Genomic DNA, 57,671 nt, shown 5'->3' with positions numbered 1-57,671 from the left:
ATTCGGCCGACACCATTTTCCAAATACATTAGCTAAGCGGTAAATCTTAACAGCGACATCATTCTCTTCACCGTACGAAACCACAGCATCTTCCGCTAAACGCTTACTGGTACCGTAAGGGTTGTCTCTTTCCGCCTGGATAGATGAGCTGTAAATGACGGGTATCTTTCTATCTTGCTGAGATAAAACACTCAACAAAGATTTGGTAAAGTCAGAGTTACCTTTCGCAAACTCATCATTAGATTCCGGACGATTAACACCGGCAAGATGAACAACGCAGTCAACGCCTGCCAAAAGAGAAGGGAGCTCATCAAGAGAATTAGACCGCGTGTATTTTATGACTTCAACACCATTGATCTCATTTAGATGGGTAGTAAGGTTTTGACCGACAAAACCATTTGCGCCTGTAATTAACACTCTCATATACAACCTACTCGCTTAGCCAACCGGATTAACGTATTCACCTTTTTCAAAGGCTCGCATAAACTCGAGTTTCAACAACAATTTTTTCATTCCCTCGACATCCAGCCGATCAGTATTGTGCGAATTATAATCCTCGACCTTTTCAATACGAGAGTCACCTTGCTCTACATATTTCGAATAATTTAGATCGCGTAAATCAGGAGGCACGCGGTAATATTCGCCCATATCTTCAGCACAAACCATTTCCTCGCGAGATAGAAGCGCCTCATACAGTTTTTCTCCGTGACGAGTACCCAAAACTTGCAATGGATGGTCGTCCATTTTACCTAACGATAGTACCGCTTTTGCAAGCGTTTCAATCGTTGCTGCCGGAGCCTTCTGCACGAAAATGTCGCCGTTTGTTCCATGTTCGAATGCATACAGAACCAAATCGACAGCATCGTCTAGCGTCATCATGAAGCGAGTCATATTCGGATCGGTAATAGTGATTGGTTTTCCTGCCCGTATTTGGTCAACAAATAATGGAATTACAGATCCACGGGATGCCATCACATTGCCATAGCGAGTCCCGCAAATTACTGTTTGATTCTCGTCAACATTGCGTGACTTAGCAACCATGACCTTTTCCATCATCGCCTTGGATATCCCCATGGCATTAATCGGATATACAGCCTTGTCAGTGCTGAGACATACAACCCGCTTTACGTTATTCTGAATTGCCGCCTCAAGAACATTTTCAGTACCGAGAACATTAGTTTTAACTGCTTCCATGGGGTGAAATTCGCACGACGGAACCTGCTTTAAAGCAGCCGCATGATAAACGTAGTCGACACCTCGCATCGCGTTCAATACACTTTGGTAATCTCTTACATCGCCAATATAAAATTTTAGTTTAGGATTATTATATGCCTTACGCATATCATCCTGTTTCTTCTCATCACGACTAAAAATACGAATTTCGGAAATATCTGTATCTAAGAAACGGCGTAAGACTGCATTACCAAATGAACCGGTTCCACCAGTTATTAAAATTTTCGAACCATCAAAAGCCATCTAAGATTCTCCATTATCAACTATTTCTTTGAACATATTGATGTTATTTCTAACAACTTCGCCATCTGAAAAACGCGCCTTTGCCCAAGCTAGAACGTCTCTACGCATTTGCATTAGTTCTTCATTTGTCAGCGACGACATTTCTTTAATCACAGATGCAAATAAACCGGGCTGTTCGAGAGGCAAGTCCCAGCCAACCCCCATTTCACGTAACCCTCTCCAAGGAGTTCTATCGCTAATGAGTACAGGAACACCCGCGCAAAACGCTTCAGTAATAACATGACCATAATTTTCTCCAAGAGTAGGAAGAAAAAACAAATCACTTTGCGAAAGTGTGTCTAAAACATTCACGGGATCCACAGTGCCTTTGTATTTGACCGATATATTTGCGGGGAGGCTATTGACCTTTTCTCTACAAGCTTTCCAATAATCTAAATCTTCAATAGGTCCGTAAATCAAAAATTCAACTTGAGCGTCAACCATCGAAAGAACCTCAAGTGCAAACGTAAGGTTCTTCATCCGGGATACACGAGATAAAAACACCAACCTTAGCTTGTTGCTTAAATTCGGCATCAACTCTCTATCATTAGAAAAGGAGGTTATATTTGGTGCAATTATTGTTGAGCAATTAGTACCAAAAACACTCTCTATATCGCTTTTTTCGTAACGGGAAGATGCCTGAAAAAAAACTTTTCCATGATGATAAAAAGTCTTGAAAAACAAAATGTAAATTTTTTTCTTTAGAGATTTAATAGTTAAAGCGGAAGGAGCCAACTCACCTCTCGGCGCTATAAGCTTATTGAGCCTTACCGGAAAAGACAAGGTAAAAGGAACAATAGTAAAAAAAAATGAAAAAAAGCTATTAAAATAAACAATATCAAATTTTTTTGACCAAATTAATTCAGCCATTTTCATAATACCTTTAAAGTCCTTTCGGAGATATAAAACTTTATCCCCACTTACATCATTCCACACTCCCAGCTTAATATTTGAGTACTGTTCCTTATCACCTAAGTCTCTATCACCACAAACTATAAAATAGTTTATATCTTTACTTCGCGTAGCCTCAGTGAGATTCTTTATCGTTTTTATTGGACCACCACCCTTGAAACCAGGCAAGTAAAGATCAGTAAACAACAAAATATTCATTAAACACCTAAATACAAGATTAATTTCGTCTTAAAAAAATCGATTTACTATACACTGAAAAGGTAACCATCATTAGAAAAAAGGGAAAAAATGGACTTCCAAATCCAGTAACATAGTCTTCCGCAAAAAATGCCATAGGTACACCAATAAAATATAGTTTTGTAAATTTATCTCCGCGACCTGTTAACACTTTATAAATAAAGCTGAAATAAAAAGTAAAAAACACCAACCCTAGAGGGACACCTAACATCACAAATGTTCTCAAATAAGCATTATGGACATTACCAACACCGACGCAGGTTATAGCGCCATTCATACCATAACCAGTGAAAGGAGATATCGCTATACAATCTATAGCTTTTCTCCAGTACACAATACGACCACTGTCGGAAACAGCGCTACCGACATCCAACCCCCGTAAATTCACCTCAGTTTCACTTATCGCCAAGTACAATAACGCCAAACCCATCGCAATCAGAATAACCGTAAGGTAACGTCTATTTAGAAGAAACGGAAGCAACAATACAATAAATACTACAGTCGCCAACCGAGAGCCAGTCATCAAAACATTAATACCCGCAAAAGCAATACAAAAAGATACTACGTTTTTTGACAGCAACCGTTCACACATGAGCACCATAGCTAAAAACGAAACAACCCACATACCCATCAAGTTAGGGTTGCTATGAAAGCCTGAAATTCTCGTATGCGTAGGAAAATTAAGTATTGAAAATACGGAGGAAACTAATAAACAAAAAAGAAAACTAGAAACGATAATACGAGTTAGATAAAATTGCGATATATGAGTCAAAAAAACTTTAAATCCGAATGGAAAAAAAACGACTGAAAAAAACAACAAACCATATCTCACAACCTCTGAACTTGTAACTACGGCCCAAATGAAAAACACTGAAAAAGCTAAGCTTAAAAAAAGATGACTTTTAGCTATGTTATTGTTACCATTTATAAAATCAATAAAGCCAACTAATGAAACAAACATTAAGAGACATGAATACAAAAAAAACGCCAACTCTGAAACAAAACCAGGAATAAAGAAGTTCTTTAGAAGCCCGGATGCTAAGTTAGGTGAATAGCCACCCAAAAAGCTTGACGAAATTAAAAACACAAAAACCAGAAAGGAATAAAACATTTTATTAAAAGTCATTTACTTACCTAGTCATCCAACAATACTTTTACAATACATATAACGGTATTTTTCAAGCGAGTTGTCCAAAACCCTGTTTTAGGCAACTGCAATATTAGGCTTTCTGAATTCAGATAATAACGGCAACACTCATGTAATGGGATAGGTCGGAAGAAGGTCAACTACCCACATGTGGTAGTCTTACTTTTCGACCAAAAAAGTGAGCTCTAACATGAGTTATCGGCAACTGACCGAGGGACGACGATACCAGATTTCTGCGCTACTCTCAGCTGCGATGCAGGCTGAGCTTGAAGAGCATCTCACTGATAAAGAGCCATCTAACCGCAAGAACGGCTCGACATCAAAAACAGTTAAAAGTCCTGCCGGCAGCTTTGAACTCGATACGCCCCGCGACAGAGCCGGCTCATTTGAGCCGCAGATGGTTAAAAAACATCAGACGCATTTAACTGATGAGCTGGAACGTAAAGTTATTGCACTGTTTTCGCTTGGAACCAGCTATCAAGACATTCGTATGCACATTGAAGACCTGTATGGCATTCATGTCTCAAACGGCACCATTAATGCCGTCACGGATAAACTCTTATCGGAGCTTCAGGCATGGCGTGAACGACCGTTAGAAGTGATTTATCCCATTGTCTGGCTCGATGCCATTCACTATAAAATCAAAGAGAATGGCCGTTTTATCAGCAAAGCGGTTTACACCATCCTTGGCCTCAATATTGACGGTAAAAAAGAGCTTCTGGGGCTCTATTTATGCGAATCAGAAGGCGCTCATCACTGGCTAAGTGTGTTGACCGAACTCCATAATCGAGGTGTTCAGAATATTCTGATTTCCTGCGTAGACGGCTTAAAAGGTTTCCTAGAAGCCATTGAAAGAATCTATCCGAAAACCGAGATACAACACTGCATTTTTCATCAAATTCGCAACTCGATGAAGTACCTGGTCAGCAAAAATCAGAAAGCCTTCATGGCCGATTTAAAATGCGTGTATAGAGCCGCGACACTGTCCGCTGCCGAAAGCGCGCTGGATGACTTAGAAGCCAAATGGGGCGATAAATATCCCATCGTTATTCAATCCTGGCGCAATAAGCGGGCGACTCTCTCAGCGTATTTTAAATATCCGGATTATGTTACAACCGTTGTTGAGGCCGTACACCGCCAGTTCCGAAAACTAACCAAAACCAAAGGCGGTTTTAGCAACGAGAGTAGCTTGCTTAAGCTGCTGTACGCGGGTATGTTAAAAGCAACTGAGCGCTGGTCGCACCCGGTGCAGAATTGGAATCTGATAATGTCTCAGCTAACCATCCACTTTGAAGGTCGGCTGGATGGCCACGTAGATTTATGAAAACTTGGCTGACACAGAATATTGAACACTCTCAACTACTTAGCCTGTTTCCAACCGCTCAGCATTCACTGCTTAAATTTAACAGCAACTTCTAAAACTTTGATACGGTTATTTGCTACACTTAGTAATCATGCCAAATCTTACACATATAAGGCAACATTTAGGCTTTAACTATTTTATCGCTTTTAATTCTGTATCGACCGCGTGTGTCAACAATTAGTTGACTAGATGAAAGAACCATATCGTAGTCAAAAGAATCGTGATCAGTTGCGATTACAACAGCATCGTAACCTGACAACATTTTTTCATCAATCTCCTGAGACTTTAGAAAGTAATCGTAACTCTGCGTGGGCCCAAATTGGTTTACATACGGATCCGAGTACTCTACTTTAGCACCTTTTCTCTTAATTAGATCCATCAATTCCACTGATGGCGACTCTCGCATATCATCAACATTTTTCTTATATGCAATTCCTAAAACAAGTACACGACAGCGACTTAGCGCCTTACCTCTTGAGTTTAACTCGTCCATAAGCTTACCAATTACAAACTCGGGCATAGAACGGTTTATCTCTCCTGAAAGTTCTATAAAACGAGTCGTTAAACCATATTCGCGAGCTTTCCATGTTAGGTAATAGGGATCAATCGGGATACAATGCCCGCCTAAACCAGGTCCCGGATAGTAAGCAGTAAAACCAAATGGCTTAGTCGCAGCAGCATCTATAACTTCAAATATGTCAATGCCCATTCTATCTGCAACAACTTTCATTTCATTAACTAAACCGATATTTACCGCTCGATGAATGTTTTCTAAAAGTTTTGTTAGTTCCGCCGCTTTAGTCGAGCTAACTGGCACCAACTGGTCTATCGCTGATTCGTATAGAGCTAACCCTACCTTTTTACAATTATCAGTATAACCGCCCACTACCTTTGGTATGGTTCGCGTTTCAAAGTTCGGATTACCAGGGTCCTCTCGCTCTGGCGAATACACTAAAAAGACTGATTCACCTACTAAAAAACCTCGCTCTTCGATTACTGGTTTAAGTACTTCTTCAGTTGTTCCAGGGTATGTGGTGCTCTCTAGCGATATTACCTGCCCAGAGCGAATAAATGGACTCATCATGTCCATCGTTTTGACTACATAGCTGATATCAGGTTCACGAAACTTATTTAACGGAGTGGGAACACATATAATTAATGCGTCACATTCTTTGACACGGGCGAAGTCGGTAGTCGCCTCGAAACCAGCGATAAGTGCCGCAGAAATTAGCGCGTCATCAATATGACTAATCCTAGTTGAGCCACTATTTAATTCGTCTACAGTTGTAGCATTTACATCAAAACCTAAAACTTTATAATTAAGTGAGCTATAGCGAAGTAGTAAAGGTTGCCCGACATAACCCAACCCCAAAATACCGATTTTCGCCGATTTATTTTGCAATTTTTCAACTAGTTGCGATGCCGCATCCAACATATTAGTATTCCCATCTTATCAATTTTTAACTAAAAACTTTACTGTTTATACCCATGCTACATTGCCAAATACCGATAACTGGTTAAGGCACATAGTTAACTTACTTATTCAAATTTTCTTACTATAATGAAACTTAACTAAAATCATAGTCTTAATTTAATCGTTAAACATTCGCTTCCTAACAAGGTAAAGCGCTACTGCCATTAGTGCGATATGATTTACTGACATAATAACAGAAAACCAAGTTATGAAGTCTAAAAATGGGAAATCAGAAGCTCCTATATACAGCGTTACTCCTACACCTAGTAGTAAAACACTAAACTGCACTTTGAAAAATACTCTCTGAAAACCATAAAAGTGGTTCAACGTCGAATAAATAGGAGAAAAAATAAATGCAGCCGAAATAGGAAAGAAGCAAATAAACGCATAGGAGCCAGCCGTCTCCCATGTAGCCCCAAAAACAATATTAAACAGCTCTTCGCCGTAGAGCCCTAAGATACAGAAGCCCATTAAACTTATAGAAAATGCAACAATTACACTTATTCCGTAAACTCTGAAGAAATTTATTTTATCCCTAGCTCTTGCAAGCTCTCCAAAACACATACTCTGTAAAGCATTTATGAAAGGGTAGATGGGCGTATTAACAACCATAAAGGCCAACCCGAGGTATCCAGCATACTCAGGCCCATAAAGTACACCAGTAATAAGAATTGGGTACCAATTCATTAATATAGTAATAACTGAACTAAAAGAAATATAAGTTGGGTAATCTCGCAACTTATATAGCTCTCTTAACATCACTTTCCGATTAAATTTAAAAAACTTTCCAAAGTAAATTGAGAAACTTTGTCGCGATAAACTATAGACTTGAATTATTTCTGTCAAAACTATAGCCCAAATTAAACTCAAACCTGATTTTGAAAGGCCGCTAAAAGTTATTTTTAAAAAGTTTGATAAAAGCGATTTAGATGCAGTATATAAAGAAATCTTATTATAATTTCTTAAATTAACAGAATAAGCCAGAAGCAATTGAAAAATAGACGAGAAAAAGCAAAATACTATAACTAAAGGAACAAAACCTATAAACCATGATAACGAAGTATCTTTAATTGAAAAGATAATAACAGGGGCTGTTAAAAATAGTATAAGAGTGGCGACAATTATATAGAAAATACCCACTCTCATATTTTTTTTAGCTCTCAGCATAGTTGAAGAGCTTTTTACCGCAAATGGAAGTGAGCCGCTTACTATCGGAACTAAAACTAAGCAGACCGTAGTGAAGAACTGATAAAATCCTAAACTTTCCGGGCTGTAAATCCTAGTAATTAATGGCATTGAAACAAAAGATATAACTTGCGCTAGGAGGCTGCCACTTACAAGCTTTGATAACGAACTAAGCAATTGCTTTCTCTACTCAGATGAAAGCGCTAAAACAGGCTACGTGACTTATAAACACTACGTACCCACCTTAAAAAACGGTAACCAAATGGTATATAACGGTATATGAAATAAAATAACCAATTCACCATATATAATTTAAAACGTATTGGGTTGCTCGCTTTCTGAACAGGTATAAACTTAATATCTTCTGGCTCAGTGATTTTTATTTTTTTATTGCTAGGTTCCATCCGCTGAAGATTTTCATCTACTCCCGACCGTAGACCACTGCCATCCAGACCGCGATTTGCAGTTAATGACTCTGGCGAACACAAGATCTTCAGCTTTTCTACTTCCATCATTAAACCGATTTCAATATCACTCGCAGAATACAGACCTTCAGCAAGAAACGGGTAAGACTTTCCGTTTGCAGAATAGCGCACTATACCTCTGAATAACTTAAAATCTTGAAGAACAATTGAGGCATAATTGTGCGAATCACAAAGGTTGCATACCCTCTCCCACTTTTTATACCAAGAGGCATATCCGTAAGCACACATTCTATTTGAAAGAAAAGTTTGTTGCCTGTACTTTTCCTCCGAAGGATCACGATACGCTCTGACGGCTACTACATCTGTCTCGTCTTTATAAATATTTAACGCGTCCTCCATGAACTCTAAGAAATATCTACCGACTACAACATCATCTTCCATATGAATAAAAGTTTTGAATCCAGATTTTTTCGCTTCGTTGTGAAGAGTCTTTAAGTTTTCCGACTCTCCAACATTATCTTTATGGTCAATCACAGTAAAGTTGTTAAAGCGATGATTAGATAACTTCTTCTCTAAATAAGATCTGACTTCGTTAATACTCTGTTGATGACCAAGGCAAGAAGCGTTATCAGATCCAATTATTATATCGAAACATTCTACACCATCAGCATTTTCAATACTTTCAATACACTGCTTTATGTGATTATATCGATCATAAACTGTAATTAGTATAACTGGCCTAAGGCTTTCTCTGTTAGACAAAATAACGTCTCCGTGAAATTAGTATGCTAAACTCTATTTAAAAACTCTTTCTCTAGAGTCAAGAAACCTTGAGCTCGCTCTTTTAAAAATTTTGCTGGAATCCCCGAATATAGACCAAACTTTTTACACGATTTATTGACTAAACTTAACGCCCCGATCGCACAGCCATCCTCGATTACAATGCCTGGAAGGATAACACTGCCGGAACCAATAATTACATGTCGACCTATTCTAACACTTTCTGAATGGACGTTTTTAAATTCGTCGGGTATAGTCGGATTAGTCATCGAAGCTCCGGAATAGTCGTCACTACTGCTATAAATAGCAACTCTAGAAGAAATATTAGAAAAATCTCCTAATGTTATTTTTTCTGCACCTATTAAACTAGAGAATACAGCGACATGAACATTTCTACCTATCTTAATGCCTTCGTTACCCGCTGAGAGCACACAAAAATCGTCAATTCTAACATTGTCACCTATAGATATTCGCTCAGCATTGTATATCGACGCCTTGGAAGATATAAATACGTTTTGACCTAGTTCTTTGAAGCCAATTTCCTTTAGTTCATTTTTGTTAAGAAATCCCATTATAGATCCCTTTTTAAACTAATTTTTATTTTATCTTGACCTATATTCGTAGTCATATCCGTATCCATAATATTGACTTGCTTTACGTTCGACCTTATTCAGCACCGTTCCCTTTATTAGTACGCCATTTTGACCGAATCGACTAATGGTCGCCTCCACCTCTTTAACTGGGTTTTGCGCAAAGCCGGTTACTAACAGGTTTGTACCCGTGTAACGACCAACAATGGCGGCATCGGTGACTGCCAGTATGGGTGGCGTATCACAGAGTACATAGTCATACTGGGCATTCAGTTCATCCAACAAGTTTTTAAACCGCTCATGCATAAGTAACTCAGAAGGGTTCGGGGGCGCTGTACCACGGTTTATGGCATCCAGTCCCTCTACCTCAGTTCCTTTAATAAGCTGTTCGGTAGTGATTTCACCGGCTAAATAGTCAGAAAGCCCGTTTTCATTATCTGCGTGTAATAGCGCATGGAGATACCCGCGACGTAAGTCAACATCGAGCACCACCACTTTTTTACCGGACTGTGCCAATACCACGGCAAGGTTCGCGGTAATAAACGATTTACCTACCCCAGGGCTCGGACCCGAGATCATTAAAATGTTGTTCTTCGCCTCGAGCATGGCAAAGTGCAAGCTGGTACGTAAGCCACGTAAAGCTTCAACCGCCAAATCCGTCGGCTCGGCGATTGCCAGCAATGGCACATAACTGGGTACCGATTTGCTACTGCGGCCTTTGCGTTGTTTAGCAATTTGTTCCTCGAGTTTTAGTTGCACATCCGATTTAGGTACGCTGGCATACACATTAATACCGACTTCTTCGAGCTGCTCGGCATTTTCTACGCCTCGGTTAAACAACGCTTGAACAAACACAAAGCCAACCGACAACATTCCGCCTAATAAAGTCGCAATGACCACAATAATAGACTTTTTCGGAGCAATAGGTTCAGGCTGCACGACCGCCTCATCCAGTATCCGCACATTGCCCACCGTGCCCGCTTTCATGACATTCAGTTCTTGCATGCGGTTCAGCAGTTGCAGGTAAATTTGTTGGTTCACCTCTACATCGCGGGTTAGGCGCAATACCTCTTGTTGCGTTTCGGGTAGCTCGTTAATTTGTTCGGTGAGTGCCTTCTTCTCGTTTTGTAGGCGCTCTTTTTGTTCTAACAGCGCTTGGTACTGCGGGTGTTGCTCGGTGTATAAGCGGGCGAGCTCTGCCTCTTTAAAGCTGAGCTCATTAAGGCGCTTCTCATATTCAATCACCTGCTTAAGCATGCCCTCGGTTTCTAGGCTTAAATCGACCGACTCGTTACTTAAGCGATATTGGTTGAGCTTTTCTTCCGCCGCAGTCAATTCTGCTTTAAGCTCTGGCAGTTGCTCTTGCACAAAATCCAAGCTTTTTTGTGCCTCGGCGGCGTTACGGCGAATATTTTGCAACATATACTCGTTGGTAATCGCATCTAACACCTGCGTCGCTTGCTCGCCATCATGGTAGGTGATGCTTGCCGTTAAAATCCCCGTCTGTTTACCTTTCTCCCCCACGGCTAAACGCGCTTTCCAGTTGTTTATGGCTTGCAAACGGCTGAGCTTGGTTAAGTTAAAGGTTTGCGTATTATTCGCTTGCGCGCGCGCAACCTCAAGTTGCCAGTCGCCTTGCTCGGCGAGTTCGCCTATTTTACCTTTTAGGACCACCTCATCCTCAAAGGTAAGCTCATAGCGGTTGGCATCGAGTAATGTCAGCTGCGTGCCCTTACCTACCGCATATTGTGGCACCTTAAAGGTATTGATGGTGAGCTCATCGTTACCCTCACTACGGCGGGCTAAAAACTCACCCACAATCGGCATATAGTCCGGTTGGCTGACGGTGGTTAAGTCGAGTTGGTCCACCACGGCGCCAATCACCATCCGCGAGGTCATAATTTGTATCTCGGTATCCGCCTCACTTTCTTGCGAGAACATGTCGGCCATATTCTCTGACAATGCCGGCATGCCCGAGGACTTTTTCTCCACCTGCAGCAGTGCATCGGCTTTATATATTGGGGTCGCTAGCAAGGCATACGCTACGCCGCCCAACATAAATATAAAAGTAATACCAATGATTAACCATTTGGCATCTAACAGCACACCGACTAGTCGGCGTAGATCAATCTCATCTTCGTTGTTGTTATGTGATGTATTAGAAGGTGGATTACGCTCACTCATTCAACTGTCCTACCGCGGGTTAATTTAATTTTTGAGTCCAGCTTGCGCTGGCTTGCTTGAGTTCATTAAATACTTGCTGATGGCTTTCTAAGCTCTTTTTATAGGGGTCGGCAATATCTTTACCGGTGCCGCCCTCTGGGCGTGCTAACCATTCGCCATAACGCATGAGTTTGCCCCGTGCTTGTGGGTAGCGCTCACTAATGATCTCTTTATGTCGCTGTTCCATCACCAGAATCAAGTCGTGGTTATTGACCAACTCGCTGGTGAGTTGTTGCGCTTGGTGGGGCACTAGGCTCATGCCACTGTCACGTGCCACCTGCGCCGCATCGTTATCAATGTCGTGGCCAGTTAAGCCCGAACGTTCCGTCGCTACCCCGGCACTGGCAATGTGTTTGTGCGGCAGCGCTTGCTGTAGCAATTGTTCGCCAATGGGGCTGCGACAAATATTGCCGGTACATACCACTAAAATTCGATCAAACATAGTCGTCTCGTCGGGCTCGTATTATTCTTGTAAGTCACTGCGCGCGCGCGTAATGCTGTAAATTCCCGTCAATGACGGCAAGATCTGTCCAATCACACGGTTCCAACGCGTGACTGGCGCGGCGGTCACAAACACGATATCCCGAGGCTGCATCTCAAACTGCTCCGCCATCACCAATGCGGTGGCGTTGCTAGCATCGAGTTGGAACACCTGTGCCAATTTATTGCTATCCGGCTCAGGTTGGCGGATTACAAAAATGCCTGAGGCATCGGCGGTGGTATTGTATAGACCCCCGGCATCGCTCAGCGCCTCGGCAAGGCTCATACCGTAGCGTCCCATCGGGTAGCTTTGGGGTTTACCCACCTCACCCAAGACAAACACTTTACGAAAGTCGTTGCGGGCAATGTTAACGATATCGCCCGCCTGCAGGATTACGTTCTCCTGGGTGTTGCCCTGTTGATAGAGTTCGCGCAGTGAGTACTGCATCTCATCATCGCCGCGTTTAAGGGTAACATCGGTCCAATCCGCCATTTCGGTCAGACCACCACTTTGCGAGACTGCTTCAATCAGCGTGAGAGGTACATTGCTAATCGGTAAGGTGCCCGGCTTTTTCACTTCACCGGTCACATAAACCCGCTGGCTGCGGAATGCGGCTACGGTGACATCCACTTGTGGCTTTTCAATGTAGGTTGAGAGGCGTTCGGTGATCATATCGCGAATTTGTGTTACGCGTTTACCGGCAACTTGCAGCTTACCGACGTAAGGATAAAAAATGGTGCCGTCGTTATGTACCCAGTTGCCCGCCTCAGCCGGACCGCGCATGGAGCCTGCCGGAATAGTGAGCTCGGGATGATCCCATACGGTAATGTTTAAAATATCGCCGCGGCCCACGACGTAATCGTAATCTTGTCGTTGTTCCTCAAGCTGCGGGTTGGGGAGTAATTCGGTGCGAGGTTGTTGCTGTTGGAGTCGGCTTAGCAATTGCGGGGTGATGGGGTAAATATCCACGCGCTGGTTCAGCTCCTCTTGCGAGAGCGGTTGGCCGCTGGCGTAGTCTTCATCACTGTCTAGGTGCGCGCCTGGCGCCCATGCACAACTCGATACCAATAAGGTGGTTGCAAAAATGGCTAGTAAACGTCTCATTTAGATTCCAACAGGTTATTTTGTTGTGATTTTAATCGCTCAGTGGCGCAAAGTTTATCACAGACTGACACAATATTAAGCACTGGTTTAGATGGTCCGACGATTGGACACGCTACCGCCCATGAGTTGCGGTCCCCAATCACCGGTGCAGTTATGTGTTCAGCTACGAATTTTAACACGCCGTGAAAAGGACATGCGTCGACACGACTTTACGTCGCGACAGTACAGTATAGTTAGGTTATGTCCTACAAGGAAGAGCGGTATTAGACCAAACGCCGAATCTTTACGCAACAACAAATTTGTTACATTTACACTGTTTGAATATAAAATAACCGCTCTGCAAATATGAAGATAGTCATACGGTACGTTTTACGCATTTTTTACAAGAATAGGCTATTCCGTGTGCGCCAACCCTTCTTTGTATGTCGGGTACATTAACGTGTAGCCGGTGCTGCGTAATAACCGGTTACTGCAACGTTTTGACCCACGCGGTCCTGGTCCTGGCTGCACCGGTTCGCTCAGTGTGATACCGGCTTGTTCAGCCAGGTATTGGTAGACTTGATACTGCTTTGAGGGCTGATCGTCCGACACGAGAAACAGGCGATGCCGATGCTGCGGAAAGCGCACCAAGTGATAAATAAAGCTCGCCACGTCATCCTGATGAATGCGGTTGGTCCAGCTGTCACGCAAGGTGGCTTTGCCCGCTTGCAGCTGTTTGCGCATAAAGTCACGTCCTTCGCCGTAAATACCACTACACCGCAATATCGTCGAGGGTACGGGTAAGTCACGAATTAAGTACTCGGCTTGCAACAGCATTTTACCGGAGTCGGAGTCGGGGGCGGTGGGTGAGGATTCATCTACCCATTCACCTTCGTGCTGGCCGTACACGCCGGTACTGGACACATAAATCACGTAGGGTGAGTAATCGAGTTCACTGATGATCTGTTGTAAGTGTCGACACGGCACGACATAGCCTTGACGATACCCTTCTTTGGAGTATTCGCTGGGTGTTAATGTCACGACAACGAGATCGATTTTACCGTGTGTATTAAACAAACCGCGAAGATCTTGCTCGTTGCTGGCATCGGCGCTGACGGTCTCAACACCGGGGATCAGTGGTTTGTCGTCGGGATGTCGGCACGCGCCAATCACATGGTGCTGTTCGGCGACCATGAGACGGGCACTGCGTTGGGCGATATCGCCATAACCTAATAAGAGTATATTCATGGGGTTCATCTTAAAGATTATCTGCGGTGCTGTCCAAATAATCGAGAATACCTTCTGCCGCGGTACGGCCCTCGGCTATCGCTGTGACCACCAGGTCCGCACCGCGTACCATATCCCCCCCGGAAAAAATCTTGGGATTACTGGTTTGCATGGCAAAACGGCCCATGGCATCGGGCGTTGCGGTGGCAAGCACGGTACCCCACTCGCTCAACTCGACCTGGTGTGCGTCGAGCCACGCCGGTGGATTCGGTTGATAGCCAAAGGCAATCAGCACAGCGGTTGCAGGCATGACAAATTCTGAATCGGGTACGGGTTGCGGACGCCGACGCCCTTGCTCATCGGGCTGACCCAGTTCAGTTTTGACCATTTTTACACCCGCGACGTGCCCCGCATCGTCCGCGACAATCGCTAACGGCTGTAAATTAAATTCAAATTGTACGCCTTCCTCACGTGCATTTTGCACTTCGCGGCGCGAGCCGGGCATGTTGTGTTCATCGCGCCGATAGGCACAAACCACCGACGCGGCGCCCTGTCGAATGGAGGTACGCACGCAGTCCATTGCGGTATCGCCGCCGCCTAACACCACCACCTGCTCATCTTTGACGTCAATGAACGGGTAATTGGGCATGGAGGTGTCGAGGAGCCGTTGGGTATTGCCAATCAAAAACGGTAATGCCGGATAAACACCGGGGGTGTCCAAACCTTCAAGTCGCCCATCAAGGGCTTTATAGGTGCCTAAGCCTAAAAACACGGCGTCATTTTGTGTCATGATGTCGTCAAAGTTGACGTCCTTTCCAACATCAACACCGAGTTTAAAGTCGATACCCATGTCACTGAAGATCTCGCGCCGTAGTTTCAGTACGTTTTTATCGAGCTTAAACGGCGGAATGCCATAAGTGAGTAGGCCACCGATTTCGGGATAACGGTCATACACCACGGGTTTGATGCCGTTACGCACCAGCACATCGGCGCACGCAAGCCCGGCTGGACCGGCACCAATAATGGCGACTTTTTCCGGCCGTGCTTCCACTGCACTTAAATTGGGGCGCCAACCTTGGGCAAAGGCTTGGTCGACCATTTGCTTCTCGATACTGCCGATGGTGACCGCGCCGAAGTCATCGTTGAGTGTACAAGCGCCCTCACACAGCCTATCTTGCGGACACACGCGTCCGCAGACCTCGGGTAAGCTATTGGTTTTGTGCATCAGCTCGGCGGCCTCAAATACACGCCCCTCGTTCGCCAACTGCAACCACTGCGGAATGTAATTATGCACTGGACACTTCCATTCACAATAGGGGTTGCCACAATCCAGACAACGGTCGGCCTGACCTTGCAGTTGCACATCGGTCATGGGTTCATAGATTTCTTTAAATTCGATACGGCGCGACGCCACCGGTTGCTTGGGTGGGTCGATGCGCTGTACGTCTAAAAATTGATATACGTTTTTATTCATTACATCACCTGCACACGTAATTCGGCGGTCGAGCGGGCGCGATGCCCTAAGATCGACGCCATATCGGCGGACTTGGGTTTTACGATAACGAACTCGTTGACCCGAGTATCGAACTCGGTCAACAGCATACGTGAGTACTCACTCTGCGTTGCTTCGTGATGTTCGTTGATGAGTCCGCGCAGATGTTCTTTAATGATAGGTTTATCCACGGCAACGGCTTCGACCAGCTCGGTGTTTAGACGGCGATGCAGATCGCCGTGTTTGTCACGCAAATATGCAAAGCCGCCGGTCATGCCCGCACCAAAGTTAATCCCGCATTCACTTAGCACAACCACGATACCGCCGGTCATGTATTCGCAACCATGATCACCAATACCCTCAACCACGGCTGTCGCGCCTGAGTTACGTACCGCAAAACGTTCACCGGCACAGCCCGCCGCATAGAGTTGTCCGCCAGTCGCACCGTATAGGCAGGTGTTACCCATAATGGTGGCGTCGTGACTGGCAAACGTGACACCGGGGCGCGGTCGAATGACAATGCGTCCACCCGCCATGCCTTTACCAACATAGTCGTTGGCATCGCCGGTGAGCTTGAGCTTAAGGCCGCCGGCGTTAAAGGCGCCAAAGCTTTGTCCCGCGGTCCCTAAAAAGTCGAGTTGGATAGGATGGCTTGCCATACCTTGGTTGCCGTAGCGCTTGGCGATATAGCCGCTCAGAGTAGCGCCGACGGAGCGATCGTCGTTACGGATCGGCATAGACCAGTTGCCGCCCTGCCGCTCATCGATCGCGTTTTGGGTGAGTGCCATCAAACGTTGGTTGAGTTCGCCTTTATCATAGGGTGGATTGTTCTCAACACAGTATTTGGGGTGCTCCGAACGACTTCCTGCGGCTGCGAGCAGCGGTTCGAGGTCAATATGCTGTTGCCGTTGGGTGTCACCGGGCAAGCGCTCGAGTAAATCCACGCGGCCAATCGCATCGGTGATGCGGTTTAGCCCGAGCTCGGCCAACCATTCGCGAACCTCTTCGGCGATAAACTCAAACAACGTGACCACGCGTTCGGGTAAGCCCCGGAAGAATTCTTTACGCAAGGTTTCGTCTTGCGTCGCGACACCGGTGGCGCAGTTATTTAGGTGACAGATACGTAAGTACTTACACCCTAGCGCCACCATCGGGGCGGTCCCAAAACCAAAGCTTTCAGCACCGAGAATCGCGGCTTTAACCACGTCGAGGCCAGTTTTTAAACCGCCATCGACTTGCAGACGAATTTTATGCCGTAGGTTATTTTCTACCAGCGCTTGATGCACTTCAGCTAGCCCCAGCTCCCACGGTGAACCGGCGTATTTGACCGAGGTGAGTGGGCTCGCGCCGGTGCCACCGTCATAACCCGATACGGTAATGAGGTCGGCGTAGGCTTTGGCAACGCCGGTGGCGATGGTGCCAATACCCGGCGTGGACACGAGTTTAACCGACACCAAAGCGTTTGGATTGACTTGCTTAAGATCGAAGATCAGCTGTGCCAGATCTTCAATGGAATAGATATCGTGGTGCGGTGGCGGTGAAATCAGTGTGGTGCCGGGCACTGCAAAGCGTAGTTGAGCAATTTCGGCGGTCACTTTTTCGCCCGGCAACTGCCCGCCCTCACCGGGCTTGGCACCTTGCGCGACTTTTATTTGGATAACGTCGGCGTTGACCAGATAGTGCGGTGTCACGCCAAATCGGCCCGATGCCACTTGTTTGATGCGTGAATTTTTGGGGCTGTTGAAGCGTTTCGGATCTTCACCACCTTCGCCCGAGTTGGAGTGTCCGCCAATTTGGTTCATCGCTTCGGCAAGTGCCTCATGCGCTTCGGCACTGAGTGCGCCGATTGACATCGCTGCGGTATCAAATCGTGGGAACAACGCTTCTTTAGGCTCAACCTGCTCGAGCGCAATGGGTTTTGCGGCGTTCGGGTTAAGCTTTAGTAGGTCACGAATATGCGCGACCGGACGTTCATTAACGTAGCGTTGATAGACCGCGTAGTCTTCGCGCTTGCCGCTTTTAACCGCCGCTTGCAGGGATGTCACCACATCCGGGTTGTAGGCGTGATACTCACCGCCATGCACGTATTTCAGTAGACCGCCATGCGACAGTGGTTTGCGATGTAACCACGCATGTTGGGCGGTGCGTTGCAAATCGGTTTGAATGTCTTCAAAGCCGCTGCCATTGATACGCGCGGGAGCATTGGCGAAGCATGCATCAAGCACGTCTTGGTTAAGACCGACCGCTTCGAATAATGATGAGCCGCGGTAACCCGCTATGCTGGCGATGCCCATTTTTGAAAGAATTTTTAACAGGCCTTTGTTAAGACCTTGGCGGTAGTTCATCACTGCTTGCTTCACATCCATGCTGAGCTTGCCTTGCTGCACCAGTTGCTCAACGCTCTCATAGGCAAGGAACGGGTAGACCGCGGTTGCCCCCAACCCCAGTAGCACCGCCATGTGGTGTGGGTCACGGGCAGAGCCTGTCTCGACAATAATATTGGAGTCACAACGTAACTGGGCTTTTACCAGGGCTTGTTGCACTGCCCCTACCGCCATCGGCGCGGGGATCACTAACTGGTCCTTGGTGAACTCCCGATCGCTGAGTATCACCATCACGCGCTGTTGGTTTTTCACCCCATCAATGGCTGCTTCGACCAGCTTGTGTAATGCGGTTTGCAAACTGGTTTCAGTGGGTTTAAATGCCAAACTTAAGGTGGCATGACCGTAGTGCTTATCATCTAACTCGCGCAATTGTTTTAAATCGGTGTACATTAAAATCGGTGATTCAAAGACCACACGGTCGGCATCGCCCGAGGCTTCACTAAATACGTTGTGCTCGCGCCCAATGATGGTCTCTAGCGACATGACATGGCGCTCTCGGATAGGGTCGATAGCGGGATTCGTCACCTGTGCAAATTGCTGACGAAAATAGTCGTACAACAAACGCGGCTGTTGCGATAATACCGCGGTTGGGGTGTCGTCGCCCATAGAGCCAACGGCTTCTTGTCCGTCTTTAGCCAGCACCGCCACGACTTGCTGAAGCTCCTCTCGGGTGTATAAAAAGGTTTTGTGGAACACTTGCATGGTGCGGTCATCGTACAGCCGCTGACCAATTTTATCGGCACTGCATCGGTCAAAGGGTACCAAGCGACGTCGGTGCTCAGTCAGCCATTGACGATACGGCTGGCGGCTCTTTAAATCATCTTCGATTTCGCCGTTATGCCAAATACGGCCGGTGTAGGTATCTACCGCCATCATTTGGCCGGGACCGAGGCGCCCTTTTTCTTGTACGTCCTGTTCGTCGTAATCCCAAATCCCGACTTCTGAGGCGATAGTGAGAATCCCGTGCTTCGTCAGTACGTATCGCGCGGGGCGCAAACCGTTACGATCGAGGCTACAGGCAACGTGACGTCCGTTACTCATGACCACACCTGCCGGACCATCCCACGGCTCCATGTGCAACGCATTAAATTCATAAAAGGCGCGCATATCGTCACTCATGGTGCTATCGCCCTGCCATGCCGGTGGGATCAGCAGCCGCATGGCGCGAAATAGATCCATGCCGCCAGCAAGCAACAGCTCTAGCATGTTATCGAGGGATGCGCTGTCGGAGCCACTTTGACCCACCAAGGGTGCCGCTTGCTGTAGGTCGGGCAGTAACGGGCTGTGAAATTTGTATAGGCGCGCTTGTGCCCACTGGCGATTGCCGCGAATGGTATTAATCTCGCCGTTATGGGCAAGAAAACGAAACGGTTGTGCTAAACGCCAACGCGGTTGCGTATTGGTGGAGAAGCGTTGATGGAATACGCAAATAGCGGTTTTTAATGCGGGGTTGGCGAGATCGGGATAATAGCGCGGTAAATCACCCGCCATCATCAAACCTTTGTAGACCAATAACAGACTCGACATTGAGCAGATATAGAGTTCATCGGCGCTGAATACGCCTTGCTCTACTTTTTGCTCGACCCGTCGACGTGCCATGTAGAGGCGTCGTTCAATGTCTTTTTTCCGCCAACCGGTCGGCGCGCTGATGAGCACTTGTTCGATTTTGGGTTCGGCGGCTTTGGCAGCGTCACCCAATACGCTGTCATCTATTGGGACTTTACGCCAACCGACGATACTTAACGTCTCTTTTTGTAGTTCTTGCTCTATTAAATGACGGGCGGCTTCGCGTTTGTCCGAGTTGCGTGAGAAAAATACCATGCCCACAGCGAACTTTTTGCCAAGATTCCACCCTTGTTGTTCGGCGTACTCACGAAAGAACTGTTCTGGGATTTGTAGCAGCAAGCCACAGCCGTCTCCGGTCTTGCCGTCGGCACCGATACCGCCGCGGTGCTGCATTCGGTCAAGCCCTTGTACAGCGGTGCTGATGAGATCATGGCGAGCATCACCTTCGATGCTCGCGATTAGGCCGAATCCGCAATTATCACGGACGTCATCGGCGTGATACAGACGCATGACATCTCCACGAATAGTTATTCAGTGGAACTACATTATCATGCAGATTTTAACTTGTATATTCGCTTTTTATGCTACTTCTTGAATGCGAGCATTCTATCAAGCGGGATCATCGCCTCTTTCGCGAGCTGCGGATCGACATGAATTTCATGCTGTTCGCCGCCGTGTTCAAGGGCTTCGGCAATTGCGACTAAGCCGTTCATTGCCATCCACGGACAGTGGGCACAACTACGACAAGTCGCACCGTTACCCGCGGTAGGTGCTTCTAAAAATGTCTTGTTTGGTTGCAACTGCTGCATTTTGTAGAAGATGCCGCGGTCGGTTGCCACGATAAAGGTCTCGTTTGGCAAGGTTTGGCTGGCTTTAATCAACTGTGAGGTTGAGCCAACGGCGTCCGCCATCTCAACAATGTTCTGCGGTGATTCGGGGTGAACCAAGATCGCAGCTTCTGGATGAAGCTTTTTCATGTCGCGCAGTGCTTTGGCTTTAAATTCGTCATGCACTACACAGGCGCCCTGCCACATCACCATATCGGCACCGGTTTGCTTTTGGATATAGCTACCAAGGTGGCGGTCCGGTCCCCACAGGATTTTCTCGCCTTGGCTATCGAGGTGCTCGACTAACTCAAGTGCCATACTTGAGGTGACGACCCAATCGGCGCGTGCTTTAACCGCCGCAGACGTGTTGGCGTACACCACTACGGTGCGGTCTGGGTGCTGGTCACAGAACTCGGCGAATTTATCCGGCGGACAGCCTAAGTCAAGTGAACACTCGGCTTTGAGTGTGGGCATTAGGACGGTTTTGTGGGGTGTGAGAATTTTTGCTGTTTCACCCATGAAACGTACACCGGCAACAATCAAGGTGTCGGCATCGTGGTCACGACCAAAGCGCGCCATTTCTAAAGAATCCGCGACACACCCGCCCGTCTCCTCGGCAAGCGCCTGGATTTCGGGATCGGTGTAATAATGCGCGACGAGTACTGCGTTGTTGTCTTGCAGTAATTGTTTTATGCGCGCTTTGTATTCCGCCTTTTGCTCATCCGTTAAGGGTTTGGGCTTAGGTGGAAATGCGTAATCTAAGTTATCGACGGTTTGAATAGCTGACATGATGTTACTTCGTTTGGATGTTCGTTTTATATACGTATGTGTGATTATATCGGATTTCAAGGGTGGCGGCTAATATGTTGGGTGTTCTGGGGTATCGGGGATGATCTTTTCTTGCGCAGGATGCGCAAGTTACGTCGGTGTGGCGAAAGCGCAAGGTGCGCCGGTGCGGCGAAAGCGCAAGGTGCGTCGGTGCGGCGAAAGCGCATGGTGCGTCGGTGTGGCGAAAGCGCATGGTGCGTCGGTGCGGCGAAAGCGCATGGTGCGTACGACCCGTCATGTGCTTGCGCAGGATGCGCAAGGTACGTCGGCGCCGAGGGCGCGAGGCAAAAGAGGTGGTGGGTTGTGCAGGATTCGAACCTGCGACCAATTGATTAAAAGTCAACTGCTCTACCAACTGAGCTAACAACCCATTTCTTTCTTGCGCAGAATGCGCAAGTTACAACAGAATGCGCAAGGTACATCAGAATGCGCAAGGTACGTCGGTGCACCAAAAGCGCAAGGTACGTCGGTGCGAAAAAAGCGCCGAAGGCGCGAGGCAGAAGAAGTGGTGGGTTGTGCAGGATTCGAACCTGCGACCAATTGATTAAAAGTCAACTGCTCTACCAACTGAGCTAACAACCCACTTTCTGGTACTGCCTTCCGCTGCCATTTGTCCTTGGCAACGGCGGCATAGTTTACTTAAATAACGCTGTGATGCAACTGATAATTTCAGTTTTTTGTCTGACTGCTTACAATTCGATCAGTTGTTGGACCGATGTTACAGGTTAGACAGGCGTTGCTTCGCCAAATTCGCTTCGGTACTGTCCGAGTATTCGGTCAATACTTGTTGGTAGAACGTCTTGGCATCGGCGGTTTTGCCTTGCTCTGCTGCGATAACACCAAGCTTTAACAAGCAGTCTGCGCGCTTGTTGCTGTCGGGGTAGTTATCCACCACTTGTTTAAAGTGGTCGTGCGCTTTTTGGTATTCTTGCTGCGCGTACAGTAGCTGACCTAACCAATAGTGTGCGTTGGGCACGTATGTTGAATTAGGAAAGTTTTGCAAGAACGACTCGAATGCGGGTATAGCGGCATCGTAGCGTTTATCCTCAAGCACGAGTGCGATGGCTTTATCATACGCATCATTTTCGCTCATATTGGCGCTGTAGCCGTTATTTCCGCTACTTGATGCGTTACTTGCACCTTCGTTAGAGGTCGGCACGGTTTGCATATCATTCATGCTGTACGATGCTCCGCCCCCTTGTTGCTTAAACTGACTAAAGCGACGGTCGATCTCTTGATAGATTTCCCGCTGACGCTCAAGTAGTTGCTCGAGGCGATACTCATGCTCTTCGGTAATCCCCCGTAGCTCTGCAACGTCTTGTTGCAAAGATGAAAGGGTGTTGAGCATTTCGAGCTGGGCGCCTTGACGTGCATCAAGCATGCGCTCGATGGTGGCTAGACGTTGCTCAAGTGAACTGGCTGATTGATTTAGGCTGGACACTGGTGCCTGCGCCATAGCGGCGGCAGGCATCAGTAGACAGATAGCCAACAATGATTTTTTCATGAACTATCCGTTATTTAGTTAAACGTCGAGTGGCGATTAGTAAACCAATACTGCGCGACGGTTTTTAGCGTACGCACGTTCGTTCGAAGCGTTAACTAACGGCTTCTCTTCGCCATAAGAAACAGTTGAGATTTGTGAATCTTGAACACCTAAGTTCACAAGGTAGTCTTCAACCGCTTTAGCACGACGCTCGCCCAAAGCGATGTTGTACTCTGGCGTACCGCGCTCGTCGGCGTGACCTTCGATAACGATAGTAACGTTCGGATTCTTGACTAAGTAGTCAGCATGAGCGGCTAGCAACTCTGCGTACTCAGACTGAACGCTTGAACGGTCAAATGCAAAGTAGATAATGTGCTCTTTGCGCAGCGCTTCCATTTGCTCTTCACGCACTTCTTCAGGAGTTTTAGCACGGTCAGCAGCACCGACTTGAACGCCTGATTGAGAACCTGATTCAGTGGTTTGGCCGGTTTCTTGGCCTGAACCCATGCCTGAGTCAGTTGTTGATGTAGAGCTACATGCGGCTAAAGTTGCCATTGGAACGGCAATCGCCAGAGCTTTTAATAATTTATTGAGCTGCATCCTAATGATCCTTATCGTTATCCAGTTGATCAAACCGTTCGGTTTACTAAACTTTTTGGTTAAAACGTTTTTGATTAATACGTTGTCTTATTGAAAATTGCACAATTTTGCGCACCTTTTCATAACTTATATAGCACTTTTACAAGCACTTACATAAATGGCGACCACGATGGCGACTTCACTTCGCCGCTACTTGCCGGTAAACGCGCTTTAAAACGCCCGTCTGTCGACACTAACGCTAACACTTGTTTGTTATTGTGGGTAGTGCTGTAAATCACCATACTGCCATTTGGCGCCACGCTAGGCGACTCATCCAATGCGGTGCGAGTTAACACTTGCATTGTACCCCGCGGAAACTCCTGCCGCGCGATGTGATAGTTACCGTTGGTACGGTTCACTAAAATCATCGAATCACCCGATGGCATGACCGTGCCACCTAGGTTTTGCTCACCCTCAAAGGTTAAGCGGCGCACGTCACCTGACGATAAATTTACGCTATATAACTGCGGTCTTCCACCTCTTTCTGAAGTGAAGACAATAGAGCGACCATCAGGTGTCCAACTTGGCTCAGTGTCAATCGTACGATTACGCGTCAAACGTTGCAAGTTTTTGGTCTTAAGATCCATGACATACAACTCAGGATTGCCATCTTTTGACAACACCATGGCCATTTTGTCGCCTTTTGGAGAAAAAACCGGACTGCCGTTGATACCAGGGAACGAGGTGACTTTCTCGCGCCGCGTGGTGTAGATATCTTGCACAAAGATTTCGGGTCGTTTGTTCTCGAAGCTTACGTACGCCAACTTATTACCGTCCGGTGACCACGAAGGTGACATGAGCGGCTCAGGACTACGCAGTAATACTTTCTCGTTCGCACCATCGTAGTCGGCGACTAACAGTTTGTAGGGATATTGGTCGTCTTGATTCACGGTGACATAGGCAATACGTGTCATGAAGGCGCCTTTCTCACCCGTTAATGCTTCATACACCACATCCGAAATGCGATGCGAGTACTGACGGAATTGATTGCCATCGATCACGGAACTGCGCGCATCGAGGATATGGTCATTGCTTTGCACTAACTGACCATTTTTAAGCATTTGCGCGTTACCGCCGGTGATTTGACCTCGCAGTACGTCAACCAGCTGGAACTTCACCATATAGCGGTCGACCGAATAAGGTTCAACAGTCCCCATCAGCACCGCTTCGACGCCCATTTTCGCCCAAGCTGCGTAATCGAGATCTTCATCACTCGCCGGATACTGCGGCATCGCCGACTGTGGGATCGGGTTAAATTTACCGCTACGGGTTAAATCGGCCGCAATCACTTCGGTAAGGTTGCCGGGCGCTTCGCCTTCGCCCAACCATTTAAAGGGCACAACGCCAATCGGGCGCGCACTGTCGATACCTTCGGTAATGACAATTTCTAACACCCCGGCTCGAGCGGTCGACGTGACTGCCATAACTAAGATACATATATTTAATAACAGCTTTTTCATGGTTCACCTTACGTTTATAACTGCGGTTTAACCGTTAGTTTAATGGTACTCATTTGTTGGTAGACTTCGGGATCCTCTGATACCGGTAACGTGGTCGCTTTTAGTACCGCATTTTCGGCTGAGCGACAAACGGCGGGATCGCCCGCACCGGTGGTGACGGATTTAACAAAGCCACTGGGCGCCAAACTAATGGTCAGCTCGCACGACTTGCCCGACATCGAATCGTCTACGTTCCAATTGCGCTGGATGGTCTGTTGGATCAGCGCTTGGTATTTTTCTAGCTCGCTCAATACTTGGCGGCGACGAGCCGCTGAACGACGTTGACGCTCTTCTTCCATTTCTTTTTGCAACTGAGCTTCACGTTCTGCTGCCAAACGACGCTGACGCTCTTCTTCTTCGCGCCGCTTACGTTCTTCCTCGGCTTTACGCGCCGCCTCTTCTGCTGCCGCCTTTTTGCGTGCGGCTTCTTCTGCCTCACGTTCCGCTTGCGCGCGACGCTCTGCGGCTTGCTTAGCGGCTTGTTCTTCTTTGCGACGTTGCTCCGCCAATTGCTCCGCTTCTTTCTTGGCTTGTTGCGCACGCTTACGCGCCTCAGCCGCTTGTTGCTCTTCTTGCTTTTGCTGTTCAGCAATTTGCTCTAAGCGCTGTTGCTCACGTTCGCGCGCTTTGCGTGCTTCTGCTGCTTTACGCTCCAGTTCTTGGATGCGCTGTTGTTCGGCGCGCTGCTCAGCGGCCTTCTGATCCTTAATCCGCTGCACCTGACGTTCGACCGCTGCCTTATCGACCGAAACGGCATTCACAATTTCCTCGGGCTTGGGGTTCATCTCGCTCTGCTCGAGATTCACTTCCATCGGCGTTGGTGTGGGCGAGGAAAACTCAAAGCTCACCAGCAATACCACCGCTATCGCGACGTGAATGCCTATTGAGTAGATTAACGGTAACTTAAAACTCTCTGCTGATTTTGCCACAACTATTTATCCGCTGAATCTGTCATAAGCCCAACTGAGGGTACGCCGGCACGTTGCAGCAATACCATCAATTGCACAATTTGATTATAAGACACCGCCCCATCGCCGTTCACCATCACCGGTGTTTCGGGCTCGACCTGTAAATGCGCAGCGACCAAGGTGGCGACTTCATCGGCGCTGATCGGCACATCCGGATCGGTGCCTTGATTCAAGTAGTAATTGCCTTCGGCATCGACCGAAGCGACCAACGGTGGGTTGGTATCTTTCGCTAATGGTTCGGCGGTTGCTTTAGGTAATTCAACCTTAACCCCTTGGGTAATCAGTGGTGCCGTCACCATAAAAATGATCAGCAACACCAACATCACGTCGATGTACGGCACCACGTTGATTTCTGCGACCGGCTTGCGGCGCTTACGTGGCATCACCATCATAGTGCGTCACCTTTTACAGTTTTACCGTTAGACAAGCTCTGGCGTTGTAAAATTGCGACAAACTCATCGATAAAGTTCATGTACTGGTTATCGACTTTCTCAACACGATTGGTAAACCGGTTATAAGCAATTACCGCTGGGATGGCGGCAAATAGACCCATTGCTGTTGCGATAAGCGCTTCGGCGATACCCGGCGCAACCATCGCGAGGGTCGCTTGTTTGACGGCACCGAGTGCGATAAACGCGTTCATAATACCCCATACGGTACCGAACAAGCCGATATACGGACTGATAGAACCAATCGTTGCGAGGATACCGAGGTTAGCGTCGAGTTTTTCCAACTCACGGGCGTGGGCAACGCGCATGGCACGGAAAGCGCCTTCGACGCGTGTTTGTGAGTCGGCATTGTCGTGATTACTGAGCCGCGCGAATTCTTTAAAACCGGCATGAAACAGCAGCTCCATGCCACGACTGTTCTTCGCACGAGCAGAAATTTCCTGATACAAGCGAGCGAGGTCGACACCCGACCAAAAGCGATCTTCAAATTTGAGCGCATCGCTGTGTGCTTGCCCGATGACTTTCTTGCGCTGAAAAATCAGTACCCAGCCCCATACGGACATTGCTAACAGCATCAGCATGACCAACTTAACTAATAAACTGGCCTGCAAAAACAAATCAATAAAGGACAATTCTGCTTCCACGCTAACTCACCTCTGCTTTTATCGCTTGTAAGATACTATCGGGTATTGCGACAGCTTTCATCGCGTCTTTGTCGACACATGCGGCTTTCACTCGCGCCTGACAATGTAATGTGCCATCGGCGCCCACTACTTGCTGAGTAAACACCAACGATGCTTTCTTGACCTGTTCGACCACGACCGTGACCGTCAGTTCAGCATTAAAACGCGCTGCTGCTTGCAAGTCGAGATCGACATGCCGCACTACGAAGGCTCTATTGTGATCTAACCAGCTATCCTGTTCAATCCCTAACGACCTTAACCATTCTGTCCTTGCTCGCTCAATAAACTTGAGATAGTTGGCATAATAAACGATACCACCTGCATCGGTATCTTCGTAGTAAACCCGTATAGGCCAACTAAAATAGTTCTTTTGCATAAAAATTCCTTGAGAAATAACCGTTTCGTCCCAATACTCTGTAAAAGTATGAAAAAGTAGCGCTGATTAATTTATCAACAGACTTTTATTTATGACAAATTTGAAACATTAAAAAATCAAACTATTGTTTTGTATACAATTTTTTGTTTTGTTGCTTTTTTGTTGTGCTAATTTCGAACAATCTACAATTCTTTCATATTAGTTTTTCTAATCTGACGTTGTAATTTTTCTAGCTTGATGAGAACGCATTCAAGCGTATAATACCTACTAAATCGAGTTGAAGAGATTGGTTGTCACTTCTTCTTAGATTGTGACTTACTTTTTTTGATTACTTAAAGTAGGTTCCCTGGATTTTTAACTTCCTTCTTGTTGTTCTGTTTGCCCGTTCCGTTTGGTTCGGGCTTTTTTTTACTCAAAATTTACCCTTTACGGCATTATCGTTACGACTCACTGTCAGGCTTAAGCCCAAAATGCTGATAGGCACGCGGTGTTGCAATACGTCCGCGCGGTGTGCGCTGTAAGAATCCCTGCTGAATAAGATAGGGTTCCAGTACATCCTCGATGGTGTCCTTCTCTTCGCCTATCGCTGCTGCGAGGTTATCGAGCCCCACCGGTCCACCTAGAAACTTTTCCATAATCGCCAACAACAGCTTTCTATCCATGTAATCAAAGCCCGCTTGGTCGACATCCACCATGGTCAGTGCGGCACTGGCAACATCTTGGTTGACCTTACCGTCGGCTTTGACTTCGGCGTAGTCGCGTACCCGGCGTAACAAGCGGTTGGCAATACGAGGCGTGCCGCGTGAGCGACGGGCGATTTCTTGTGCGCCGCCGACATCCATATTGACGTTCATATAGTGCGCTGAGCGCTTGATGATTTCGGTGAGCTCTTCAACTTGGTAAAACTCCAAGCGCTGCACGATGCCAAAACGATCGCGTAGCGGCGATGTCAGCGCTCCCGCCCGAGTCGTTGCCCCGATGAGTGTGAACGGCGGCAAATCAAGCTTGATAGAGCGAGCGGCGGGCCCTTCGCCAATCATAATATCGAGCTGATAGTCTTCCATGGCCGGATAAAGGATCTCTTCGACCACCGGACTGAGTCGATGGATCTCATCGATAAACAACACATCATGGGCGTCGAGATTGGTCAGCAACGCGGCGAGATCACCGGCTTTCTCGAGCACCGGTCCCGAGGTGGTTTTGATGTTCACATCCAGCTCGTTCGCGACGATATTTGCCAACGTGGTTTTACCCAAACCTGGAGGGCCAAAAATCAACAAATGGTCCAGCGCCTCTTCGCGCTTGCGCGCCGCCTCGATAAAAATTTCCATTTGTTCGACGACGTGCTTTTGCCCCGTGTAATCGGCAAGCTTTTTCGGCCGAATGGCACGGTCAATCGCTTCATCATCGCCTTGCACATCGGCTTCTATAATGCGGTGACTGGGGATGTGATCTGCTTCAATCATAACCTGTTCCAAAGGGCCTTTGGCCTATTAAGATAACTGTTTCAACGCACTACGAATAAGCGTTTCGCTGCTTTCGCCAGACTGATACACGGCTTTAAGTGCTTTTTCTGCGTGTGCCGGCTTGTAACCGAGCGCCAGCAAAGCACTGAGCGCATCAGCACGAGCATCTGCCGGATGTACAATGGTATCGCCACTGATATTATCGAGCGGTGCGGCATCGGTCGCTGGCGTGCTCGAGCCTTGCCAATCTTTTAAGCGATCACGCATTTCGATGACGAGGCGCTCGGCTGTCTTTTTACCCACGCCGGGCAGTTTGACCAAACGACTGACATCATTCTGATTCACCGCCCAGACAAACTCATCGGCGTTCATACCGGATAATATCGCTAGCGCCAATTTCGGCCCGACGCCCTGAGTCTTTATTAAGAGTCTAAATAAACTCCGTTCGGCAAGCGAATTAAAGCCATACAGCAATTGAGCATCTTCGCGTACTACAAAATGAGTTACCAAAGTGACGGGCTCGCCCGTGGCGGGTAGTTGATAAAAACACGTCATTGGCAATTGGATCTCATAGCCGACCCCTTGCACATCCACTAACACCTCGGGGGGTTGCTTGCTGACTAGTGTGCCACGAATTTGTCCGATCACAGAATGTCCTCTTTATTATTCTACTGTATGCCGGTGTTAACGGCGTAAACGCCCACGCACGATTTTACGTGCTGCACCTGACATTTTTATTAAACTTTGAGCGCTGTGCGCATGGCACAAAGCGACGGCTAAGGCGTCCGCCGCGTCTGCTTGCGGCGATTTGCTCAAGTTCAGTAACGCCATGACCATGTGCTGCACTTGTGTTTTATCAGCACCGCCATTACCCACCACCGCCTGTTTTATCTGTCGAGCGCTGTATTCCGCGACGGGCAAGTCGGCACAGGCAGCGGCTACAATAGCGGCACCGCGCGCTTGCCCTAACTTTAACGCAGAATCTGGGTTACGTGCCATGAATACTTGTTCGATAGCAAATTCATCGGGTTGGTACTGCGTAATCAGCTCGACCACACTGTTGTGGATCCGCTTGAGCTTCTCAGCAAGGCTGAGCGGTTGTGCGGTGGTACCCGTGACGCGAATGCAGCCACTGGCAATATACGATAAGTGTCGACCTTGTTGCTGGATGATGCCGAAGCCCGTTAAGCGTGAGCCTGGATCGATACCGAGGATCACGCTCATCGGAGGTTACTCATCCAAGCTTGCCAACACGTCATCCGAAATATCGGCGTTATGGTAAGCGTTTTGCACATCGTCTAAATCCTCGAGTGCGTCGAGCAATTTGAGGAAAGTGCGCGCGCCATCTTCATCTAAATCCACTTTGGTATCCGGTACCATGGTGACTTCCGCGTTGGTCGACTCAGCGCCAGTCGCATCTAACGCGTCTTTGACCGCACCAAAGACCTCTGGGCTGGTAAACACATCGATATGACCATCACCATGATTCAGTACATCATCGGCACCCGCTTCAATCGCCGGTTCAAGAATGGTTTCTTCGCTGGTTTCGCTACCGTAACTGATGACGCCGCGCTTATTAAATAAGTAAGCGACCGAGCCATCGGTACCTAAATTACCGTTAAATTTATTAAACGCGTGACGCACTTCAGACACCGTGCGATTGCGGTTATCGGTCATGCATTCAAGTAAAATGGCGACGCCACTGGGACCGTAGCCTTCGTAGGTCAACTCCTCGACATTTTCACCTTCGAGCTCACCCGAGCCGCGCTTGACAGCGGTATCGATGGTATCGCGCTTCATATTGTTAGAAAGCGCTTTATCAATCGCCGCGCGTAAGCGCGGGTTCGTCTCGGGATCACCGCCGCCCTGACGTGCAGAGACGGTGATTTCTCGAATAAGTTTGGTAAAAATCTTGCCGCGCTTTGCATCTTGCGCGGCTTTACGATGTTTAATGTTGGCCCATTTGGAATGACCTGCCATGTCTCACTCCATTGTGTTGCTATTCGTCTTTGTCTTCCACCGTACTCTTAACGCCCAATTCTTGCAATGCATCGGGGTTCGCTAGCCCAGGTGCATCGGTCAATACACAGGCTGCGGTGGTGGTTTTCGGGAACGCGATCACATCACGGATTGAGCTTGCGCCCACCATCAGCATCACTAAGCGGTCAAGACCAAAGGCTAAACCGGCGTGTGGTGGCGTACCGTACTTCAACGCTTCGAGTAAGAAACCAAATTTTTCTTTGGCTTCTTCTGCGCCAATGCCGAGTACCTCGAACGCAGCTTGTTGCATGGCGTTATCGTGAATACGAACTGAGCCGCCCCCCACTTCAACGCCGTTTAGTACCATGTCATAGGCATTGGACAGTGCTTGCGCAGGGTCTGCTTTAAGCTCTTCTGGCGTGACGTTAACCGGGGCGGTAAACGGATGGTGCATTGCTGCTAAGCGACCATCGTCGTCTTCTTCGAACATTGGGAAGTCAACCACCCACAGCGGACGCCATTCGTCGCTAACCAATTCAAAGGTTTCACCTAACTTAAGACGTAACGCGCCCATTGCTTCGGCAACCACGTTGGCTTTGTCTGAACCAAAGAACAGAATATCGCCCGTTGCCGCTTCGGTGCGCTCGAGAATGGCGTTAAGTGCTTCATCCGGCAAGAATTTTAAGATGGGCGATTGCAAGCCTTCGCGACCTTGACTGAGGTCGTTGACTTTAATCCACGCCAAGCCTTTAGCGCCGTAAATACCGACAAATTGCGTGTACTCGTCGATCATTTTGCGCGATACGTTGTCTGCCTGACCCGGCAAGCGAATCACGGCGACACGCCCTTTTTCATCGTTTGCAGGACCGGAGAAGACTTTAAACTCAACGTCTTTTAACAGGTCTGCGACATCGACAAGTTCCAAAGGATTACGTAAATCGGGCTTGTCAGAACCAAAACGACGCATGGCTTCGTGCCAAGTCATGGTCGGGAACTTGCCTAAATCGATATCGAGCAACTGTTGGAACAACTGACGCGTCATGGTTTCGGTAACTTCCATCACCTGCTCTGCACTCATGAACGAGGTTTCGATATCAATCTGAGTGAATTCAGGCTGACGGTCGGCACGTAAGTCTTCATCACGGAAGCACTTCACGATTTGATAATAACGATCAAAGCCCGACATCATCAGTAATTGTTTAAATAACTGTGGACTCTGCGGCAATGCAAAGAAGCGCCCTTTATGGGTGCGGCTTGGCACTAAGTAGTCGCGCGCGCCTTCGGGCGTAGCACGGGTCAACATCGGTGTTTCGATGTCCAAAAAGCCATTGTCATCTAAGAAACGACGGACCGCACTTGCCACCTTGGCACGGAACTGCAAGTTCTCATTCATTTGCGGACGGCGCAAATCGAGGTAACGATAACGCAAGCGGGCTTCTTCGCTCACTTGCGAGTTAAAATCGATAGGTAGCGGTTCGGAGCGGCTCAAGATAGTCAGCTCTTTGGCTAAGATCTCAACTTCGCCGGTTTTCATGTTGGCGTTGACTTGACTATCTGGACGACGATTTACTTTACCGCGGATTTGTACGCAGAACTCTTGGCGCAGGCGGTTTGCCTGCTCGAACAACGCGTTTTCGTCGGGGTCAAAGACCACTTGAACCAAGCCTTCGCGGTCACGCAGATCGATAAAGATCAAACCACCTAAATCGCGACGTTTGTTGACCCAACCACATAAAGTGACTTCTTGTTCGGCTAGTTCGGCAGTTACCTGCCCACAGTAATGCGTTCGCATGCGCCCTTCACACCTTTTATTCTGCTGAATGATTTAAAGCGCATATTATAGCGAACTGGGCGCTAATGTCATCCGAGTTAAGGTGCCGCTAAGCGCACATCGTTTTTACCGGCATCTTTCGCCGCATACATGGCTTTATCCGCGGCCCGCAATAAGGCATTTTCATCACTGCCGTGCTGTGGGAATAGACTCACACCGATACTGGTACTGACTTCGAGCATGTGTGTACCAATTTGATAAGGTCGCGCTATGTGTACCACCAATTTACGTGCCACCGCCAGAGCGGCACTGGTGGTCGGTGTGGTGGGTAAGAGTATGACGAATTCGTCACCGCCATAGCGACACACGGTATCCGAACGGCGTAACATACTTTGCATGCGTTGCGACGCGTGAATGAGTAATTCATCGCCGACTTCGTGTCCGTATTTATCGTTGATTTGTTTAAAGCCATCTAAGTCTAAAAACATGATCGCGAAGGCTTTATTTGAACGTTCTGCCTGTAACATCGCTTGTTCGAGACGGTCCGACAGTAGTTTTCGGTTAGGCAAGCCGGTCAACTCATCATGGGTGGCGACATAGCGGATACGTTTCTCGGCATCCTTACGTAATTTGACTTCGCGGCGTAAACGACTGTTTCTGAAGGCGATAAACAAAAAGACTAACACGACACCCGAACCGACCTTCAACGCGACTTGAATCAGTTCTTCATCGCTCCAGCCGGTCTGCAACTCATAACCATACCATTTATTGCGTAACTGGTTTTGCTGACTCTGCGTGATATTATCGATGCCTCGATTAAGCGTTACCACTAACGGTTGCCAATCACTCCGAACACCAAAAAACAGATCTTGGCCTGGCGCATCATCTAACACCTCGAGATTGGCATGAGTGATAGGGTGATTTTGTAGTTCGTACACTAAAATAGGCAGGCTATCGACATAGACATTAATTTGGTTTTCTTTGAGCGCTTTGGTGGCTTGCTCGATATTGTCATACTCAATCACTTCAGTTCCGCGCTGATTACGAAGCAGCGATACAACACTGTAATCTTGGATAATCCCTAAGCGTTGGCCTCGCAAATCACCCACGTTGACACTGCCACGCGCGTTTAAGGTCTCTTTGTTGCGGTACAACACCGCCCACGGCATGGACCAGTAGCGTTGTGTAAAACTGGTGTAGCGCGAGCGGTCTTCGGAGTACGACATACTCGGTAAAATATCGATCTCACGTTGCTCGAGTGCTTTGAGGCAACGACTCCAAGAGCCGCAGTCTTGCCATTTAATGGTGAGCGGTAACTTTTGTGTGATGAGGCGCAACATATCGGCATCAAAACCAATGCCGTCGCCGCTCTCGATGCCTATCAGTGGCATCAGGTTAGTCGGCACCCCCACTCTAACCGTGTTGTGCTGTGCTAACCACTCATCCGTATCCAGTGTCGCCGCATGCACTAGCGATAACCAAAAGCAGGCGATGGTCGACAACCAGAATTTAACGTTTTTCATTGATTTAGATGCTTCCCTGCTCACGAGTTGCTAAAAGGCATTTTTTCTCGCCTATGTTTTGGTTAACCCTATGCGATATGCTTTTATTCGCGTTTAAATCTGTGCCTTACGGCGAATTAACGTTAAACTAGCATCATGTTTTAAACTGCATTGATAGTTATTGATCATGAGTCAACAAGACACCATTTATTCTAAAGCGTTACCGAGCGTTGGCGACTTCCGTTTTGATGAACACGTGGTAGAAGTTTTCCCAGATATGATAAACCGCTCAGTTCCGGGCTACGCTACGATCATACAAACATTACCACAACTAGCCGAACGTTATAGTCAAGATAATACAAATGTGTACGATCTGGGCTGCTCGCTCGGCGCCGCGACACTCGCCTTACGCAAAGGCTGCGAGAAACATCGGGGTAATCACATTATTGCGGTGGATAATTCGCAACCAATGATCGACCGCGCACAGCTTCACCTTAACGGCTTCAAGAGTGACATTGCCGTTGAGTTCAATTGCCAAGACGTGCAACAAACGCCTATCGATAACGCTTCTATTGTTGTACTTAATTTTACACTCCAATTTGTGCCAAAAGAAGACAGAAATGCGCTCATCGATAAAATTTACTCAGGATTAAACCCAGGTGGTGTTTTATTAATCGCCGAGAAGGTGGCGCACCCTGATGCACACATCCACGATACGCTAGTCGATCTGCATCATGATTTTAAACGCGCTAACGGCTACAGTGAACTCGAGATTAGCCAAAAACGTGCCGCTATCGAAAATGTCATGAAAATTGACACCCTCGATACACATTTCGCGCGTTTCAAACAATCTGGCTTCGCTCATGCAGGGGTGTGGCTGCAGTGTTTTAATTTTGCCGCCATGCTCGCGGTAAAAGGAGAATAATGCATGAATATGTTCGCTCAGGATCTCAGTGCGCTTGCGCAAAGCCCCCATCACCCATGGCTTACCACTTTACCCCAGCAACTCAGTGACTTTTTGCAGTCGCCCCATGGCGAGTTTAAAAAGTGGCAACGGGTGCTTAAACAACTGCCTTCGTTGGCGACTGATCATGTTTCGCTGGGTGACACCGTGCAAGTGGGCTTGCCCGAGCAAGCCAGCGACTCCGATAGAGCCCGTATGAACGGTCTACTGAAGCAATTACAGCCTTGGCGTAAGGGACCTTTCGATTTATTTGGATTGTCGATTGACACCGAATGGCGCTCAGATTGGAAGTGGCAGCGCGTACAACCGCATTTAAATAATTTAAAAGGTCATCAGGTTTTAGACGTTGGTTGTGGCAGTGGCTATCACCTATGGCGAATGTTAGAGGCAGGCGCAGCAGAGGTTTGGGGGATTGACCCAGGCGAACTATTTATGACTCAATTTCAAGCCATTAAGCAAATGATGCCGAGCGCTATTGCCGAGCGCGCGCACTTCTTTCCGGTCGGAATCGAGCATATGCCCTCACTTCAAAGTTTTAATACGGTTTTTAGCATGGGAGTATTGTATCATCGCCGTTCACCACTTGAGTTTTTACAACAACTTAAAAACTTATTAAAACCAGGTGGACAGTTGATATTGGAGACAATCGTCGTTGAGGGTGACGAACAGACCGTGATGATGCCCGGTGAACGTTATGCCCAAATGCGCAATGTTTGGTTTTTACCCAGCGCCAAAGCGCTGTGTGTTTGGCTCGAACGATTAGGTTTTAAACAGACTGAAATTGTTGATCATAACCCCACCTCTCTTGACGAACAGCGATCAACTGAATGGATGACCGGTGAATCTTTGAAAGATTTTCTTGATCCAAAAGACCCAGAAAAGACTATTGAGGGGTATAAAGCACCCATCCGTGCGATTGTTAAAGCGACAATTTAATCGTCAGACAAGAGGTTAGACAATTATCCTATGCCACACTACAGAGCTAAGTCCACTTTGGAACAATGGCGCATTTTACAGGCGGTTGTAGACTGTGGTGGTTACGCACATGCAGCAGAGAAACTTAACAAAAGCCAATCTTCATTAAACCATGCGGTTTCTAAGCTTCAGCAGGTGTTAGGCGTCCAGCTTTTAGAAATAAAGGGACGTAAGGCCGAATTAACGCATGTCGGTGAGGTCATGCTGCGACGCTCGCGACAACTGACTCAAACCGTGTATGAGCTGGAGCAGCTCGCTTGCAACATGGAGCAAGGCTGGGAGCCAGAAATCAAACTCGCACTCGAAATGGTATTTGACCGCGATGACCTGATCCCGGCATTAAAAGACTTTCAAGAACATGGCCGGGGTTCGCGTCTCACCATTGAAGATACGGTCCTGACCGGAACGCTCGAGCATATTCGTAATGAATCCGCCGATTTAGTCGTGACGCATCAGCTTCCGAAAGGCTTTTTGGGAGAGCCTATCCACGACTATTATATGGATTTGGTTTGCCATCCTTCACACCCGCTCGCGCAACAAGATTCCCCTATTTCTCAAGATGAACTTGCTCAACATTTGCAAATCGTGATCCGCGATACAGCCACGCAACCTGCCGAAGAAGGCGGATGGTTAAAGGCTGAGCAACGTTGGACGGTCAGTCATTTTGACGAAGCATTGCGCTTAGTGCGCTCAGGCTTAGGCTTTTGCTGGTTGCCGCCCTATATTGCGCAACGCGCTATGCAGAAAGGTTCGTTACGTAAGCTTGAACTAAAAGGCAGTACGTGCCGCAAAGGCTCACTTTACTTAGTGTTACCCAAAGGAGATAAAACAGGGCCTTGCTCGCGTTTACTCGCCGACCTGATCCTGCGACACGCCCCAAAGCGCCAAACGGATGATATGGAAGCCAGCGCTGGCTAGCGCTGGCCTCAAGCTTTACGTTTGCTTAACGAGCTGACTCGTTACGCTTGCAATTGCTTGATGTACTTTTTCATATCATCCGCTAATGCAGGATGACGCATTGCGTGCTCGATGAACGCCTGCGCATAACCCAATTTATTGCCGCAATCGTGGCTTTTACCTTTCATGTAGTAGGCGTTGACTGGGGATTGTTCGAGTAACATCGCCATCGCATCGGTCAGTTGGATTTCGTTGCCTGCGCCAATGGGCGTCTTAGCAAGCAGCGGCCATAAGGTTTCCGGGAACACATAGCGTCCTACCACGGCAAGATCCGAGGGAGCCTTGCTCACTTCGGGTTTTTCTACCAATTGTTTAATAGGCGCTTGCTCGCCCTCGGCGAGATCAACGCCGTTGATATCAGCAATACCATAGCTACTGACTTGCTCATGGGGAACCTTCTCGACCATTACCTGTGTCGCGCCGGTTTCCTTAAAGTTGCGCACCATCTCAGCCATATTATCTTGACGTAAATCGCAGCTCGCCGAATCGACGAGTACATCAGGCAGGACCACTGCAAAGGGCTCATCGCCGACCAACGGACGCGCGCACAGCACCGCATGACCTAGGCCTTTCGCCTCGCCTTGACGCACGTGCATGATGGTGGTGCCTTTAGGACAAATGGCTTGTACTTCTTCAAGCAACTGACGTTTTACCCGGCGCTCTAGCGTGGTTTCGAGCTCGAAACTGGTGTCAAAGTGGTTCTCGATGGAGTTCTTACTGGAATGGGTTACCAAAATTACATCGGTTAAACCCGCTGCGGAGCATTCTTCAACAATGTATTGAATTAATGGACGATCAACCAACGGCAACATCTCTTTTGGGATTGCCTTGGTCGCCGGTAGCATTCGTGTGCCAAGCCCAGCCACTGGGATAACAACTTTTTTTACCCGTTTCGTGCTCATGAATTCTTCCTTTTTTCGAACATTTTTTTATTGGGGCACGTTTATACCTTGCCGAACTGTTATAATGCAAATCCAATTTATTTGCTAACAACGGTCTAGGTAGGGTGCCATGGGATTTTATTTAACCTCACGACAGGTTCCGCAACTCAAATCATATCCGTTTACAGAACGCGCGCTTATTTTAACAATGGCGCAACAAGCGATGCCGGTCCCTCGTCGTATGATATGTAACCTAGCTAAATTAGTACCTATTTGCATTATCTTTTTTGCCATTGTCGATCTGCCGGGCTGGTGGAAAGCGCTTGGTCTACTCGCCGCGGGTATTGGCTATCCTTTATTTACTCAACCTATCACCCTCAATATGTCACTACCTTATATGGATAAGGCAGTGCGTCAGTTTGAAGCGCAACGCGCAGATCATTCAGAGGATGAGGATGAGGATGAGGACGACTGACGCTCAATACTTAAAATCGCCTCGGGCAACTGGCAATGAACGCGTTTGAGCTTGGTTTGAATATAATTGTGGAAACTTGCATGACGCCAAATACCCAACGCTAAATCGGGTTTTGCTTGGGGTTGCATACGCAGCCGATCACCAACTTGGGTCCAACGAAATGCGTGCTGCTCGGTGTCGAGCACAGCAAAAACACCATCAAATGCCGTACGTACGCGTGAATGGCACAACTCAAAGTTAATGTGTTGCACTAAGCTGCGCGGATCCAAAATGGTATCGTCACTGCCCGCTAAGTGTTGACGAATCAAAGGATCAATCAGCGTTTTAAGTACCAGTAACGGGATTAAGTTCTGCTCGGTTTGACTGTGCGCCGTTGCCATGACAATGAGCACGCGCCCCTCTGTTAAGGGTCGATAGTCGATCCAGATATTCGCCTCTGCTCCCGCCGCCACTTGGCTTTCGATGTGATAGTCACCAACGTTTAAGGGTTGTTTGGCAAGCAGATCGTTGGCTAAGCGTGCGACGATATGGTCGTCTTGATAGAGTTGGTTAATGTGGCTATCGAGTTCCCAGATATCGCTCACATAAGTTTCTTCGAGACGATGCCGCTGTAGGCAATGTTCGATCGCCTGCGTAATGGTATCTAGCCTGTCGATAGGCTTGACCAAGTAATCCCACGCACCTAATCGCACCGCTTCACGAATATCACCCATGTCGTCGCTGGCAGAAATAACAATCACCGGCAAATGAGGCGCAAGGCTGAGTAGCCGCTCAATAACCTCTAGGCCGTTAATATCCGGTAACATGAGATCACACAGAACGATATCCGGCGTATTTTGCTGACACCAGGATACGCCTTGCTCACCATATTCTACGCAGTGTACTGCATAATTTTGCTGGATGAGAAACTGCTCAACCACTGATTGAAACACACGATCATCTTCAATCAGTAAGACATGTTTTTGACTCATTCAGGTATACCTATCCTCGGACGATTCATTTAAGCATCGTCCAAGGAAGTACCTGCGTCAATACGAGGTTTTCGATAGATAACGAGAAGCTAGGGTTGCTCAGTGAACTCAGCCTCGTCTGCTTCGACGTCTGGCGGCGGATTACCGTCGTAAACTTCGTAGTTCCAGTTTTGGTAATAGGCTTCTTTTACGAAGGTGTAGGGATCAAGCGAGTTCTCTAACACTTGCTCTTGGTCGCGTAATCGCAAACGTAACGACAAGCCTTTTACTGTATAACGCGGGATATCCCAGTCATCGCTGATCTCGGTATATGGAAAGTAGTTACTATCCACCCAGTCAGTGCCTCGGTCGATGACCACCGTTGGACCTAACACGGGTAGCATTAGGAACGGACCATTGGGCACGCCCCATACAGCAAGGGTTTGACCCAAGCTTTCTTCGCGTTTGGTTAATCCCATTTCGGTAGCGGGATCGAGTAACCCGAGCAGGCCGATCGTGCTGTTAAAGAAGAAGCGCCCTGCCGTGACACCGGCGTCGGTAAACTGGCCTTGCAGCAGATTATTGACGAATGACCAAGGCTCTTGCAGGTTCTCAAGCGCACGATAAAGTGAATTACGCACCGGTTCAGGCACATTTTCATACACTTCTGCGGCCGGCTTGATAACCGCTTTATCTAACTCACGGTTAAAGTCCCACACTGCGCGGTTGGTATCCTCAAACGGGTCACGCGGGTCGGCGTACGGGTCGTCTGGTTGTGAGGAACATGCACCCAAAGCCAATGTACTGGCGGGCAAGGCCCACTTAGGTGCGGTTTTAAGCCAATTAGTCATTCGCTACTTCCGTTACTTTTTGATTAAGAGTCAGCGCTACTTCTACCGAACGCTGTGCATTTATAGTCATTGGCTCGGCAAAGAGATCACCGGCTTCACGGTCAATTTTATCGTCCTGCGATACCATCGCCTTCACTTGCCATTGATCTAACCCGCTCAAGCGATAATCGGGCAACATCGAGTCAGCATCGGTCAAGGTGACCGTCACCGGCCAATCATTAACGGCGAGACGTTTAACCGCCGCAGGCATGGGGGGGCCTTGCGTTGCCGTGACGTAAATAAATAAGGTGCCTTGTTGCGGTAATTGGTCACGCATTTGTTCGCCTAAGGAAACGGTGACCGTGACACTGCGATCGGCGGCTTGCAGTTTTTGCTGCGCGTCGGCGATCGCCTGCTGAACCGCATTGCTACGCTGAGACTCGTTATCGAGCAATGGCATTAGTTGCTGCCATGCCGCAATAGCTTGTTTCCAGTCGCCTCGCTCATAGGCGACAAAACCGGTCAATGACAATGCCTCGATGTGCGTCGGTTGCTGCTGTAATACGCGCGCCAACATACCGGCGGCTTTACGCAGACGTTCTTCGGTCGGCGATGACATTAAAAAGCGCGCGTAGCTAATTAAAGTGCCGGTGCGGTTCGGTGCCAGTGCCAGTGACTTTTCAAACGCCTGTTGGGCTTGGTCAAATTGACGTAAGTCTGACATGATCCCCGCGTATAACCACCATGCCATCGGGTCATCGGGTTTTGCAGCGAGCTTTTGACGCATGCCTAGGGCAAATGTCTGCATGGACTCAACATCGGCCTGTTGTTGCTCCTGCAATAACCGTTGACCCAGCTCAGGCAACTGCGCAAGCGCATCATCCGCTTGTTTTTGCAAAGACCAACTTCCAAACATCGCGTAAAAGCCAACCGCTATCGCTAAAATAATCGCGATAGGAATAAATGGATTGGCGCGTTTCCACGTGACTTCGCCTTCGATATCACGACTGTCACTAATGAAGGTTTTATCGAGCTCCAGCTTCGCTTCTTCGAACGTTTCTTGCGAGATACGTTGCTTGTTTTTATCTTGTTCTAGCTCGGCAAGACGTTGTTCGTACCAATCACGGTTTTCACTCTCGCGGTCAACACTTTGTCGACGCTGTCGAAGCCCCGCTAGTAAAACAATGATAACTGCGATTATTAACAATACCGCCATCGCCAAATACAACTTAATCATGGTCTGGCTTCCTTAACTGTTCGAGTCGCTCTTGCTCTTCGGCCGAGAGCTCAAGCGGCTGCTTGCGTTTGCGAGACATTACCCACGCCACGCCAATGCCTATCGCGATAATCAGCAACGGTCCCCACCAGAGGATACTGGTGTACCAATTAAACGGCGGACGATAATGCACGAAATTGCCGTAACGAGCGACCATGTAGTCAATGATTTCTTCTCGACTCTTACCTTCCATGATCATGGTGTAAGTGCGGTCGCGCATATCAGCTGAAAGCGGCGCGTTTGAATCGGCAATGTTTTGGTTTTGGCACTTAGGGCATCGGAGTTCTTGCGTGAGCGTTTGATACAACTGGCGTTGTGCTTCAGTCTCAAACTCATGCTCACGAATCGATGCTTGCGCGGTGGCATACAGGCTAAATAACATCGCCACTAGTGCTAACGCGCCGATGACGCTGCTGGTTAAGGTTCGCATTACTGTTTCGCCTCCTGCACCATCTGCTGATAAATCGCTTTTAGCTGGTTCTCCCAGTTGCGGGGATTCACATCACCCACATGGCGATAGCGGACACGTCCGTCGGCATCGATAAAATAAGTTTCTGGTGCTCCATAGACGCCGAATTCGAAGGCGACCTTACCTTCTGGATCGTACAGGTTGACGATGTAAGGGTCGCCTAGTGTATTGAGCCAGTCCATTGCCTTCCCGCGTGAGTCGTCTTTGTAGTTTAACCCGACAATAGGTATGCCCTGCGCTGCAAGTTCGTTAAGAAACTCATGCTCAGCGCGACAAGTGGGGCACCAAGTCGCCCAAACGTTAAACAGTAAGGGTCCCTTTTTGAGTACCTGTTCACTGTGTTGCGTCGTGGGATCAAACAAATCCTCTGCACTGAACTCGGGCACCGGTTTATTAATCAACACCGACTCAAGATGCGTGGGATCTTTACCGAGACCCTTGAGCAGAAATACCACCAAAACAATAAACAGAATCAACGGCACAAACAGCACGATCCACTTTTTACTTGCGCTATGCGTCTCTTGTGTATTCATGCCTGAACTCCCTGCTTACGCTTGCGATATCGCTTATCGGCCATCGCGATAAGCCCCCCCGTTGCCATAATTAACGCGCCTAACCAGATCCACCGCACGAAGGGCTTGGTGTAAAAACGCACCGCCCACTTGGTTTGGTTTCCTTGGCCTTGTTCTAACGGCTCGCCCATTGCGACATAGAGATCACGCAGAAGACCCGAATCAAGACCAACTTCGGTCATACTCATGCGTTGCACACGATAAAAGCGTTTTTCACTCACCACCTGGGTGACCCGCTCACCGTCTTCGCTCACGGTAAACACACCGTGATCGGAATCGTAGTTGGGGCCTTCTCTGTGTTTTAAATGCTCAAAGGTCAGGTCATACTCACCGACATTCACGGTTTGTCCTGGCTCAATCGAAATATCACGCTCGGTTTCATAGTGTGATACCAGCGCCACACCCACCAAGGTGACCGCAAAGCCAATATGACCTAGCACCATGCCCCACTGGCTGGCGGGAATCCGGCGCAAGGCACTGACATCGCCACCCCGTTGTTGCACACTTTGCAGTACGTCGGTGACGGTTGCTAAAGCGACCCAAAGCGCGAGGAACAAACCCAGCACCGCCCAAAGATGCATCTGATTTGCCCAAATTTTGGGGAGCACGACGGCTAATAGCGCCGCCAGCGTTAAACACAGCAACAATGGCTTTAATAGCGGCGCTAAGGGTTGTCGACGCCAGCGCATCCAGGGTCCGACGCCAAGCATCAATGCGAAAGGTACAATAAGGTAGCTATACAGTTCGTTAAAGAACGGTTCGCCAATTGAGATTGAGCCTAACCCGAGTTGCTTATAAACAAGCGGCAGCAAGGTACCTAACAGCACCACCACCATAGCCGCCATCAATAAGACATTATTGGCTAATAAGAATACTTCACGCGAGGCGGCTTCATAGCGACTGTAACCTTGCATTTGCGAAGCGCGCCAGCCATAGAGTGCCAATGAGCCACCAATCACGATCGCCAACAACACCAGTATAAATAAGCCGCGCGTTGGATCGGAGGCAAAAGCGTGCACCGACACCAAAACGCCCGATCGTACTAAGAAGGTGCCGAGCAGGCTTAAGCTGAATGCGGCTATCGCCAGTAATACGGTCCAGGATTTAAAGCTGCCGCGTTTTTCGGTTACGGCTAAGGAGTGGATCAGTGCCGTACCTACCAGCCATGGCATAAAGCTCGCGTTTTCAACGGGATCCCAGAACCACCAGCCACCCCAGCCGAGTTCGTAATACGCCCACCAACTACCCACGGCAATTCCCACCGTGAGGAACATCCACGCGGCGAGCGTCCAAGGGCGCGACCAACGCGCCCACGCCGCATCTAATTTGCCGGACATCAATGCCGCGATAGCAAAGGCGAACGCCACTGAGAAACCGACATAGCCCATATACAACAAGGGCGGATGAATAATCATGCCGGGGTCTTGCAACAATGGGTTGAGGTCATTGCCGTCGACCGGAATGATCGGCAAACTGCGGTCGAACGGATTCGACACTGTCAGCATAAACAAATAAAACCCGATGCTGATAAGACCCAAAATACCCAGCACGCGCGCGACCATGGGTAATGGCATTGAACGCGAGAATAAAGCAACCGCTGCAATCCAGCCCGCCTGCATCAGCATCCAGAGGAGGAAAGAGCCTTCATGCGAGCCCCACACTGCGGTGATGCGGTAAAACCATGGGAGTTGGGTATTGGAGTTGGCTGCAACATAGGCAATGCTAAAATCATTTTGTACGAAGGCAGTGACTAACAAGGTGAACGCGATTGCAGTAAATACAAACTGCCCTATCGCCAGCGGTCGTGACAGGCTCATCATGCCGCCGTGACCACGTTGTGCACCTATCAGTGCATAGCCTGCCAACAAGGCGGAAAAAGCTAAAGCGATAGCAATACTTAGATGACCAAGCTCAGCAATCATGGGGTCTCCTTTTGCTCAGCTGGTTGATTCGGATTAACATGCTTAATGCCTTTCATTTTTTCGGCGAGGTCGGGCGGCATGTACTCTTCGTCATGCTTTGCCAGTACTTCACTCGCCTGCAACGTGCGCGGTGCGATAAGCTCGCCCTGAGCAACGATACCTTGTCCCTCGCGGAATAAGTCCGGCAAAATACCTTGGTAAAGAATGGTCACTTCGGGCCCGGTATCGGTGACTTTAAAGCTCACCTCGAGTGTTTCTGGATCACGATTGACCGAGCCTTCTACGACCATACCGCCAATCCGCATACGTTGACCGACTTCGGGCGGTTGCTTGCCCGCCTCGACCTGTTCAAAGTCACTCGGTGTATAGAATAAATTGATACTGTGGCTCATGGCATACAGCATTAAACCTAAGGCTGTGCCAACACCAATAATTAGCACTACTACCCAAGTTAACCGTTTTTTACGACGCGGGTTCATACCTCTACTCCTCAGCACTCGCTTGTAGCGAACGACGCGCAAGACGCTGTTTACGACGTTGAACTTTTAAGCTTTCCTTCTGCAAACGTCGCCGCTGTACACTGGTTTCTAAGGCAACACCTGCAATCACTAAAAAAGTCAGAAAAAAAGACGACCACACATACAGTCCGTAGCCCCCCATGTGTACAAATTCGCTAAAACTAGAAAATGCCATTAGCGTTCCTCCTCGACGACTGCGCTGCTGTCTTGTGCGAGCTCTGCTTGTGCCCACGGACGATTGAGCTCGTGCTTAAGTAACTGATTTTTGTAACGCATCAGCACTAAGGTCGCGGTCAGTAACATAAAACCTAATAAACTAATAAGCAGCGGCCACAACATGCTTGTAGCGATCGACGGACGCTCTAATTTGGTAATCGTGGCACCTTGATGCAAGGTGTTCCACCACTCGACCGAGTAATGGATAATGGGCAGATTGACGACCCCGACAATCGCGAGAATCGAAGCGGCTTTTGCTCCTGTTCTGGCATCATCAAAAGCGGCATACAGCGCCATGACGCCGACATATAAAAACAGCAAAATAAGTTCGGATGTTAGTCGCGCATCCCACACCCACCAAGTGCCCCACATGGGTTTGCCCCATATTGCACCGGTGAACAACGCGATCGCTGTCATCGCCGCGCCGACAGGCGCGATGGCGGGTAACGCCCACTCAGCGGTTTTAATTTGCCATATCAGCGCTATCGCACCACAGATTGCCATACCAAAGTACGCACCCATGGAGAAAATAGCGGCGGGCACGTGGATATAAATAATGCGGTAGCTATCGCCCTGTTGGTAGTCCGACGGTGCAAAGGCAAGCCCCCAGACCATGCCCACGAGTAAACTGACGACCGTCAAACCGGCGAACCATGGGAGTAACTTATCGACTAGACGGTAAGTCGCTTCGGGTTTTGCATAAGGGTGTAACCAACGCCACATATTAATTCACACTCATTCTAACGCCCGCGGCGACAGCCAGCGGTGCTAATGTTACCGTTAATACGGATATGGCTGCCAAAATAGCCAACTGTCCGTGCACAGCCATGCCCATTCCTGCACTTTCGACTGCCGAGGTGGCAAAAATTAGTATGGGAATAAACAATGGCAATAAAATTAAACTGACTAAGGCACTCCCGCGCTGCAACGGCAACGTCAACGAAGCCCCTGTTGCCGCCAAGGCACTAAGTGCTGGCGTACCGAATAACAGCGATAGACTCAGTGCGCCATACGCTGAGCCTGGTAAATTCAACAGTAATGCCAGTAGCGGCGAGAGTATCACTAATGGCAATCCACTCAACAGCCAATGCGAAACCATTTTTGCGCTGACTGTAAAGGCAAGGGGTTGTGGCAACAAACACAGTTGTTCGAGCGAACCGTCGGCATAGTCATCTTTAAAAATGCGATCGACACCCAGCAGTGTGGCGAGTAAAGCCGCCACCCAGATGATCCCCGGTGCAATACGACTGAGTATATCGGGTCCGGGTCCAACCCCCAGCGGGAATAACGTGATCACCATCAACAAGAAAATGAGCGGATTAATCGCATCTGAGCGCCGACGCGCGGCGAGACGTAAATCTTTGCTGAGCACCGAACGCCACAACTGCAATGCGCTCATGACTGTGCTCCCATGGCATTGGCGTAGGTCTCACCCAGGTGCCGTTGCTTAGGATTTAAACTCGCCAGCGATAATGCTTGATGTGAGGTCATTACAATGCTGCCGCCTTGCCCTAAATGGGTCTGAAACCGCTGTTGTAGCATGGCGATCCCCTTTACATCGAGTGCGGTAAAGGGTTCGTCCAGTATCCATAAAGGGGCTTGGCTATGCCATAAGCGGGTGAGCGCAACACGACGCTGTTGCCCCGCAGAAAGCCGACCTGTGACTTCATCCTCGAGCCCCAGAAGGCCAATTGTCTCGAGCAGATCCCAATCACTGGAACTGTCTTGCTGTGCTGTTTTATCGCCACTCAAGCGGCGTTGCCAGTAGACGTTTTCTAAGGCGGTTAGCTCGGCTTTTACTGCGGGCTTATGACCGATAAACAGCAGTTGCTGATGATAGACACTACGGTCATACTGTATGGGTTGGTTGTTAAACTCGATACGACCGCTACTGCTTGGCATCAGTCCAGCCAGCATTCTGAGTAGCGTTGATTTGCCAGCACCGTTGGCGCCCGTGATTTGCCAAAGTTCGCCCGCGTGGACCTCGAAGGAAACGTGTTCAAACAGGGTACGCCCGCCGCGAACTGATGAAAGTTCGTGCGCTCGCAGTCGGGGCAGAGGTTCTGTTGTTTTATGCTTCATCAAGGCTACGATAGTGTCTGCAAATGATGTGAAAATTGGCTCGAGTTTACCACAATATTTGCCGAAAAAGCCACGTAAAACGGTCGCTTTTCATGATCTGGGTAGGGGCAATGCGTCATGCAAATTAAACAGTTATTACAACAAGCGATGCAGTCTTTAACGACGTCATCGGATAAGGCTGCCCAGACGTCAGCTCACACACCGCTAGCCAAAGTTGACCAAGCCCAACAACACGCCCGACAAAGTCTCTTTAATGCGCTCACCTCGCAACTCAGTAGCTCGGTTCCTCAGCCACGCTCGTTTGGCGCGGCTCAAGTCAACGCTCAGTTACAGTTGCCTGCTGGGACAGCCTCTACGATACAACAGCAAGTTGAGCAACTGGCGCTTCGTGCAAGCGGTCAAAATCAACCGCCTTTGGGAGCCAAGGCGCAACACACTGCGGTTATGCGACTTGTTGAGCGGATCCTGCAAAGCGATGCCACCCTCCGTCTGCCGAGTTCGACGAACCCGACTCAGTCACCGGCTACAACGTCGAGCGGCGCCACGATCGCGCTCCGCGACTTACCACCTGCGTTACAAAAGGCGCTTACCGAGTCGCTCGGCCAACAGTTGAACCAACAGGTGCAGGTCGCCGCAAGTAGGCAAAACCCGGTGTCATCTACTCCATTGAGTCCACTATCAATGACACTCACCGCGGTCAAGATAGACCAAGCGCAGCTTATATTACAGTTGCAGAGCAGTGCTCGTGTAGTTAGCGACGTGCGCGTACCGATAGCGCAGATGCCCCCTGCTATTTTGCGTTCGTTACTGCAACAACTCACGTGTGAACCGGCGCAACTCGCACAACCCCGGAGTGGGCTGATGCAAGCGGCAATGGCTGAACCGACGGCTGTTGATGGGCGTTTTGTCAAACAAACGCAAACAATGACGCCGGCGCAACTGACGCAGTTTTTGCAGCAAAGCCTCGCCGCCACGCCACCTCAGCAGGGCGAAGTAAAAAATTTATTGAATCAGGTATTGGCGCAGCTCCCTCAAGCCGAGCAATTAACTCAGCCGCAACAACTCACGCGCTATGTGAATGATTGGTTTGCGGCGAAGCCGGTAAGCCCTCAGCCTACTCATCAATTTGGTGTGGTCGGCAAACTGATTGTGGCGTTACTTGGCCTTCGTTTACAGACACAACAGTCTGGTGCCTCGTCGCAAGCCGCTAAAGGCTTAAGCCAGGCCGTGTTAGACCAAATCATGCGCGGTCCGGCTGAGCGCAATCCCGCTAGTGAGCGCCGTTTAGATGCCGCCACGCCAATGACCGCAGAGGTGCGGGAACGACTCAATACGCAACTGTTACAGCAGCCGATGGCGCAGTTACAACGCTTGTTAAGCACGTTATCGCAAACAATGAACTCGGTACAGAGCAGCCAGATGCGGCTTCAGGATAGTCCCAGTCAACAACCGGAATTCTACTTGCTATTGCCATCGCAGAACCCACTCAGTGAAACCAGTACCGAGCTGCTGATTAAGCGTGAGCCCAATGAACACAATGATGAACATACCGAACGTTCGGTGTGGCTATTTAACTTACGCTTTGAACTCAAGCAGTGGGGGCCGATGTTAGTTAAAGGGCGTTATCAAGTGGGCGGCACGCGGGTGCAATTTTATACCGAATCGTTGGCAGCGCAGCAGCATCTTCAGCAACAACTGCCCGAGTTAGAGCAACGTTTAACGACATTAGAAGTGGCTAGCGTGGACTTTCAGGTTAAACAAGGCAAAGTGCCTGACACGCTCGCACAACAACACAGCGGCATCATTCGGGTGACGGTATGAGCGATAGTAAACAGAAGCAAGCGATTGGCTTATCCTACGATGGCTTAAATGCGCCTCAGGTGATCGCCAAAGGGTTTGATGAGCTTGCAGAAGAGATTATTGAAGTGGCTAAAGCGCACGGCGTGATGGTACACGAAGATCCCATGTTATCTGATTCATTGGCGCGGCTTAACGTGGGTGAAGAAATTCCGCGAGAGCTGTACGTGCTTATCGCGGAACTGATTGCGTTTTCCTATCTACTGGATGGGCGATTTCCCGATAGTTGGTACTAACTACGCTGATGCATGGCGAGCATCAACTCTGCCTCGGCACGGGGTAAATCACAGGCTTGCATGAGATCGTCAACACTGGCGCCCTGCTCGACCAGTTTCGCGGCTCGCTGATACAGCTTCACCTCGGGCTCTTGTTGCTCTAGCTGCTTTATCGTGCTGGCAAATTGCTGTTGCTGCTGATGGAGCGATTGTTGCTGAGCTCGCAATTGCTCAAGCGCCTCATGCAGCGGTTGCAATTGTGCCTGATTGTCTTCTGTTTCGGGTTCTGAAGGCGTATTTTGTAACGCGCCCAGCGCCTCGGTCAGCATTAATAGGCGTTGCTGTTGTCGTTCTAATAATTCGGTATGCTTGCGGCTCGTCATTACCGCTACGATCAGTGCAACAATAGCTAGCATCAGCGCCGCTGCTGCTAGCCAAACAGTTATTGAAGTCATCAAATAGTTTTATCCTAACCGCGAAATTTCATCCCACTCTTCATCGGTCAGCATTTTATCTAAGTCGACAAGGATCAACAACTCGCCATCTCGGTTCGAGACGCCTTGAATAAACCGCGCGCTTTCTTCGGTACCCACGTTCGGTGCGCTATCGATCTCAGATTTCTTCAGATAAACCACCTCAGCAACGCTATCAACGAGAATACCGATGACTTGCTTATCCGACTCAATAATCACGATACGTGTGTTATCGGTGATTTCGTTTTCTGGCAAACCAAAGCGCAGACGTGTATCAATAACGGTGACCACGTTGCCACGCAAATTAATGATACCGAGTACATAATCCGGCGCACCCGGCACTGGCGCAATCTCGCTGTAGCGCAACACTTCTTGCACCTGCATGACGTTAATGCCGTAGGTTTCCTCTTCGAGCTGAAAGGTTACCCACTGAAGCACTTCATCATTGCTATCGACTTCAGCTTGTTGTTTTGTTTTGCGGTTTTCAGTTGCCATACTATGACTCCGATTCATTGTGTGGGCCATTTTGCGTATGACCCAAGCCTTTATCTAGCAGTTTAATTAATTCGTTTACATCGAGTAATGCGCACATTCTATTGCGCACGACACCCGCGAGCCAAGGTCGCTTTTGATTGGGGCCGTTACGCCATTGAATCGCATCGGGCTGCAAGGGTTCGCTATCGACCAGTTCCTCGCACAACAGTCCCCATGGGCTATCACTCAATGTAATCATATACTCGTATTTAATACCGTCTTCGACTTCTGCAGTGAGTTTTTCGGGCATCACCCAGCGTGCGGTATCAACCGCCTGCAGCTTGTTACCACGCTCGTTCATGATGCCCTTAAACCAATGCGGTTTGCCAAACAGTGGACTGATTTTACCTAACGTGTGAATGCCACCTAAACTCTTTAATGGCACGGCGAGTGTCAGCCCTGCCACTTTAAAAAATAACGCTTGGAAGTCATTCTCTTGGTATTCCATCATCGCGTCGGTTGGCGGCGGCGTTGCGCCGTCATCTTGCATATCGGCGTCAACCGCAGTTTCTGTAGCTTTGGCGACTTCCGTCTGCGTAAAGTCCTGTTCAGCTACCGACTCCGGCACGTCCGGCACAGACTCTGGTTCCGGTGCCCGTTCAGGTTCCGGTGTCAATGCTGGCTCGGTTTTCAGCGCAGGTTCTGGTTCACTCACAGGCTCAGGCTTAAGCGTCTGGATCTTAGGCATAGCGCGCTCAAGTAATGCCCGCACAGGCGAGTCATCGAAATCAACCGGGGCGGGCTCTTCCTCTAGCAATAGGGCATCAAGGTACTCGGTCATGGCTTGTTCACTTTGGTAGTTTGAGCGACTCACATGACCTCCTATAGGTTCAACTGCTGCAGATAAGTCAGCAGGGTTTGATAAGCCAATACGCCGCGCGATTGAGGCGCAAACATGGAAGGCGGTAACTGTTCATTACTCGCATCACGGAACTTTGTATCAATTGGAATCATGCCATTCCACACGCTTTTACCGTAACGCTGTGCCAGCTTTTTATAGGTATCTAACGACGCCCGCGTCCGTTTATCGTAAAGGGTCGGGATAATCGTATACTGATGCGCTTGTCCTCGAGATTTTTGGATTAAAGCGAGCGTTCGCATCATTCGTTCTAAGCCTTTCAGCGCGAGTGGCTCGGTTTGTACCGGAATTAATACTCGCTCACAACATGCCAGGGCGTTGACCATCAGTACCCCCAGCACGGGTGGCACATCAATTAGTACGTAATCATAACGATGCTCGACGTGCGCTAACGCCCTTTGCAGAACCAGCCCCATACCGCCTTGGGTACCGAGCTTACGGTCTAGCGTCGCGAGCGCCATACTCGCGGGCATGACATCGAGGTGCTCATGTTCGGTCGCGACAATCGCACTTTTCGTTGTTTCTTTATCAACGTTTTTACCCATCGCGAACACGTCGTACGCAGTCGCATCGAGCTCTTCTACATCAATACCGAAATAAAAAGTAAGCGATGCATGCGGATCGATGTCGATACACAACACGCGTTGACCTCGCTGTTGCAATAAGCCGGCTAACGCCACTGTTGTAGTCGTTTTACCTACGCCGCCTTTTTGGTTTGCGATGGTCCACACATGCATGGCTTAATCTCCGTAACCGACTTCGGTCAGTAACGCACTCGCCATTTGGTTTAAACTGACACTGCGGGTTGAAATGCCCGCGCTTGCGACCGCTTGCGGCATGCCGTACACGACACAGCTGGCTTCATCCTGTGCCCAGATGGTTGCACCCTGCTCTTTAAGCATGCGCGCGCCCTCGCGACCATCCGCACCCATCCCGGTTAAAATAACACCCAGCACTTTACCGCCGTAAGCTTTGGATAAGCTGGCAAAGGTCAGGTCGACACTGGGTTTATAGGTGATACGCCCGGAGTTATCTTCGCGAATTCGTAAGCGTGCTGCTCCGGCTCGCCCTTCCACTAACATTTGCTTACCGCCGGGGGCTAAATAGGCAACTCCAGGCTGTAAGTTATCGCCATCTTCCGCTTCTCGCACGCGGATTTTGCACAAGCCATCGAGTCGTTGCGAGAACGCTTTGGTAAACGCCGCTGGCATGTGCTGTACCATCACGATCGGATACGGAAAGTTCTGTGGCAGCTGCGTCAAAATTTTTTGTAGCGCGACGGGTCCTCCGGTGGAGGTGCCTATCGCGAGTAATTGGTATGCTCGATTAATGGTTAGCCGTTCGGTCGCAACCGGTGCTGCAGTCGACGGTGCTTCACGCGACGCCGGTTCACGCGCGATTGTCGAGCGCGTCGATGTACGATCGCCAAACGCTCGAGAACGGGTGCTTTCACGCGGCGTTATTGAACGCGGGGGTGGCGTTGGGCTGGTTGTACGTGCTGGAGGCCGACGGCGAATGCTCGGTTTGGCAGCTATTGCAATGACGCGATCCTGCAGGGTTTTGACTGCTTCTTCGCGATTGCGTGCAACGTCTTCGAATTTCTTTGGTAAAAAGTCCGCCGCGCCTGCTTCTAGCGCGTTCAGTGTTGCCGTCGCGCCTTCATGCGTCAACGAGCTAAACATCAAAATAGGACAAGGTGCATCACGCATGATTTCACGGACTGCGTCGATGCCGTTCATCACGGGCATCTCGATATCCATGGTGATGACATCGGGACGTAAGCTTTTTGCTTGCTCAACGGCTTGACGGCCATCGTTTGCTGAACCGATGACTTTTATCTGACTATTACTTTCAAGAATCTCTGTTACTCGGCGTCGGAAGAACGCCGAGTCATCGACCACTAAAACACTCACTGTCATTTTTAGTGTTACCCGTTATCGTTTCGCGTAGTACTTGAGCATACTTGGCACATCAATGATTAACGCGATACCACCATCACTGGTAATGGTCGCTCCCGCCATGCCTGGCGTCCCTTGCAATAGTTTATCAAGTGGTTTTATCACCACTTCTTCTTGACCGATCAGCGCATCGACCACAAAACCCACTTGTTGGTTGCCGATCTGCACCACAACCACGTGACCGTTTTCGTTTCGCTTATTACGCTCTGGTCGGCGCGTCAGCCAATGCTCTAAGAAAAATAGAGGAATCGCTCGTTTACGCACGATCAATGTCAACTGACCATCGACGGTATTGGTCTTTGCCATATCCAAGTCGATAATTTCACTGACCACGGCGAGCGGCAGTGCAAACGTCTGATCTTTTACCTCGACCATTAAGGTCGGTAAGATCGCCAGCGTGAGCGGTACTTTGATGAGTAGTTCAGTGCCTTTACCGAGCTCTGATTCAATTTTAATACTACCGTTCAATTGACTGATTTTGGTTTTTACCACGTCCATTCCGACGCCACGACCCGAGATATCCGACACTTGCTCTTTGGTTGAGAAACCGGCGGCAAAAATCAGATTGTAGGCATCTTCGTTGGACATACGCGCGGCGGCATCTTCATCGAGAACGCCCCGTTTAATTGCGATTTGTTTGAGTTTTTCGGCATCCATCCCCGCACCGTCGTCTTTAATAGACAACATAATGTGGTCACCCTCTTGCGACGCCGATAGTGTTACCATTCCCTCGCGGGGTTTGCCTTTTGCTTGGCGCTCATCGGGCATCTCGATGCCGTGATCGACCGAGTTGCGCACCAAATGCACCAGTGGGTCAGCGAGTGCTTCGACTAAATTTTTATCGAGGTCGGTTTCTTCGCCGTGCATCTCGAGATTAATTTCTTTTTTCAGGCTACGTGCCAGATCACGCACGACCCGCGGGAAGCGGCCAAAGACTTTCTTAATAGGCTGCATTCGGGTTTTCATCACCGAGCCTTGTAGATCGCCGGTTACGACATCGAGGTTGGCGATGGCTTTGCTCATCTCTTCGTGCTTTTGATCATCGCTGTTGCTGAGGCTTAACAGGCGGTTTCGTACTAACACGAGCTCACCGACCATGTTCATGATCTCATCAAGACGCTTGGTATCCACTCGCACTGTAGTTTCTGGGGGCGGTGGTGGCGGCGCGGCGGGCTTTTTCGCCGGCTGCTTGGCTTGCTCTTTTGATGGTTCAGCTTTTTTCGGCTCGGGCTGTTTAGGCGCTGCTTTTTGAGGCTCGGGCTTTTTGGCTGCTGCGGGTTGTTGCGCTGGCTTTTCTGCGGCTTTGTTGACTTTAGGGGCCTTGCCTTTGCCGTGCAGATCGTCGAGCAGCGCTTCAAACTCGTCATCGGTAATTTCGTCGCTGTCGCTTTTGCTGGCTGATTTTTGTTCTTCTTGCTGTTTTTCTGCGCTGGTTGGGGCTTTACCCGAACCGTGGAGTTCGTCGAGCAAGGCTTCGAATTCGTCGTCTGTGATCTCGTCGTTATCGGTATGGGTGTTTGGTGCTTCTTTTTTATTGGCTGTTTTTGAGGCACCGGGGCCTTGGCCTTTGCCGTGGAGTTCGTCGAGCAGGGCTTCGAATTCGTCTTCTTGGATGTCGTCGACTGTGTTTTCGGCGTCGTTTGTCGCGCCAGAGGCGCGACCTACGTCGGTGTCGGTGTCGGCGGCATCATTTGTCGCGCCAGAGGCGCGACCTACGTCGGTGTCGGTGTCGGCGGCATCGGTATCGGCGGCGGCGTCGTTTGTCGCGCCAGAGGCGCGACGTACGTTGATGTCGGTGTCGGCGGCGGCGGCGGCGGCGGTGTCGTCTTCAGATTCGGGTTGGGAGAGCTTGTGGAGGGTTTCGAGGAGCTCGCTGTCAGCGGCTTCGGGTTCCTCTCGCGCTTGTAATTGAGCAAATTGGGCATTGATGGTGTCGAGCGCTTGCAGGATCACGTCCATGAGGTCAGACGTGACTGTGCGTTGTCCGTTACGCAAGGTATCGAACACGTTTTCTGCGCCATGACAAGTATCGACCAGTGCCGAAACGGCAAGAAAGCCGGCGCCCCCTTTTACGGTATGAAATCCTCTAAAAATCGCATTGAGAAGATCTTTGTTTTCGGGGTCGTTTTCTAATTGAACGAGTTGCTCGGATAACTGCTCGAGGATTTCTGCTGCCTCGATTAAGAAATCCTGTAAGATCTCTTCGTCCATCTCAAAGCTCATGCGCTGCTCTCTCCTAGAAACCTAAGCTTGATAATAAGTCGTCCACGTCATCCTGATTTTCTACAACATCGTCGCGTTGCTCAGGGTTTATGATCGGTCCTTCTGCTGCATTCTTATCGACTGCTTTTACATTTTGTTTAGCTTGAGATTTTTGCTCTTCACCAAACAACTTGAGCAGCTCGATCAGATTTTTCTCAACGTCTTCTACGAGTTGAATCACCCGACGGATGATCTGACCGGTAATATCTTGATAGTCCTGCGCCATGAGCACTTCTGTCATCAAACCATGGATCTGCGGCATGTTTTGTCCACATTCGCGCATTAACGCATCGACTTGATGACACATTTCTTTGAATTCATTTAACTGAATATCGTTGCTCATGAGGCGCTGCCACGCAGGCATCACCTGCTCTACGCGCTGATGCATCTCATCTGTCATGGGCAGACAGGCTTCGACGGCGTCCATCGTGCGGTTAGCCGCGTCTTCTGTTTTTTCAATCACATATTGCAGACGATTCTGCGCATCGGGCAAATCGTCTTGTGTCAGTTGCATGATACGCGGATCGAGTTGGAAGTCTTGCAAGGCTTCATGCAGGTCTCGGGTGAGTTGCCCGACAGAGGTGAACAACTTGTCATCATGCTCTTGATGGAAATCGTCTAGCCATTGATCGGCTTTAGACTGCTCTCCCGCTTCAAGCCAATCAACCAATTGCTTCGCTTGCTTGAGCGATATGCTTGCTGATGGTTTTACCATAGCCGTGCCCACTAACTGATACGTTCAAAGATTTTATCGAGCTTCTCTTTCAACGTTACAGCGGTGAAAGGCTTCACAATGTAGCCGTTCACACCGGCTTGTGCGGCTTGAATAATTTGCTCACGTTTGGCTTCGGCCGTGACCATTAACACGGGCAAGTGCGCGAGGTCATCGTCTTTACGAATTTCCTTAAGTAAGTCGATACCTTGCATCCCCGGCATGTTCCAGTCAGTTACGACAAAATCAAAGTCACCTTGTTGGAGCATCGGTAATGCGGTGTTGCCATCGTCAGCTTCTTGGATGTTGGTGAATCCAAGGTCACGAAGAAGATTTTTGATGATTCGTCTCATTGTTGAAAAGTCATCAACAACAAGAATTTTCATGTTTTTATCCAAAGCTCCCTCCACTTGGGCTCTCGATTACTACGATAATTACTCTACCCAGCTCTGCATGCGTGTTTTTAGGCGCATCATTGCTTGGCTATGAATTTGGCTCACGCGTGATTCGCTCACGCTGAGAACTTCACCGATTTCTTTCAGGTTAAGTTCCTCATCATAATACAACGAAAGCACTAATGCTTCACGTTCGGGTAAACCCGAGATAGTTTCGACGAGTGCGCGATGAAAGGCATCGTTTTCAACGTCTTTCTGCGGCTCGTAGTTTGCACCCGTTACTTGCTCAGGCATAATAGCATCTTCGGAGACGCCTAGATCTTCAATTCCTATAATTCGTCCCGAGTTTACATCGCGCAAGATGGCGTGGTATTCCTCAAGCGACATTTCTAATTTTTCGGCGACTTCGACATCTTTGGCATCGCGCCCGGTTTCGTTTTCGACCTGTCGAATCGCTTCGAGTACACGCCGATGATTGCGATGCACTGAGCGCGGCGCCCAGTCACCACGGCGTATCTCGTCTAACATTGCGCCGCGAATACGAATGCCCGCAAAGGTTTCAAAGCTCGCGCCTTTGCTATTGTCAAAATTTCGCGCTGCTTCCAGTAAGCCAATCATGCCGGATTGGATCAGATCATCGACCTGAACGCTCGCGGGAAGACGCGCCATCATGTGATGAGCTATGCGCTTCACGAGCCCCGTGTGTTGTTCGATAATCGCTTGGCGATTATCGGCATGGGCACTGTAAACAGCCGCTTTATTCA

The 57,671-nt window shown here is 48.8% G+C and carries 57 protein-coding genes and 2 tRNA genes (3 of these 59 running past the window's edge); 7 read left to right on the top strand and 52 right to left on the bottom strand.

Going from position 1 to position 57,671, the window contains the following annotated elements; all coding sequences use genetic code 11:
• The 4 genes in view from wbjC to AWU56_RS06540 are tightly spaced (at most 19 nt apart) and all read right to left on the bottom strand, a layout consistent with a single transcriptional unit that may run on beyond the window.
• On the bottom strand, positions 1-423 hold the 5' end (the start) of the coding sequence (gene wbjC, locus AWU56_RS06555) for a UDP-2-acetamido-2,6-beta-L-arabino-hexul-4-ose reductase (protein ID WP_286682071.1). Its footprint begins 711 nt before the window's first position; only the first 423 of its 1,134 coding nucleotides appear in the window; it begins with the start codon at positions 421-423; its stop codon lies beyond the left edge, outside the window.
• 15 nt (positions 424-438) lie between these two features.
• Positions 439-1,476 (bottom strand): polysaccharide biosynthesis protein, encoded by a 1,038-nt coding sequence (locus tag AWU56_RS06550; RefSeq protein WP_286682070.1) that lies wholly within the window; start codon positions 1,474-1,476, stop codon positions 439-441.
• Positions 1,477-2,625: a glycosyltransferase family 4 protein gene (locus AWU56_RS06545; protein WP_286682069.1), complete on the bottom strand. Its 1,149-nt coding sequence runs from the start codon at positions 2,623-2,625 to the stop codon at positions 1,477-1,479.
• A gap of 19 nt (positions 2,626-2,644) precedes the next feature.
• A complete protein-coding gene (locus tag AWU56_RS06540) occupies positions 2,645-3,790 on the bottom strand; it encodes an O-antigen ligase family protein (protein WP_286682068.1) in 1,146 nt (381 codons plus the stop codon).
• 211 nt (positions 3,791-4,001) lie between these two features.
• On the opposite strand from AWU56_RS06540, the gene AWU56_RS06535 reads away from it, so the two are divergent.
• The gene (locus AWU56_RS06535; RefSeq protein WP_286682067.1) at positions 4,002-5,135 is read left to right on the top strand and encodes an IS256 family transposase; all 1,134 of its coding nucleotides are present in this window, start codon (positions 4,002-4,004) and stop codon (positions 5,133-5,135) included.
• Between the two features lie 160 nt (positions 5,136-5,295).
• Here the strand turns inward: AWU56_RS06535 and AWU56_RS06530 are convergent, their stop codons facing one another.
• From AWU56_RS06530 to AWU56_RS06405, 26 genes are all read right to left on the bottom strand, one after another.
• A complete protein-coding gene (locus AWU56_RS06530; RefSeq protein WP_286682066.1) occupies positions 5,296-6,609 on the bottom strand; it encodes a nucleotide sugar dehydrogenase in 1,314 nt (437 codons plus the stop codon).
• Between the two features lie 156 nt (positions 6,610-6,765).
• Positions 6,766-8,010, bottom strand: a complete 1,245-nt coding sequence (locus AWU56_RS06525; RefSeq protein WP_286682065.1) for a lipopolysaccharide biosynthesis protein — start codon at positions 8,008-8,010, stop codon at positions 6,766-6,768.
• A gap of 26 nt (positions 8,011-8,036) precedes the next feature.
• Positions 8,037-9,020, bottom strand: a complete 984-nt coding sequence (locus AWU56_RS06520) for a glycosyltransferase family 2 protein (RefSeq protein WP_286682064.1) — start codon at positions 9,018-9,020, stop codon at positions 8,037-8,039.
• A 26-nt stretch (positions 9,021-9,046) separates the two neighbouring features.
• On the bottom strand, positions 9,047-9,610 hold the full coding sequence (locus AWU56_RS06515; protein WP_286682063.1) for an acyltransferase: 564 nt from the start codon (positions 9,608-9,610) through the stop codon (positions 9,047-9,049).
• Positions 9,611-9,640: 30 nt separating this feature from the next.
• Positions 9,641-11,812 carry a polysaccharide biosynthesis tyrosine autokinase gene (locus tag AWU56_RS06510; protein ID WP_286682062.1) on the bottom strand — a complete coding sequence of 724 codons (2,172 nt, stop codon included), beginning with the start codon at positions 11,810-11,812 and terminating at the stop codon, positions 9,641-9,643.
• A 19-nt stretch (positions 11,813-11,831) separates the two neighbouring features.
• Positions 11,832-12,293 (bottom strand): arsenate reductase/protein-tyrosine-phosphatase family protein, encoded by a 462-nt coding sequence (locus AWU56_RS06505; protein ID WP_286682061.1) that lies wholly within the window; start codon positions 12,291-12,293, stop codon positions 11,832-11,834.
• Positions 12,294-12,314: 21 nt separating this feature from the next.
• Positions 12,315-13,436: a polysaccharide export protein gene (locus AWU56_RS06500; RefSeq protein ID WP_286682060.1), complete on the bottom strand. Its 1,122-nt coding sequence runs from the start codon at positions 13,434-13,436 to the stop codon at positions 12,315-12,317.
• A 393-nt stretch (positions 13,437-13,829) separates the two neighbouring features.
• Positions 13,830-14,663, bottom strand: coding sequence for an SDR family oxidoreductase (locus AWU56_RS06495; protein ID WP_286682059.1), 834 nt, complete (start codon positions 14,661-14,663; stop codon positions 13,830-13,832).
• Between the two features lie 10 nt (positions 14,664-14,673).
• A complete protein-coding gene (locus AWU56_RS06490) occupies positions 14,674-16,116 on the bottom strand; it encodes a glutamate synthase small subunit GltD family protein (RefSeq protein ID WP_286682058.1) in 1,443 nt (480 codons plus the stop codon).
• Positions 16,116-20,594, bottom strand: a complete 4,479-nt coding sequence (gene gltB / locus AWU56_RS06485) for a glutamate synthase large subunit (RefSeq protein WP_286682057.1) — start codon at positions 20,592-20,594, stop codon at positions 16,116-16,118. Before gltB ends, AWU56_RS06490 begins: the two co-directional genes overlap by 1 nt.
• A 74-nt stretch (positions 20,595-20,668) precedes the next feature.
• Positions 20,669-21,700 carry a quinolinate synthase NadA gene (gene nadA, locus AWU56_RS06480; RefSeq protein ID WP_006954949.1) on the bottom strand — a complete coding sequence of 344 codons (1,032 nt, stop codon included), beginning with the start codon at positions 21,698-21,700 and terminating at the stop codon, positions 20,669-20,671.
• A 333-nt stretch (positions 21,701-22,033) separates the two neighbouring features.
• Positions 22,034-22,109: transfer RNA gene (locus AWU56_RS06475), tRNA-Lys, on the bottom strand.
• Positions 22,110-22,245: 136 nt separating this feature from the next.
• Positions 22,246-22,321 (bottom strand) — tRNA-Lys (locus AWU56_RS06470).
• 136 nt (positions 22,322-22,457) lie between these two features.
• On the bottom strand, positions 22,458-23,243 hold the full coding sequence (gene ybgF, locus AWU56_RS06465; protein WP_286682056.1) for a tol-pal system protein YbgF: 786 nt from the start codon (positions 23,241-23,243) through the stop codon (positions 22,458-22,460).
• A 36-nt stretch (positions 23,244-23,279) separates the two neighbouring features.
• Positions 23,280-23,822 carry a peptidoglycan-associated lipoprotein Pal gene (gene pal, locus AWU56_RS06460; protein WP_006954945.1) on the bottom strand — a complete coding sequence of 181 codons (543 nt, stop codon included), beginning with the start codon at positions 23,820-23,822 and terminating at the stop codon, positions 23,280-23,282.
• 149 nt (positions 23,823-23,971) lie between these two features.
• On the bottom strand, positions 23,972-25,321 hold the full coding sequence (gene tolB / locus AWU56_RS06455) for a Tol-Pal system beta propeller repeat protein TolB (protein WP_272978164.1): 1,350 nt from the start codon (positions 25,319-25,321) through the stop codon (positions 23,972-23,974).
• A gap of 14 nt (positions 25,322-25,335) precedes the next feature.
• On the bottom strand, positions 25,336-26,289 hold the full coding sequence (gene tolA / locus AWU56_RS06450) for a cell envelope integrity protein TolA (RefSeq protein WP_286682055.1): 954 nt from the start codon (positions 26,287-26,289) through the stop codon (positions 25,336-25,338).
• Between the two features lie 2 nt (positions 26,290-26,291).
• Complete coding sequence (tolR, locus tag AWU56_RS06445; protein ID WP_414653223.1) at positions 26,292-26,720, bottom strand: protein TolR; 429 nt, start codon at positions 26,718-26,720, stop codon at positions 26,292-26,294.
• Positions 26,717-27,421, bottom strand: a complete 705-nt coding sequence (tolQ, locus tag AWU56_RS06440; protein WP_286682054.1) for a protein TolQ — start codon at positions 27,419-27,421, stop codon at positions 26,717-26,719. The genes tolR and tolQ overlap by 4 nt, the downstream gene beginning before the upstream one ends.
• Before the next feature lies 1 nt (position 27,422).
• Positions 27,423-27,836, bottom strand: coding sequence for a tol-pal system-associated acyl-CoA thioesterase (gene ybgC / locus AWU56_RS06435; RefSeq protein ID WP_286682053.1), 414 nt, complete (start codon positions 27,834-27,836; stop codon positions 27,423-27,425).
• Positions 27,837-28,276: 440 nt separating this feature from the next.
• Positions 28,277-29,302, bottom strand: coding sequence for a Holliday junction branch migration DNA helicase RuvB (gene ruvB / locus AWU56_RS06430; RefSeq protein ID WP_286682052.1), 1,026 nt, complete (start codon positions 29,300-29,302; stop codon positions 28,277-28,279).
• Between the two features lie 27 nt (positions 29,303-29,329).
• Entirely contained in the window at positions 29,330-29,950 is a 621-nt protein-coding gene (ruvA, locus tag AWU56_RS06425) for a Holliday junction branch migration protein RuvA (protein WP_272977561.1), read from the bottom strand.
• A gap of 36 nt (positions 29,951-29,986) precedes the next feature.
• Entirely contained in the window at positions 29,987-30,526 is a 540-nt protein-coding gene (ruvC, locus tag AWU56_RS06420; RefSeq protein ID WP_006954938.1) for a crossover junction endodeoxyribonuclease RuvC, read from the bottom strand.
• A gap of 6 nt (positions 30,527-30,532) precedes the next feature.
• Complete coding sequence (locus tag AWU56_RS06415; RefSeq protein WP_286682051.1) at positions 30,533-31,282, bottom strand: YebC/PmpR family DNA-binding transcriptional regulator; 750 nt, start codon at positions 31,280-31,282, stop codon at positions 30,533-30,535.
• Positions 31,283-31,301: 19 nt separating this feature from the next.
• Complete coding sequence (gene aspS / locus AWU56_RS06410) at positions 31,302-33,074, bottom strand: aspartate--tRNA ligase (RefSeq protein WP_286682050.1); 1,773 nt, start codon at positions 33,072-33,074, stop codon at positions 31,302-31,304.
• A gap of 77 nt (positions 33,075-33,151) precedes the next feature.
• Positions 33,152-34,576 (bottom strand): diguanylate cyclase domain-containing protein, encoded by a 1,425-nt coding sequence (locus AWU56_RS06405; protein WP_006954931.1) that lies wholly within the window; start codon positions 34,574-34,576, stop codon positions 33,152-33,154.
• Between the two features lie 166 nt (positions 34,577-34,742).
• On the opposite strand from AWU56_RS06405, the gene cmoA reads away from it, so the two are divergent.
• From cmoA to AWU56_RS06390, 3 genes are read left to right on the top strand one after another with little or no spacing between them, the layout of a single operon-like run.
• Positions 34,743-35,480, top strand: coding sequence for a carboxy-S-adenosyl-L-methionine synthase CmoA (cmoA, locus tag AWU56_RS06400; protein WP_286682049.1), 738 nt, complete (start codon positions 34,743-34,745; stop codon positions 35,478-35,480).
• Between the two features lie 3 nt (positions 35,481-35,483).
• On the top strand, positions 35,484-36,455 hold the full coding sequence (gene cmoB, locus AWU56_RS06395; protein WP_286682048.1) for a tRNA 5-methoxyuridine(34)/uridine 5-oxyacetic acid(34) synthase CmoB: 972 nt from the start codon (positions 35,484-35,486) through the stop codon (positions 36,453-36,455).
• A gap of 30 nt (positions 36,456-36,485) precedes the next feature.
• A complete protein-coding gene (locus AWU56_RS06390; RefSeq protein WP_272978854.1) occupies positions 36,486-37,412 on the top strand; it encodes a LysR family transcriptional regulator in 927 nt (308 codons plus the stop codon).
• A gap of 41 nt (positions 37,413-37,453) precedes the next feature.
• Here AWU56_RS06390 and galU read toward each other — a convergent pair whose 3' ends face one another.
• Positions 37,454-38,353, bottom strand: coding sequence for a UTP--glucose-1-phosphate uridylyltransferase GalU (galU, locus tag AWU56_RS06385; protein WP_286682047.1), 900 nt, complete (start codon positions 38,351-38,353; stop codon positions 37,454-37,456).
• A gap of 109 nt (positions 38,354-38,462) precedes the next feature.
• On the opposite strand from galU, the gene AWU56_RS06380 reads away from it, so the two are divergent.
• On the top strand, positions 38,463-38,807 hold the full coding sequence (locus tag AWU56_RS06380; RefSeq protein WP_286682046.1) for a DUF6170 family protein: 345 nt from the start codon (positions 38,463-38,465) through the stop codon (positions 38,805-38,807).
• Here AWU56_RS06380 and AWU56_RS06375 read toward each other — a convergent pair.
• The 11 genes from AWU56_RS06375 to ccmA all read right to left on the bottom strand — a co-directional run bounded on the left by AWU56_RS06375 (position 38,771) and on the right by ccmA (position 47,642).
• Positions 38,771-39,778: a response regulator gene (locus AWU56_RS06375; RefSeq protein ID WP_286682045.1), complete on the bottom strand. Its 1,008-nt coding sequence runs from the start codon at positions 39,776-39,778 to the stop codon at positions 38,771-38,773. The genes AWU56_RS06380 and AWU56_RS06375 overlap by 37 nt on opposite strands.
• A gap of 89 nt (positions 39,779-39,867) precedes the next feature.
• Positions 39,868-40,608: an MlaA family lipoprotein gene (locus AWU56_RS06370; RefSeq protein ID WP_286682044.1), complete on the bottom strand. Its 741-nt coding sequence runs from the start codon at positions 40,606-40,608 to the stop codon at positions 39,868-39,870.
• Positions 40,601-41,824: a c-type cytochrome biogenesis protein CcmI gene (gene ccmI / locus AWU56_RS06365; protein ID WP_006954917.1), complete on the bottom strand. Its 1,224-nt coding sequence runs from the start codon at positions 41,822-41,824 to the stop codon at positions 40,601-40,603. The genes AWU56_RS06370 and ccmI overlap by 8 nt, the downstream gene beginning before the upstream one ends.
• The gene (locus tag AWU56_RS06360) at positions 41,817-42,293 is read right to left on the bottom strand and encodes a cytochrome c-type biogenesis protein (RefSeq protein ID WP_272978863.1); all 477 of its coding nucleotides are present in this window, start codon (positions 42,291-42,293) and stop codon (positions 41,817-41,819) included. Before AWU56_RS06360 ends, ccmI begins: the two co-directional genes overlap by 8 nt.
• Positions 42,293-42,865: a DsbE family thiol:disulfide interchange protein gene (locus tag AWU56_RS06355; protein WP_286682043.1), complete on the bottom strand. Its 573-nt coding sequence runs from the start codon at positions 42,863-42,865 to the stop codon at positions 42,293-42,295. Before AWU56_RS06355 ends, AWU56_RS06360 begins: the two co-directional genes overlap by 1 nt.
• On the bottom strand, positions 42,862-44,826 hold the full coding sequence (locus tag AWU56_RS06350) for a heme lyase CcmF/NrfE family subunit (RefSeq protein ID WP_286682042.1): 1,965 nt from the start codon (positions 44,824-44,826) through the stop codon (positions 42,862-42,864). Before AWU56_RS06350 ends, AWU56_RS06355 begins: the two co-directional genes overlap by 4 nt.
• Positions 44,823-45,305 (bottom strand): cytochrome c maturation protein CcmE, encoded by a 483-nt coding sequence (ccmE, locus tag AWU56_RS06345; RefSeq protein ID WP_006954913.1) that lies wholly within the window; start codon positions 45,303-45,305, stop codon positions 44,823-44,825. The genes AWU56_RS06350 and ccmE overlap by 4 nt, the downstream gene beginning before the upstream one ends.
• A gap of 4 nt (positions 45,306-45,309) precedes the next feature.
• Complete coding sequence (ccmD, locus tag AWU56_RS06340; protein ID WP_006954912.1) at positions 45,310-45,519, bottom strand: heme exporter protein CcmD; 210 nt, start codon at positions 45,517-45,519, stop codon at positions 45,310-45,312.
• Positions 45,519-46,283, bottom strand: a complete 765-nt coding sequence (locus AWU56_RS06335) for a heme ABC transporter permease (RefSeq protein ID WP_006954911.1) — start codon at positions 46,281-46,283, stop codon at positions 45,519-45,521. Before AWU56_RS06335 ends, ccmD begins: the two co-directional genes overlap by 1 nt.
• A 1-nt stretch (position 46,284) precedes the next feature.
• Positions 46,285-46,959, bottom strand: coding sequence for a heme exporter protein CcmB (ccmB, locus tag AWU56_RS06330; RefSeq protein ID WP_006954910.1), 675 nt, complete (start codon positions 46,957-46,959; stop codon positions 46,285-46,287).
• A complete protein-coding gene (gene ccmA / locus AWU56_RS06325; RefSeq protein WP_006954909.1) occupies positions 46,956-47,642 on the bottom strand; it encodes a cytochrome c biogenesis heme-transporting ATPase CcmA in 687 nt (228 codons plus the stop codon). The genes ccmB and ccmA overlap by 4 nt, the downstream gene beginning before the upstream one ends.
• 117 nt (positions 47,643-47,759) lie before the next feature.
• Between ccmA and AWU56_RS06320 the strand changes: the two genes are divergently transcribed.
• Complete coding sequence (locus tag AWU56_RS06320) at positions 47,760-49,463, top strand: flagellar hook-length control protein FliK (protein ID WP_286682041.1); 1,704 nt, start codon at positions 47,760-47,762, stop codon at positions 49,461-49,463.
• Positions 49,460-49,735 carry an EscU/YscU/HrcU family type III secretion system export apparatus switch protein gene (locus AWU56_RS06315; protein ID WP_006954907.1) on the top strand — a complete coding sequence of 92 codons (276 nt, stop codon included), beginning with the start codon at positions 49,460-49,462 and terminating at the stop codon, positions 49,733-49,735. The genes AWU56_RS06320 and AWU56_RS06315 overlap by 4 nt, the downstream gene beginning before the upstream one ends.
• Here the strand turns inward: AWU56_RS06315 and AWU56_RS06310 are convergent.
• On the bottom strand, positions 49,732-50,169 hold the full coding sequence (locus AWU56_RS06310) for a DUF2802 domain-containing protein (protein ID WP_286682040.1): 438 nt from the start codon (positions 50,167-50,169) through the stop codon (positions 49,732-49,734). The genes AWU56_RS06315 and AWU56_RS06310 overlap by 4 nt on opposite strands.
• A 9-nt stretch (positions 50,170-50,178) precedes the next feature.
• Positions 50,179-50,682, bottom strand: a complete 504-nt coding sequence (locus AWU56_RS06305; protein WP_006954905.1) for a chemotaxis protein CheW — start codon at positions 50,680-50,682, stop codon at positions 50,179-50,181.
• Between the two features lies 1 nt (position 50,683).
• A complete protein-coding gene (locus tag AWU56_RS06300) occupies positions 50,684-51,535 on the bottom strand; it encodes a chemotaxis protein CheW (protein WP_286682039.1) in 852 nt (283 codons plus the stop codon).
• 8 nt (positions 51,536-51,543) lie between these two features.
• The gene (locus AWU56_RS06295) at positions 51,544-52,317 is read right to left on the bottom strand and encodes a ParA family protein (RefSeq protein ID WP_286682038.1); all 774 of its coding nucleotides are present in this window, start codon (positions 52,315-52,317) and stop codon (positions 51,544-51,546) included.
• A gap of 3 nt (positions 52,318-52,320) precedes the next feature.
• Positions 52,321-53,499 (bottom strand): protein-glutamate methylesterase/protein-glutamine glutaminase, encoded by a 1,179-nt coding sequence (locus AWU56_RS06290; protein WP_286682037.1) that lies wholly within the window; start codon positions 53,497-53,499, stop codon positions 52,321-52,323.
• 15 nt (positions 53,500-53,514) lie between these two features.
• Entirely contained in the window at positions 53,515-55,761 is a 2,247-nt protein-coding gene (locus AWU56_RS06285) for a chemotaxis protein CheA (protein ID WP_286682036.1), read from the bottom strand.
• Positions 55,762-55,774: 13 nt separating this feature from the next.
• Entirely contained in the window at positions 55,775-56,515 is a 741-nt protein-coding gene (locus tag AWU56_RS06280; RefSeq protein WP_040487746.1) for a protein phosphatase CheZ, read from the bottom strand.
• An 11-nt stretch (positions 56,516-56,526) separates the two neighbouring features.
• On the bottom strand, positions 56,527-56,910 hold the full coding sequence (cheY, locus tag AWU56_RS06275; RefSeq protein ID WP_006954899.1) for a chemotaxis response regulator CheY: 384 nt from the start codon (positions 56,908-56,910) through the stop codon (positions 56,527-56,529).
• Between the two features lie 36 nt (positions 56,911-56,946).
• Positions 56,947-57,671: the 3' portion of an RNA polymerase sigma factor FliA gene (locus tag AWU56_RS06270; RefSeq protein WP_286682035.1), read on the bottom strand. The gene runs 1 nt beyond the window's last position; 725 of the gene's 726 nt are visible here — the last part of the coding sequence; its start codon straddles the right edge of the window (only 2 of its three bases are visible, at positions 57,670-57,671); the stop codon is at positions 56,947-56,949.
• Positions 57,665-57,671, bottom strand: the end of a protein-coding gene (locus tag AWU56_RS06265) for a MinD/ParA family protein (RefSeq protein WP_006954897.1). It continues 866 nt past the right edge of the window; 7 of the gene's 873 nt are visible here — the last part of the coding sequence; its start codon lies beyond the right edge, outside the window; the stop codon is at positions 57,665-57,667. Before AWU56_RS06265 ends, AWU56_RS06270 begins: the two co-directional genes overlap by 8 nt.

Source organism: Idiomarina sp. T82-3 (assembly GCF_001577655.1).
Classification (GTDB): Bacteria; Pseudomonadota; Gammaproteobacteria; order Enterobacterales; family Alteromonadaceae; genus Idiomarina; species Idiomarina baltica.
Note: the sequence above shows the minus strand (reverse complement) of the source record. Positions and strands in the feature narration are given on the sequence as shown.

Coding starts and splice junctions, on each gene's coding strand:
- AWU56_RS06550 (WP_286682070.1), bottom strand. CDS start 1,476: ATGGCTTTTGATGGTTCGAAAATTTTAATAACTGGTGGAACCGGTTCA.
- AWU56_RS06545 (WP_286682069.1), bottom strand. CDS start 2,625: ATGAATATTTTGTTGTTTACTGATCTTTACTTGCCTGGTTTCAAGGGT.
- AWU56_RS06540 (WP_286682068.1), bottom strand. CDS start 3,790: ATGACTTTTAATAAAATGTTTTATTCCTTTCTGGTTTTTGTGTTTTTA.
- AWU56_RS06535 (WP_286682067.1), top strand. CDS start 4,002: ATGAGTTATCGGCAACTGACCGAGGGACGACGATACCAGATTTCTGCG.
- AWU56_RS06530 (WP_286682066.1), bottom strand. CDS start 6,609: ATGTTGGATGCGGCATCGCAACTAGTTGAAAAATTGCAAAATAAATCG.
- AWU56_RS06515 (WP_286682063.1), bottom strand. CDS start 9,610: ATGGGATTTCTTAACAAAAATGAACTAAAGGAAATTGGCTTCAAAGAA.
- AWU56_RS06510 (WP_286682062.1), bottom strand. CDS start 11,812: ATGAGTGAGCGTAATCCACCTTCTAATACATCACATAACAACAACGAA.
- AWU56_RS06505 (WP_286682061.1), bottom strand. CDS start 12,293: ATGTTTGATCGAATTTTAGTGGTATGTACCGGCAATATTTGTCGCAGC.
- AWU56_RS06500 (WP_286682060.1), bottom strand. CDS start 13,436: ATGAGACGTTTACTAGCCATTTTTGCAACCACCTTATTGGTATCGAGT.
- AWU56_RS06495 (WP_286682059.1), bottom strand. CDS start 14,663: ATGAATATACTCTTATTAGGTTATGGCGATATCGCCCAACGCAGTGCC.
- AWU56_RS06490 (WP_286682058.1), bottom strand. CDS start 16,116: ATGAATAAAAACGTATATCAATTTTTAGACGTACAGCGCATCGACCCA.
- gltB (WP_286682057.1), bottom strand. CDS start 20,594: ATGCGTCTGTATCACGCCGATGACGTCCGTGATAATTGCGGATTCGGC.
- nadA (WP_006954949.1), bottom strand. CDS start 21,700: ATGTCAGCTATTCAAACCGTCGATAACTTAGATTACGCATTTCCACCT.
- ybgF (WP_286682056.1), bottom strand. CDS start 23,243: ATGAAAAAATCATTGTTGGCTATCTGTCTACTGATGCCTGCCGCCGCT.
- pal (WP_006954945.1), bottom strand. CDS start 23,822: ATGCAGCTCAATAAATTATTAAAAGCTCTGGCGATTGCCGTTCCAATG.
- tolB (WP_272978164.1), bottom strand. CDS start 25,321: ATGAAAAAGCTGTTATTAAATATATGTATCTTAGTTATGGCAGTCACG.
- tolR (WP_414653223.1), bottom strand. CDS start 26,720: ATGATGGTGATGCCACGTAAGCGCCGCAAGCCGGTCGCAGAAATCAAC.
- ybgC (WP_286682053.1), bottom strand. CDS start 27,836: ATGCAAAAGAACTATTTTAGTTGGCCTATACGGGTTTACTACGAAGAT.
- ruvB (WP_286682052.1), bottom strand. CDS start 29,302: ATGATTGAAGCAGATCACATCCCCAGTCACCGCATTATAGAAGCCGAT.
- ruvC (WP_006954938.1), bottom strand. CDS start 30,526: ATGAGCGTGATCCTCGGTATCGATCCAGGCTCACGCTTAACGGGCTTC.
- AWU56_RS06415 (WP_286682051.1), bottom strand. CDS start 31,282: ATGGCAGGTCATTCCAAATGGGCCAACATTAAACATCGTAAAGCCGCG.
- aspS (WP_286682050.1), bottom strand. CDS start 33,074: ATGCGAACGCATTACTGTGGGCAGGTAACTGCCGAACTAGCCGAACAA.
- AWU56_RS06405 (WP_006954931.1), bottom strand. CDS start 34,576: ATGAAAAACGTTAAATTCTGGTTGTCGACCATCGCCTGCTTTTGGTTA.
- cmoA (WP_286682049.1), top strand. CDS start 34,743: ATGAGTCAACAAGACACCATTTATTCTAAAGCGTTACCGAGCGTTGGC.
- cmoB (WP_286682048.1), top strand. CDS start 35,484: ATGAATATGTTCGCTCAGGATCTCAGTGCGCTTGCGCAAAGCCCCCAT.
- AWU56_RS06390 (WP_272978854.1), top strand. CDS start 36,486: ATGCCACACTACAGAGCTAAGTCCACTTTGGAACAATGGCGCATTTTA.
- galU (WP_286682047.1), bottom strand. CDS start 38,353: ATGAGCACGAAACGGGTAAAAAAAGTTGTTATCCCAGTGGCTGGGCTT.
- AWU56_RS06380 (WP_286682046.1), top strand. CDS start 38,463: ATGGGATTTTATTTAACCTCACGACAGGTTCCGCAACTCAAATCATAT.
- AWU56_RS06375 (WP_286682045.1), bottom strand. CDS start 39,778: ATGAGTCAAAAACATGTCTTACTGATTGAAGATGATCGTGTGTTTCAA.
- AWU56_RS06370 (WP_286682044.1), bottom strand. CDS start 40,608: ATGACTAATTGGCTTAAAACCGCACCTAAGTGGGCCTTGCCCGCCAGT.
- ccmI (WP_006954917.1), bottom strand. CDS start 41,824: ATGATTAAGTTGTATTTGGCGATGGCGGTATTGTTAATAATCGCAGTT.
- AWU56_RS06360 (WP_272978863.1), bottom strand. CDS start 42,293: ATGCGAACCTTAACCAGCAGCGTCATCGGCGCGTTAGCACTAGTGGCG.
- AWU56_RS06355 (WP_286682043.1), bottom strand. CDS start 42,865: ATGAATACACAAGAGACGCATAGCGCAAGTAAAAAGTGGATCGTGCTG.
- AWU56_RS06350 (WP_286682042.1), bottom strand. CDS start 44,826: ATGATTGCTGAGCTTGGTCATCTAAGTATTGCTATCGCTTTAGCTTTT.
- ccmE (WP_006954913.1), bottom strand. CDS start 45,305: ATGAACCCGCGTCGTAAAAAACGGTTAACTTGGGTAGTAGTGCTAATT.
- ccmD (WP_006954912.1), bottom strand. CDS start 45,519: ATGGCATTTTCTAGTTTTAGCGAATTTGTACACATGGGGGGCTACGGA.
- AWU56_RS06335 (WP_006954911.1), bottom strand. CDS start 46,283: ATGTGGCGTTGGTTACACCCTTATGCAAAACCCGAAGCGACTTACCGT.
- ccmB (WP_006954910.1), bottom strand. CDS start 46,959: ATGAGCGCATTGCAGTTGTGGCGTTCGGTGCTCAGCAAAGATTTACGT.
- ccmA (WP_006954909.1), bottom strand. CDS start 47,642: ATGAAGCATAAAACAACAGAACCTCTGCCCCGACTGCGAGCGCACGAA.
- AWU56_RS06320 (WP_286682041.1), top strand. CDS start 47,760: ATGCAAATTAAACAGTTATTACAACAAGCGATGCAGTCTTTAACGACG.
- AWU56_RS06315 (WP_006954907.1), top strand. CDS start 49,460: ATGAGCGATAGTAAACAGAAGCAAGCGATTGGCTTATCCTACGATGGC.
- AWU56_RS06310 (WP_286682040.1), bottom strand. CDS start 50,169: ATGACTTCAATAACTGTTTGGCTAGCAGCAGCGGCGCTGATGCTAGCT.
- AWU56_RS06305 (WP_006954905.1), bottom strand. CDS start 50,682: ATGGCAACTGAAAACCGCAAAACAAAACAACAAGCTGAAGTCGATAGC.
- AWU56_RS06295 (WP_286682038.1), bottom strand. CDS start 52,317: ATGCATGTGTGGACCATCGCAAACCAAAAAGGCGGCGTAGGTAAAACG.
- AWU56_RS06290 (WP_286682037.1), bottom strand. CDS start 53,499: ATGACAGTGAGTGTTTTAGTGGTCGATGACTCGGCGTTCTTCCGACGC.
- AWU56_RS06285 (WP_286682036.1), bottom strand. CDS start 55,761: ATGAGCTTTGAGATGGACGAAGAGATCTTACAGGATTTCTTAATCGAG.
- AWU56_RS06280 (WP_040487746.1), bottom strand. CDS start 56,515: ATGGTAAAACCATCAGCAAGCATATCGCTCAAGCAAGCGAAGCAATTG.